We start from the raw sequence: 56,217 nt of genomic DNA on the forward strand, positions 1-56,217 counted from the left end.
GCACCTTGGCGCCCGCGCCGATCGTGGCCCGGTCACCGACCGTGGGGTGCCGCTTGCCCTTGCTCATCGAAACACCACCGAGAGTGGTGCCGTGGAAGATCACCACGTCCTCGCCCACCTCGGCGGTCTCCCCGATGACCACGCCCATGCCGTGATCGATGAACATGCGCCGCCCGATCGTGGCGCCGGGGTGGATCTCGATCCCGGTCAGCGCGCGGGCGGCCTGGGACAGCAGACGCGCCGGCATGCGCAGGCGGTGCCGGGTGGGGTCCGCGTGCCACATGCGGTGCGTGAGCCGGTGTGCCCAGAGCGCGTGCACGCCCGGGTAGGCGAGGGCGACCTCGAGGCGGGAACGCGCGGCAGGGTCGCGCCGCTGCGCCGCCTCGAGGTCCTCGCGCAGCAGCACCCAGAAGGGCACACCGGAGTCGTGCACGTCAGTCGACCAGGCCCTCGAACAGCGCGGTGGACTGGTAGCGCTCACCCAGGTCGGGGAGAACGACGACGATGAGCTTGCCGGCGTTCTCCTCGCGCTTGGCGACCTGGACGGCGGCGGCGATCGCTGCGCCGGAGGAGATGCCGACGAGCAGGCCCTCCTCGGTGGCGGCGCGGCGGGCGTAGGTCAGCGAGGAGTCGATGTTGATGTCGACGACCTCGTCGTAGAGCTCGGTGTCGAGGATCTCGGGGACGAAGTTCGCACCGAGCCCCTGGATCTTGTGCGGGCCGGGCTTGCCGCCGTTGAGGATGGGCGACTCCTCGGGCTCGACCGCGACGAGGTGCACGCCCGGCTTCTGCCCCTTGAGGTAGCTCCCGGCGCCGGTGATGGTGCCGCCCGTGCCGATGCCGGAGACGAGGATGTCGACCGCGCCGTCGGTGTCCGCCCAGATCTCCGGGCCCGTGGTGGCGCGGTGGATCTCGACGTTGGCCTGGTTGGCGAACTGGCGGGCCAGCACGGATCCGGGCCGCTCGGCGGCGGTCTTCTCGGCGGCCTCGACCGCGCCGCGCATGCCGTCGGGGCCGGGGGTGAGGATGAGCTCGGCGCCGAAGGCGCGCAGCAGGGCGCGGCGCTCCTTGGACATGGTCTCGGGCATCGTCAGGACGACGTCGTAGCCGCGGGCGGCGCCGACCATGGCCAGCGCGATGCCGGTGTTGCCCGAGGTGGCCTCGATGATCGTGCCGCCCTCGGCGAGCTCGCCGGACGCCTCGGCCGCGTCGATGATGGCGACGCCGATGCGGTCCTTGACGGAGTTGGCCGGGTTGAAGTGCTCGAGCTTGGCGACGACGGTCGCGCCGGCGCCGTCGGTCACGCGGTTGAGACGGACGAGCGGGGTGCGGCCGATCGCCTGGGTGACGTCGTCGAAGATCTGTGCCATGGGGTGCCTCCGGGTGGTGGTGGGACGTGCCGGGTCGAGTTGGGGGGGTGCGCGACCGCGCGGGCAGGGCGGCGGTGCCGTCCGGGCGCGGTCGGCGCCGTGGAGCTGAGGGGCGGGGGGTCGGGGCGCCGGGGGCGCGTAGGGCCCGACGCCCTAGCGACAGCCGCCCTCCGTGCAGAAGGCGAAGTGGTGCGGGGGTGTCAGCGACACCAGGTCGTCACGCACGGCTCACCTCCCGACGCTGGTCGTCGGCCATGGACATTGAATGCTCAATCAACCCTATCGGGTCCTCGACCTCCATGGTGCACGATCGACGCCGGTGCCCGCCGCCCGGGGTGGGGGCGTCCCGGACCTCGGGACGGGGGAGCGGGTGGGGTGCCGGTCAGGCGGTGGTGCCGTCGTCGGGGGAGGTCCCGGGGCGGGTGATGGTCCCGGGTCCGTCGGTGGTCCCGACGTCGGACCCGGCCTTGTCGTGACGGCCGCCCGCGCCCGTGCCGTGCGGGGTGATGACGGGCCGCTGCGGCGCCGAGGTGTCCCCGAGTGAGGTGTCCTCGAGGCGGGACACCGGCCTCGAGCGCTCGGCCATGGTGTTGAGCAGGGCGGCCGCGGTGGCCGCGTCGTCGACCGTGACGACGGAGACGCGCCCGCCGGAGCGTTCGACCTGTACCGCCGCACCCTTGCGGGTGACGAGACCGACGCGGCCGTGCACGTCGGTGCGCACACCCCAGCCGCCGAACTCGGCGAAGGGGTCGACCTCGGTCGTGCCGGCCCGAACGACCTCCTCGGCGCGCGCCCGCAGCACGGTGAGGCCGAGCACCGAGCGGGCGGTCAGCCCCTCGCGGTCGACCCGCACCCGGAAGCGGAGGAAGGCGAGCTCGAGCACGATGAGCGCGAGGGCGAACACCGTGCCCCACAGCCAGCTGCCGACCACGCCGATGAGGATGCCCGTGGCTGCCAGGAGCACGACGATCCCGACGATGATGGGCATCGGCACGCCGGTCCCGCGGATCCAGACCGCCTGCTGGCTGGGGCAGAGGTCGGCGCGCGGCGCCTCGGCGGGGACGGGCTCGGTGGCGCGGACGATCGGGTCGTCACCTGCGGCGGCGCCCGCGGCCACGCCGACCACCAGCGCCGCCACGCAGGCGAGCACGATGCCGGCCACCGGGTCGCCGGGCGGCACGGTGAGGTTGACCTGGACGGTCGAGACGGCGATGCCGGCGAACATCGTGGCCATGCCCGCCGAGAGGCCGACCACCATCCGGCGCGTGAGCGACTGACGGCCGACGAGGACGGCCAGCGGGCACATGATCGCCAGGGAGACGCCGCACATGACGGCGGGGACGGCCAGCAGCTCGGTGGTCGAGCTCCAGCGGTCGGGGCCATCGACGCCCCAGTGGACGGCGACGCGCTCAGGCAGGTCGCCCACCACGGCCGCGATGTAGATCCAAGCCGCCGCGGTGACGAGCAGGGGCAGGGCGACGCCGAGCAGCCAGGCGCGTCCGCGGTGCGGGAGCGGCCCGCGTCCGCGGGTGGTGTGGTCGGCGTCGGTCATGACTGCGGCTCCTTGAGGAGGTGGACGACGGTGGTGAGCGGGACCCCGGACTCGGCCGCCGTGCGGCGGACGTCGTCGATGGCGCTCAGCAGGCGGGGGGCCGGGGAGGGGTGGTCGTGGCGGACCGTGGCCCCCCGGCCGCGGCGCAGGTCGAGGAAGCCCTCGTCGCGCAGCACCTGGTAGGCGTGCAGGACCGTGTGCTGGTTGACGTCCAGGCTGCCGGCGAGCTCCTTGGCCGAGGGCAGTCGGGCGCCGGCGCGGAGCCGCCCGATGAGGACGGCGTCGCGCACCTGCCCGGCGACCTGCTCGAAGAGCGGCTCCGGCGACGCGGTGTCGATGACGATCTGCACGGTTTGATTCTATAGTTCTATGTGAACTAGAGCAATAGGCCGAAGTGAACGAGTGCAACCTCGGTCGGAGCGGTGGCGGTGGCGGTGGCGGTGAGCGGGGCCGCCTACGCGTCGGCGAGGGGGATCTCGATGGGGTGGGGAGACGGTTCTTCGACCCGGGCGGTGCCGGCGGTCAGCTCGGCCACGCGGGCGGCCAGCGCGTCGGCGTCGTCGGTCGCGACGTCGAGCGCCACCCCCTCGGCCTCCCAGGCCGCCGCCAGCACCCGGGTGCCGCCCACGCCGCGCAGCTCGGCCTCCAGGCGTGCGCCCGTGGCGTGGTCGGCGCGCACCGTGCACCGCGCGAGCACCTCGACGCGTACGAGCGGCAGCCTCTCCAGCGCCAGCCCGACGGCGTCGCCGTAGGCGCGCACGAGCCCCCCGGTGCCGAGCAGCGTCCCGCCGAAGTACCGCACCACCACGGCCGCCACGTTCTCCAGGCTCGCGCCGAGCAGCCGGTCGAGCATGGGCCGCCCCGCGGTGCCCGAGGGCTCGCCGTCGTCAGAGCTGTGGGTCGGGGCCGGGCCGCCGCCGGTGCCCCCGAGCACCCACGCCGAGCAGTGGTGCCGGGCCTGCGGGTGCTCGGCGCGGGCCCGGGCGAGCACCGCCCGGGCGGCGTCCTCGTCGTCGGCGCGGGCGAGCACCGTCAGGAAGCGGGAGCGCTTCTCGACCAGCTCGGCCTCGACCCACGCCCCGCGGGCGGGGCGGCGCACGTCCTGCCCGGTCACTCCGTGGTCGGGGCGCCCAGCAGGTGCTCGACGCGGCCGCGCTCGAGCGCGGGCAGGTAGTCGTCGGGGGCCGTCCTGGTGGCCAGCACGAAGTCGGTGAGCTGCTTGCGGACCGTGGCGCGCAGGACCTCGGGGTCCCAGGGCTTGGCGACGTAGTGGTCGAGCCCGCCCTCGTTGACCGCGCGGATGGTGTCCTCGTGGCCGGCCGCCCCGGTGAGCAGGATCTTGCGCGAGTCCGAGGTCCGCGGGTCCACCCACGCCTCGACGAGCAGGTCGACGCCGGTACGCCCCGGCAGCTGGTGGTCCACCAGCAGCATCGCCAGGGCGTCGCCGTCGGCGATGACCTCTTCGACGATCGCCCAGGCGTCGTCGACCGTGTCCGCCTCCTCCACGCGCAGGGCCTGCGCGATCTCCTCCAGGTCGCGCACGACGGCGGCGCGCACCCCGGGATCGTCCTCCAGCACGAGGAGGGTCAGCCTCATGTCCGCTCCTTCCCGGCGGTCTCCTCCGCCGCCTTGGTGCCGCCGGCGATCGGCAGCTCCACGATCATCTCGGTCAGGCCCGCCTTTGATCGGGCGTGCATCGTGCCGCCGGCCTCGCCGACGATCTCGCGGCACAGGGCCAGCCCCAGGCCGAGTCCGGACCCGGTCGAGTGGTCCTTGGTGCTCACGCGCGGGGCGAAGATCCGTTCGAGATCGGCCGGCGGGATCGGCGGGCCGTCGTTGGCCAGCACCACGCGCACCCCGTCCTCGTCCGCCCGGCTGAGGGTGATCGTGAGCCTCCCCGTGCCGCCGGTGGCCTCGGCGGCGTTGACCAGCACGTTCGTCCACACCTGGTCCAGGCTGCCCGGCCGGGCGAGCACCGGCGGGGCCTCCTCGAGGCTGATCGTGACCTCCATCCCGCGCAGGCGGTGCGCGGTCAGGGTCAGCGCGTCGCGCAGGCCGGCGGCGACGTCGACCTCGGCGGGCTCGGCTCGTGCGGACGAGCCGCGCACGTAGGTGCGGACCGCACCGGTGAGGGTGGTGATCTGGCGGGCGGCGACGTCGAGGCGGCCCAGCGCCGCGCCGACGGAGGTGGCGAGCGCGGACAGCTCGACGGCGTCCGCCCCGGCCGCGGACAGCTCGAGGGCCTCCTCGACGTCGGCGCAGCCGGCCACGACCAGACGACGGGCGAGCGCGTCGTCGCCGAGGCGCTCAGCGATTGCTCGGCGCAGCGCCCGGTCCTGCGCGGTGGTGCGGGGCGCGGCGTCCCGGGCCCGGGCCAGCGCGAGGCGAGCCCGAGCGGCGGGGGAGGAGGCGGGATCGTCGGCGGTGCCGGCCAGCGCGCCGAGCAGCGCGTCGAGGTCGGTCCCCAGGGTGTCCGCGGCGCGGGACAGGGCCGCGGTCGGGGTGGCCAGGTCGTGCGCGATGCCGGCCGTCAGGGCGCCGAGCCGGGCGGTGGCAGCCGCGTCATCCACGTCGTGCGGGGACGGGCTCGGCACGGTCGTCAGGCTCCTCGGGGATCGCTGGGGTACCGAGCCTACCGGCCCGGTGTGACGAGTCCCGCGACGACGTCCCTGGCGAGGGATCTCACAGGGCGCGTACTCTGCGGAGGTTGGCCCCTGCGTCCGGTGCTCTGGCATCCTTGGGGGTCGTTGATCGTCCACCCGAGAAAGGAGCGGCAGGGCCATGGCAGTTCCGAAGCGCAAGATGTCCCGCAGCAACACCCGCTCTCGCCGGTCCCAGTGGAAGGCCGAGCTCACCCAGCTCGTCACCGTCCGCGTCCGGGGTCGCGAGATCAAGGTCCCCCGTCGTCTGGCGAAGGCCTACCAGAAGGGCCTCGTCGAGGCCGACTGAACCACGACGCACCGGCTCCGCACCTGATGGGTGCGGAGCCGTCGTCGTCCCGGGAAGGTGCTCGCCGGCACCGCCGACGCCGACCGGCGACGGCGCCGGCGAGGCGTCCGCGTACACGTGCGCCGCACCGGCGCGACCGAGGAGAGGGGCCGCATGCCTGACGTTCCCGGACTGGTGCGGCTCGAGGGAGCCCCTCGGCCCTACTCCTGGGGCTCGACCCACGTCATCCCCGACCTGCTCGGCGTGCCCGCGGACGGCACCCCGGTCGCCGAGCTGTGGTTCGGCGCCCATCCCGAGGCGCAGGCGCGCACCCGCGGGTGCGCACCGGACGACGCCGCCGGGACCACCCTGGGCGAGCACATCGCCCGCGAGCCCGGCCGCACGCTGGGCCACGACGTCGTCGGCCGCTACGGCGAGCAGCTGCCCTACCTGCTCAAGCTCCTGGCCCCCGCCCGGGCACTGTCCCTCCAGGTCCACCCGGACCTCGACCGCGCCCGCCGCGGCTTCGCCGCCGAGGAGGCCGCGGGCGTCGACCGCGGCGCGCCCGAGCGCCGGTACCGGGACCCCAACCACAAGCCCGAGATGGTCTACGCCCTCACCCGCTTCGAGGCCGTCTGCGGGTTCCGGGCGCCGCGCCGTGCCATCGAGGTCCTGGCCGGCCTCGACACCGACGTGACCGTGGCGATGGAGGACGAGCTCCGGCGCACCCCGTCCGCGCCGGGCGTGCGCCGCGTCGTCGAACAGCTCCTCGGCGCCGGCACCCGGCCCGGGCCGGAGCAGGTCGGGCAGGTCGCCGCGGCGGCCGCACGCCGCCTGGAGGAGGGCGTCTCGCCGTCCCCGCGCGTGGACCGGATCGTCACCCAGCTCCAGGGCGAGCACCCGGGGGACCCGGGCGTCGTCGTGGCCCTCCTGCTCAACCCGGTCACCCTGCGACCGGGGGAGGCGATGTTCGTGCCGGCCGGTGCCGTGCACGCCTACCTGTCCGGGTTCGCGGTCGAGATCATGGCCTCCTCGGACAACGTCCTGCGCGCCGGGCTGACGACCAAGCACGTCGACGTCCCCGAGCTGCTGGAGACCCTCGACTACGTCGCCGCGCCACCGGTGCGCATCGCCCCGGAGACGGTGAGCCCCCACGTGGGCGTCTACTACGCGCCCGTGGACGACTTCGAGCTGGCGGTGGTCACCCTCGAGGACGACGCCGGGGTGAGCGTCCCGGGCCGCGGCCCGCGCGTGCTCCTCGCCGTCGACGGCGCGGTGACCCTGCGGGTCGACGGCGCCACGGCCGACCTGGCTCGCGGCGAGGCCGTGTTCGTCGCCGGCGACCTGGGTGCCGTCAGCGTCTCCGGCACCGGGCTGCTGGTCCAGGCCGACGTCCCCTGACACGTCCGCGCCGTCGCCGCCGGAGGCCACGCGGGTGAACCCTGGGGGAGATCTAGCCCCGGTCCTGACCGGTGCGAGGCGTTACGGTGTCCGTGCCCGGCGTCACAGACGACGCGTTGCCAACAGGCGGTCCCGGGCACGCAGGCAGGAGCGGAGGAATCGGTGGACCACAAGCCCGGTGCGGTCGTCGCGGGCTACACGATCGAACGTGTGCTCGGCCGTGGCGGTATGGGCTCGGTGTTCCTCGCCCGTCACCCCCGTCTGCCGCGCCAGGACGCGCTGAAGATGCTCAGCTCCTCGCTGATGGCCGACGAGAGCTTCCGCACCCGCTTCGAGCGCGAGGCCGACCTCGCCGCCCAGCTCTTCCACCGCAACATCGTCGCCGTGTACGACCGCGGCGAGCACGAGGGGCGGCTGTGGATCGCCATGCAGTACGTCGAGGGCACCGACGCCGCGGCGGCCGTCAAGGCCTCCGACGGCGGGCTGGACCCGGCGCGGGCGGTGCACATCGTCCACGAGGTCGGCGCGGGGCTGGACTTCGCCCACCGCACGGGCCTCCTGCATCGCGACGTCAAGCCGGCCAACATCCTGCTCGCCCCGCCCCTGGACCCCGACGACGAGGACGAGCCCGAGCAGGTCCTGCTCACCGACTTCGGCATCGCCAAGACCGTCGATGACGGCGAGAACCTCACCGGCACCGGCAACATGCTCGCGACGATCGCCTACGCCAGTCCCGAGCAGATCGAGGCCCGCCACCTCACCCACAAGGTCGACATCTATGCGCTGGGCTGCGTGCTCTACGAGCTCCTCACCGGCAGCATCCCCTTTCCGGCCGACACCCCCTTCGGGAAGATGAACGCCCACCTGACCACGCCGCCGCCCAGGCCCTCGGAGAAGGTGCCCGGGCTGGGGCCGGCCTTCGACGAGGTCGTGGCCCGGGCGATGGCGAAGGACCCCGAGAAGCGCTACGCGACCTGCCGTGAGCTCAGCCGGGCCGCGCGGGCCGCGATGCGGGCCATGGAGGAGGTGCACGACACCACGGTGCGGGCCGACCCGGAGCGGACCATGCCCGCCCCGCCCCGCTCCGCCCCCGTCACGCCTCCGGCCCCGACCGGGCAGCCGGTGCCCCCGCCGGAGGATGAGGAGCCCGGCACCGCCGGTCAGGCGGCACCGGGTGCGGACGGCGGCCCGGGGGCTGACGCCGGAGGGCCGGCGCAGGGGCAGGGTTCGGCCGCCAGCCCCGACGGGCAGTCCGGGCAGAGCCGGTCGTTCTCCGGCCCGCGCCCGCCCTTCACGCTCATGGTGCGCCGCTTCCACTCCGACGGCAGTCCCTCGCTCGAGGTCGGACCGGTCGACACCCGCGAGATCCACCCCCGCGACCGCGCCTCGCTGGAGAACCTGCTCAACGACGCCCGCTTCTTCGACCTGCCGCCACGGCTCCCGCTCGAGCGCATCGTGGCGGGCGACCACCTCGAGGAGATCACCGTCGGCAGCGGGGGCCGCACCTGGACCGTGGCCTACGAGCGCCACGGCGCCCGGCACCCCGAGCTCCTCGACCAGATCGCGCACCGGCTCGCCCGACTGGCCCAGTGGCATCCGACGAGCGCCTCCCCGGCGCCCTACCTGCGCTCCGACGGCGAGGGCGACCTCGCGTGGTCGACCGACGGCAACGCGCCCCGCGGCGCGGCCGGTCCGGGTTGGACCGCGGGGCGGGCGAGCGTCCCCGCGGCGGGACCCGCCGGGCAGTTCGCTGCTCACGACCCGGGCCAGTCCCTGCCGCCGGGTCGGACGGCTCAGCACGACCCGAGCCAGTCCTTGCCGCCGGGCCGGGCGGCTCAGCACGATCCGGGCCAGTCCTTGCCGCCGGGTCGGACGGCTCAGCACGACCCGGGCCAGTCCCTGCCGCCCGGCCGGTCCGCGCAGGGCCTGCCCGGTGGCCCCGCCCAGGGCTCGTCCGGGCACGGGGTATCACCGCAGGCGGCGCCGCACGGACCGGGCGCCGCACCTGCCGCCCGGTATGCGGGATCCCCACCGTCGGCGAGTGGCACACCGCCCCGAACCGCGTTCGGCCCCGGCGCAGGCGCAGTGGCAGGGACGGGGACCGGCGGCTCCCGTCCCGCCTCCCGTCGGCGCGTGCACCCCGCGGCGTACGTGGTGATCGCCGTCCTCGCCGTCGCGCTGCTCGGCGGCGTCGGCTGGCTCCTGCTGGGTGGTGGCGACGACGACGGGACCACCGGCACCACGCCCGGACCGTCCCCTGCGCCGCCAAGGCCCGCGTCCGACTGGGACGGGGCGTACGAGGCCTTCCCCGAGCTGCTGCCGGCGAGCCCCGGGGGCACCGGCTACAACGAGGCGACCTGCGCCGACGAGCCCTCTGATTTCCTGCCGAGGCCCGACGGCGTCACCTCATACATCACCTGCACCCAGGAGGACGGGCTCGAGTTCGTGGTCCTGGAGTTCGACTCGACCGAGTCCGTTGCCGCCTTCGTCGAGGACGGCATACAGAACCAGGGGTGGGTGGAGGATCAGTGGCACCGGACCGACACCCCCGACGTGCCCGAGGGCGACCTCCTCATCAGCGACGTGGGGGTCACCGACCCCGGTTTCATCCACACGTCCTTCGTCAATCCTGTGCAGGCGTTCTTCGTCGTATCCACCTTCTGGGAGGGGCACGACAGGGAAGAGATCTCCGACGAGTGGTGGGCCGGCGCCCCGTTCTGACCCGCTCAGCCGCGCAGGGCGGCGATGTCCGCGGCGACCTCGGCGGCCGTGGGGTAGCTGTTCTGTCCACGGACGTTAGGTACGGCGTGGCTGCTAGACGATGACGAAGACCTCCGGGTGAGGTGTGAAGCGACCAAGCATTCGCATCTCACAAACCGGAGGCCTTCGTGTCCCACGCTAACGCTCGATTAACCCCTGCTGGTCGGTTGCGACTGGCCCAGCTCGTCGTTGACAAGGGATGGACGCTGGCCCGTGCTGCCGAGCGGTGGAACTGCTCGGTGACCACGGCCAGGAGGTGGGCCGATCGGTACCTGGCCGAGGGCCGCGCCGGCTTGGTAGATCGATCCTCCCGGCCGGCTCTCTCGCCCCATCGGACCGCGACCCGTGTCGAGCGGCGCGTGATCGGGCTGCGGGTCTCGCGGCGCTGGGGGCCGGCTCGGATCGCCTACCGATTGCGGATGGCGGTTTCCACGGTGCACAAGATCCTGCGCCGCTACGCCTGCCCGCCGCTGGCCTGGACCGACCCGGCCACCGGGGTCCGGATCAAGTGGTCCCGGCGCAAGGTCAACAGCTATGTCCACGACGCGCCCGGCGACCTGGTCCATGTCGACATCAAGAAGCTCGGCAAGATCCCCGACGGCGGCGGCCACAGGGTGCTGGGCAGGGCAGTCGGACGGAAGAACACCAAGCGCGGCAAGATCGGCTACTGGTACATCCACAACGCCGTCGACGACCACAGCCGGCTCGGCTACAGCGAGCTGCTCACCGACGAACGCAAGGAGACCGCCGCCGCATTCTGGCAGCGTGCCAACGCCTACTTCGCCTCGGTCGGGGTCACCGTCCAGCGGGTACTGACCGACAACGGCGCCTGCTACCGCTCCCGGACCTTCGCCAACGCCCTCGGCGAGACCATCGCGCACAAACGAACCCGGCCCTACCGCCCCCAGACCAACGGGAAGGTGGAGAGGTTCAACCGCACCCTCCTCGAGGAATGGGCCTACGTCAGGCCCTACTCCTCCGAGTCAGACCGTGCTGGAAGCTTCACCGACTGGCTCCACACCTACAATCACCACCGCGGTCACACCGCACTCGGCGGCAGATCACCAGCCGACCTCGTACCCAACCTGCGTGGACACAACAGGTAGCGCTCGCCGGGCGCGGCCAGGCACGTGCGCACGACCCGGTACTCGTCCGCGTTCAGCCCGGCGTCGACCGTGGGGCCCGCGGCGCCGAGAACTTTGCGGATCGCCAGCATCGGCTGCTGCGCGGGCAGGTCCCCGTACAGGCCCCGCCCGGTCAGGGCGTGGTGCAGCGTGGCACCCAGCCCCCACACGTCCGTGGCCCGCGAGGGGCTGGCACCGGTGAGGAGCTCCGGGTCGACGAACCCGATGGAGGCCTCCGGTGCCATGCCCGTCAGCGCGTCACCCACGGCGAGCACCCGGGCCAGCCCCAGGTCGGCCAGGCGGCCACCGTCGTCGGTGAGCATGACGTTCGCGGGCTGCACGTCGCCGTGCGCCATGCCTGCCTCGTGCAGGGCGTGCACGGCCAGCGCGGCGTGCTCCAGGGCCCGCAGCGCCTCCCCACGGGAGACGGCGCCTGCGTGGGCGGCCAGCGAGCCGAGCGGGAAGTGCTCGGTCGCGTAGAAGAAGCGCTCGTCCAGGACGGCGTCGTACACCGTGGCGAGGTAGGGGGAGTCCACCGAGGCGAAGGCGCGCAGCTCGCGGGTGCCGCGCCGGTAGGCGTCCTCGGTGACGTGCCCGGCGAAGACCTTGACCCGGACCAGGTCCTCTCCGAGGCCCAGCCGGGCCGGCGGCCGGGCCAGGTAGAAGTGGCCGTGGTTGCCGTCGGCGACCCGCTCGAGCACCTCGTAGTCGGCGAGCCTGGGCAGGCCTGAGGCGCCGTCGTCGGTCGTCATGTCCGCTCCCACCTGGTGCCGGGCCGCGCCCGTCCGGAGGGCGCCGGGCCGGGCGTCGACGGCGGGCGCGCCGCCGACGCGCCCACAGTATCGGCCGCGGGACCTGCGGGAAGAAGGTCTGGTGCCCGGCCCGCAGACACGGGAGGCTCATGCCATGCACCTCGCCGGCCACGTGTTCCTCTGCATCGCGGTCATCATCGTCGCCGCCCGGCTGTGCGGCCGCCTGGCGCTGCGCCTGGGCCAGCCGCCGGTCGTCGGGGAGATCATCGCCGGCATCGTGCTCGGGCCCAGCCTGCTCGGTCTGCTGCCCGGTGACCTCGACGCCCGGCTCTTCCCGGCCGAGGTCCTGCCGCACCTGGACATGTTCGCCCAGCTGGGCCTCGTGCTGTTCATGTTCATCGTCGGGCTCGAGCTGGACATGACGCTCGTGCGCGGGCGCCAGCGCGTGGCCGGGACGATCTCGCTGTCCTCGGTGGCGCTGCCCTTCGCGCTGGGCGCCGCGCTCGCCCTGGTCCTGCACCCGCTGCACACGAGCACGCCGCAGGGGCCGGTGCCGATGCTCGGCCTGGCGCTGTTCCTCGGCGTGGCGATGTCGATCACCGCCTTCCCGGTGCTCGCCCGCATCCTCACCGACCGCGGGATGCACCGCACGAGCACCGGCGTGCTGGCGCTCGCCTGCGCCGCCGTGGACGACATCCTCGCCTGGACGCTGCTCGCCCTCGTCGTCGCGGTCGTCCAGGGTGACGGGCCCGCCGACGTCGTGCGGATCGTGGCCCTGACGGCCGTGTTCGCCACCGTGATGTTCGCGCTCGTGCGCCCCTGGCTGCGCCGGCTCGTCGACGCCCACCGGCGCGCGGGGCGCCTCACGCCGGACATCCTCGCCGTCGTCCTGGTGGGGGTGCTGCTGTCGGCCGTGGCCACCGACGTCATCGGCATCCACGCCATCTTCGGCGCCTTCGTCTTCGGCGCCATCATGCCGCGCGAGGGCGCCGAGGATCTCACCCGGGAGATCCTCGAGCGGCTCGAGCAGGTCAGCGTCCTCCTGCTGCTGCCGCTGTTCTTCGTCGTCACCGGGCTGAGCACCGACATCAGGGGGATCACGGCGGCGGGCCTGTGGCAGCTCGCGCTCATCCTCCTGGTAGCGGTGGGCGGGAAGTTCGGCGGCGCCTACCTCGCCGCCCGGGCGATGAAGGTGCCCCACCGACAGGCCAGCGCCCTGGGCATCCTCATGAACACCCGCGGCCTGACCGAGCTCGTCATCCTCAACATCGGCCGCCAGCTCGGGGTCCTCGACGGCGAGCTGTTCACCCTGCTCGTGCTCATGGCGGTCCTCACCACGATGATGACCGGACCCCTGCTGCGGCGCGCCTATCCCGACCGGATCATCGCCCGGGACATCGCCGCCGCCGAGCGGGCGAGCCTGGGCGTGGAGCAGTCCCACCGCGTGCTCGCGCTGGTCCCGGACCCGGCCGACGGCGACCGGCTCGCCGCCACCGCCGCCGGGCTGCTCGGCGGACGACGCCCGGCCCAGCTCGTGCTCAGTGCGCTGGTGCGCAAGGAGGCGGCGCCGGTCGAGGTCGGTGCCGGACTGGCCGGCGACCTGGGACGGATGACCGCCGCCGTCGAGGCCATGCACGCGCTGGCGGCCCGGGTGCGGGCCACCGGCGTCGAGGTCAACGTGCTCGTGCGGATGACCTCCGACCCCTGGACGGACCTGCTCGGGAAGGCGGAGAGCACCGGCGCTGCGACCGTGGTCCTGCCGCGTGGTTGGGCCCGGGAGGTGGGGGCGGACACCGGCGCCGGGCACACCTTCGACCTGCTGCTCGTCGACGAGGACGGGGCTGCGCTCCAGGGGGAAGGCGTCGTGCACGTGCACGCCGGCGCCGACGATGACGGGCGCGCCGCCGTCCTGCACGGTGCCGCCCTGGCCCGCACGACCGGTTCGGCGCTGGCCCTGCACGCGCGCGGCGGCGCGCGGGTGCTGCGGCGGCACACCGCCGCCCTGGCCCCGCTGGTCGCCGCCGGGCTCGAGATCCGAGACGGCAAGGAGGAGGCCGGGGTGCACGTCGCCGCGGCCTCCCTCGACGACGACGCCGCCCGGGGTGCCCTGCTCACCGTGCGCTGCGGGCAGGAGACGGCCGACGCCGAGCTGGTCGAGGCGGTCGGCGAGATGAGCGGGGCGCCGTCGGCACGCCCGTGACCGGCGCGCCGACCGACCGCGGCGCGAACGAGGTCAGAGGCGGGCGGCGGAGGACTCGAAGGTGAAGGTGCGCTGACCGAGCAGGACGTGCGTGCCCGGGGTCAGCACGAAGCTCTGGTGGGGCTGGAGCCGGCGCCAGGCCTGGTCGTGGGAGGTCGCCACATAGGTGCCGTTGGCCGAGCCGCGGTCCACCAGCTCGACGTCCCAATCGGTGAGGCGGATCTCCGCGTGCACCCGGGACAGGGCGCCGGAGCTGTCGTCAAGCCGGACCGGCTGCAACCGCCCCTCCCGGACACCGGGGTCGGCGTCGGGCCGGCGGCCGAGCACGTAGTTGTGGTCGAGGACGAAGGTGGCCCCGATGTCGAGCACGAGGTGCCCCAGCGGGGGCCGCCGGTCCTCGACGAGGATGCCGGTCACGTGGTCCATGCGGATGCCGCACAGCCGGCAGAAGGAGACGCGCGGGTCGTTGAGGTGGCCACGCGAGCAGCGGAACCCGCGCACGCGCTCCTCGGTCGGGTACCTGGGCCCGTGGACAGGCTCCGGCTCCGGCTCCGGCGAGGGGTCGGGCCGAGGTGTGGAGCCGGGCTGCGGCGCCGGGTGCGGCGAGGCGGCGGGCCCGTCGTCGTCCGTCGGAGCCTGAGGAGCCGGTGCGGCGACGGGGGCGGCCTTCGCGCCACCCGTCTGACGTGGGGGCAGCCCGCGGCCGAGGCCGGTCGCCGTCGGCAGGGGACGGCGTGCCGGCTCGGGCGGGCCCCCGGCGATCCGCTCCGACAGTCGCGGCGCAGCCCCTGCACCTGCCGGTCTACTGCCTGCGGGCGCATCGCCCGCGGGGGAGTGGCCCGGGGTGGGTGGGGAATCGGCCGGCGGCGGCACGGCGGGTCGGTTCTCCGGCAGAAGGGCCTCGAACATCCCCGACGGGGTGGCGTCCTCCGGCAGTGCGGGCGCCTCCGGCGTCGCCGCCGAGGGCGTCGCGGGGCCGGGCGTCATGGCGTCACCGCCGCGCTGCCCCTGCGGGGCCGACCCGGACATGCCCGACTGGGACGTGGCCGCGTCACCTTCGGACGTGGCCCCGGCACCGACCGACATTGCTCCGGCGTCGGGACCCACGGCCTCCGGCCCGGGGACGGGGCCGACGACGACCGCGGTACCCGGCACGACGCCCCGCTCGAACCCGCCGAGCGTGTCAGGGGCCGGCACCTCGAGGTCCGCCCCGGCGTCGGAGAGCACGAGCCGCCCGGTGGGCCAGGCGACGAGCCGGTCGACGGTGAAGGCCGAGTCGCGTCCGTCGAGCCGGACCGGGTCCTCGCCCGTGGCGCCCACCTCGACCACGCGGACCGCGCCGTGCAGGAAGATCGCCAGGCCCTCGCCGCTGGCCGAGACGACCCCGACCGCGGGCGCTCCCGCGCCGTTCCCGGCCACCTGGCCGAGCCAGATCGTCAGCCGGCGGGCGATGTCGCGACCGGGGGCATCGGGCGCCGTCCGGGAGGACTCGCGCAGATGATCGAGCACGGCCCCCACGTGCTCGCGGTCCGCGCCGTCGGCGGCGATGAGCGCCAGCACGCCGGGCAGCCGCACGACGTGGTGGCGGCCCGGGACGACGAGGGCGGGGGCGGCGTCGAGCTGCGTGGTCATACGAATCGACCTCCGTTGAAGCGCCAGCGGATGAACGGCACGCGCATGGGCCCGTTCTGCACCAGCCACACGAGGAACCAGGTGGTGATGAAGTGGATGAGGAAGGCGGACAGCGGGACGTCCCCGACACCGGGGAGCCAGCCCAGGTGCAGCAGCAACCAGATGAGCGCGCCCTCGTTGATCCCGGTGAGCAGGCCGAAGATCGTCGGCCAGTCCTTCTCCCATCGGAACTGCTGGAGCCCGTGGTAGATGAGCTCCCAGACCAGGCCGAGGACGATGACGGTGCCGAGCACGGTGTACGTCACCTGGTAGGCGTGGCCCAGGGAGCCGTCGACCGGCAGCAGCGGGGTGATGACGGCCGTCCACAGGCCACCGACCACCAGCGTGACGAGGATGCGGGACTGGATCCGCCCGTTGAGCGTGGGAAGCATGGCGGCTCCTACTCGACCGGCCGGTTGCGGGCCCAACGCCACCACTGGGCCATCGAGCGCCCGGGGCCGAGCCTGCGGCAGAACCCGAGGCGCGAGAGGTCGTCGGCGATCTCCTGCGCGGCGATCTGCAGCCCGAGGAAGGTGTCGACACCGGGGAAGGGGCCGCCGAGGGTGGCGCTGCCCGAGGCGTACAGGCGCCCGGGCCGGCTCCGGGTACCGATGACCTCGAACTCCTTTGTCACGTCCAGGCGGCCCTTGGGGTTACGGCCCGCGCCGCTGTGGTCGAGCAGGTCGGCCAGGACACGGCTCTCGCGGATGTCGGCCTCGAGCCCCGTGCAGTCGATGACGAAGTCGGCGTACTCCTGGCCGGTGCCCTGGTCACCGGAGAGGCTGACGAGGACGCCGGAGCCGCCGGGCGCCGGCTCGAGGGAGTCGATCGTCGCCTGCACGCCCCGGTACCAGCCCTCGCGGCGTCCCCGGCGCAGCTGGGAGAGCCACAACCTGCGGAAGGGGGTGTTGGTGCCACCCATCTCCTCGTACGCCTGGGCCCGGGCGTCGCCCTCGAGCCGGCGCATCTTGTCCTTGAGCTGGCCGCCCCACACCGACTTGGGGTAGTTGAAGCCCTGGTAGGCCCAGCCGTCCTTGCCCGGTCGCCGGTTGAAGATGTTCTTCCCGTGCGGGCCCGAGTAGTAGGTGCGGAAGACCTGGAGGATCTCGGTGCGCAGCCCGTGGTCGTCGCGGTCGTCGATGAGGCGCTGGAGCACGCGGGAGGCGACGATGCCGCCGCCGCGCACGATCACCCGGCCGGGTCGGATGCGCAGCTGCTCGTAGACGTGCTCGTGCGGCTCGTAGGCGTTGACCACCCGGGTGGGGTCGCGGTACCGCTTGCGGTAGTCCTGCAGGTCCTTGAGCAGGCGTAGCCCGGGGTAGCCGATGGCGATGTGCACGTACTGCGAACGGAAGGCGATGCGCCTGGTGGGGGTCGCGCCGTCGGGCGGGGTGAGGATGGTGACGTAGCCACCCTCCTGGCGGCGGCGGACCATGCGGACCTGGCCGCGGCGCACCGAGCCGAGGTAGCCGATCCGCAGCATCTCCTTCTCCATGGAGGAGAAGGCCTGGCCCGCGCGTGGCGTGTAGTAGTTGGTGAGGATCGGCTCGGTGAGGACGTTCCACAGCGGGCCGAAGAACTCCTTGGGGTTCTTCGCCGACAGCGCCTCGGAGATCGCGTAGGAGGGGAACCCCCAGATGTTGTCCGGGCGGGACTGGGAGTCCGACCGCAGGCGCTCGCCGCGGGGGATCTGGGAGACCCGGGTGAGGTACTCGTAGCTCTGCCAGGGAACCTCCAGCCCGGTGAGCACGACCATGTGCTCGGCCGGCACGCCGTAGATGCGCAGGTAGTCGTAGGTGACGAAGGAGCCGATCCCGCCGCCGACGGTGACGAACGGGACGTCGACGACGGGGATGCCTGCACGCTCGAGCATGTCGTCGGTCCAGACGTCCGTCGAGACGAGCTCATCGGTGAGGTCGCCGGGACGGGGTGAGGCGGTGGGTGGGTGATGCGCGACGGCATCGTTCGCGGACGGGCCGCTCATTCGTGGTCCTTCTCTGTCCTGTGGAGGTCGATGCTTGGGTGCCGCGGGGGGTTCGGCGGTCCTGGGCAGCGGTCGGAGGCCAGGTGACGTGGTGGGAACTGCTGCGCACACCGTACTGATCCGGTGAGTGCTGGACCACACTTTAGGAGGAGAGGAGGACCCGTCGGCGGGATCGGTCGCGCCGGTGGATGGAAAAATCCTGAGCCGCGGCACCGTGTGGGCGATGTCGCGACTCAGGACAGGAGAGCGGGTGACGGGAATCGAACCCGCGCCGTCTGCTTGGAAGGCAGAAGCTCTACCATTGAGCTACACCCGCGCGGTCCCGCCCGTGGGCCGGACCGGCGCCCAGGCTAGCAAGGCGAGCAGGCCCCGTCCGCGCCCGACGAGGGTGAGTGATCGGTGTCTCCCGGCCGGGTCGGGGGCCGGATCCCCGCGACGGCGCGCGTAACCTGGGCAGCGCGAGCGCGCCGCCGACCCTGGTTCCGCACGGGCGGCGCGGTCGACGGCGCCGGTCCTCCGGCGCGATCGGGGTGTGGCGCAGGTGGTAGCGCGTCCGCTTTGGGAGCGGAAGGTCGTGGGTTCGAGTCCCGCCACCCCGACGGCGAGGTCCCGACCCCGGGAACGACGACGCCCCCGTCACGGACGGGGGCGTCGGTCGTGCGGCGGAAGGCTCAGGCGCGCGCCTCGTAGGAGAGGCACTCGGCCTCGGGGCCGCCCACGCGGATGAACTCCGCGCTGCACTCGAGGTTGACGTTGTGCGCGCAGGAGGTGCGCTGGCAGGCGCCGACCTGGGCGACGATGCGGTCGAGCCCGCCCTTGATGTTGAGCGGCAGGAAGGTCGCGCACTGCGCATCCTGGCCGACGGTGACGGCGAAGGCGGTGCAGCCGTCGTGGTTGTAGGAGCAACCGTCGACGGAACACTCGCTGACGTGGGGCATCTCCATGACGGACATGGTGGTTCTCCTCCGGTCGTGTCGGCACCGGCGGTGCCTTTCACGGATGAATGTAGAACCATCCAAAGAATGCGTCCAGAAAGGTTTGGCGAGCCTTACCGTGAGTTTCGGAGCCCGATTGAATTGTGTGCGGGAAATGATTTCTTAATCGCGAGTGTCACCTATGTCCCGAGCCGGGCGTCCCGTCGCACGTGTCGACCGTGCGGCGGGACGCACGTCCGCCGGCGGGCCGGCTCACCTCTTCGCGTCCCACCACCGGCGGGCGGACCGCTCGGACAACACCCAGGCGACCGCGATCGCGCCCGGCACGTACAGCCAGATCGCCGGGCCGACGGGGTCGTCCACCTCGGCCGTTCTCAGCGCGAGCAGCACCAGGGCCCCGACACCGAGCGTGGACAGGAAGAGCAGTGCGCCGACCGCGGTGTCGAACGCCTTCCGTCGATCGGCGTCCCGGTGCACGCCGTGGTTCCCGAGGGAGGCGAGGGCGAGGATCGAGACGAGCGCAGGAAGGGCGAGCACGATGACGACGACGATGCCGTCCGTCCCCACTGCCCCCTCGGCGATCGCCTGGATCGCCGCCCACCCGAGTGCGAACGACCGCTCTTCGCCGTCGTGCGTGTAGTGGATGAACGGCAGGACGAGCCCCGCGGCGAGCAGGGCGCTCGCCGCGAGCATGACGAACCGGACGAGGGAGGTCTCGAGCTCGACCACCCTCCCCTCGAGGCTGCGTACCGCGCGCTGGAGGTCGGTCGCGCTCGGATCGGTGGTCATGGCGGCTCCGTCGTCGGGGTGTGCGTGTCGGGGCCGAGCGTAGGTGCCGCCCCGGTTGCAGGGGCGTGGTTCGGGGCGACCTCCCCGCCGGGCACCCGCCGGCGTCCTCGTGCGCCGGACCGCCGGCGCGGCCGCCGTGCACCGGGCGCTGGTCGTTCCCCCTGCGCGGTGTGGCCCGGATGACGTCTCCGGTGCGCCGCCGGGCCTCCGCCGCGGGGGCGCGGTGCCGTAGGATCGTGAGGATCGTGCGCGTCCTCGCGTCCCGTCATCGGGATGCGGCGCCACCCCACGGGTCACAGGTACGCGCACGCGCGTGCCCGTGGCCACCAGGACATCACCCCGACGAGTTGGAGTACCCCGCAGTGAAGACGGACGTGGAGAACCTCGAGGCCACCCGGGCCAAGCTGACCGTGACGGTCCCGTACGAGGAGCTCCGGTCGGCGATCGACTCCGCCTACGCCACGGTCTCCCAGCAGGTGAGCATCCCCGGGTTCCGCAAGGGCAAGGTCCCGGCACGCATCATCGACCAGCGCGTCGGCCGTGCCGCGGTCCTCGACCAGGCGATCAACAGCCAGATCGACTCGCTCTACCGCGGCGCCGTCCAGGAGGCCGGCGTCAACCCGCTCGGCCGGCCCGAGATCGAGGTCTCCGAGCTCCCCGCCGTGACCGGACCGCTCGGCGGACAGCTCGTCTTCACGGCGACCATGGACGTGCGCCCCGAGATCGAGCTGCCCGACTTCTCCTCGATCACCCTCACCGTCGCCGACTCCGAGGTCTCCGACGACGACGTCGAGGAGCGCCTCACCTCGCTGCGCGAGCGCTTCGGCACCCTGACCGGAGTGGACCGCGTGGTCGAGACCGGTGACTTCGTCACCCTCGACCTGTCGGCGAAGGTCGACGGCGAGGAGGTCGACACGGCGTCGGGCATCTCCTACGAGGTCGGCTCGGGCTCCATGCTCGAGGGCCAGGACGACGCCCTCGTCGGCCTCGCCGCGAACGAGACCGGCACCTTCACCACGACGCTCGCCGGCGGTGAGCACGAGGGCAAGGAGGCCGAGGTCTCCGTGACCCCGACCGCCGTCAAGGTCCGCGAGCTGCCCGAGGCCGACGACGACTTCGCCCAGCTGGCCTCCGAGTTCGACACCCTCGCCGAGCTCCGCGACGACCTGCGCACGCAGGTCGCCTCGGACCGCGCCGGCAACCAGGCCGTCGAGGCCCGTGACCTGCTCCTGGCCCACCTGCGCGAGAACATCGAGGTCCCGGTCCCGGCCGGTGTGGTCGACGCCGAGATCGTCCGCCACCTCGAGGCCGAGGGCAAGCCCGAGGGTGACCCCCACGGCGAGGAGATCCGCGGCGAGACCGAGGAGCTGCTGCGCGACCAGATCATCCTCGACACGCTCTCGGACCGCTTCGAGGTGCAGGTCTCCCAGAACGAGCTGCTCGAGTTCCTCGTCCAGCAGGCCCAGCAGTACGGCATGGACCCGAACAACTTCATCCAGGCCGCCGGCCAGACCGGTCAGCTGCCCGCCTTCATGGGTGAGGTCGCCCGCAACAAGGCCCTGGCGGTCGCGCTGCGCGACGTCTCGGTCGTCGACGGCGCGGGCACCACGATCGACCTGTCCGAGTACATCGGCTCCGAGGAGACCGACGCGGCCGACGCGGAGGGCGCGGAGGCAGGCGACGGCGCGGAGAGCCCCGACAGCCCGGACTCGCCGGACAGCGCGGACTCCGCCGACAGCTCGGACAGCCCCGACTCGGCCGACAGTGCCGACTCGGCCGACGAGGCCGAGGAGAAGCCGGCCGCGAAGAAGCCCGCGGCCAAGAAGCCCGCGGCCAAGAAGCCGGCCGCGAAGAAGGCGACCGACGCCGACGAGGCCGGCGCCGACGCCTGACCTTCGCGCACCGACGCCGGCCCTGTCCGGCGTCGCCGCACCTCAACCTCCGAGGGGCGGCCGACCACATGGTCGGCCGCCCCTCGGCGTCCGAGGCTCCGTGCCCAGGTGCCCAGGTGCCCAGGTGCCCGCGGCGCCGTCGGAGGCGACTGTGGCGCCACGCTGCGACGTCCGTGCCGCCGCCGAGCGCAAGCCGCGTCGTCGTGCGTGGACCGACCGCGGCCGCCGATCGTGCGCCGACAGCGAAACGGGCCCGGACGGGGGCAGGATCCGCGGCCCCGCGCGGTTAGGGTCCTGTGAACACCCGCGGTGACTCATCCGTTCCGCGATCCCCTTCGACCAAGGAGCTGCACGTGAGCGACCCGATCGCGCGCGCCGAGGTGAGCAACCTCGGTCTGAACGACAGCATCTACAACCGGCTGCTCAAGGAGCGCATCATCTGGCTCGGCTCGGAGGTGCGCGACGAGAACGCGAACGCCATCTGCGCGCAGATGCTCCTCCTCGCCGCCGAGGACCCCGACAAGGACATCTACCTCTACATCAACAGCCCCGGCGGCTCGATCACGGCGGGCATGGCCATCTACGACACCATGCAGTACGTCAAGCCGGACGTCGCCACCGTGGGCATGGGGCTCGCGGCCTCGATGGGGCAGTTCCTGCTCACCTCGGGCACCAAGGGCAAGCGCTACGCCACCCCGCACGCCCGCGTGATGATGCACCAGCCCTCGGGCGGCATCGGCGGCACCGCCACCGAGATCAAGATCAACGCCGAGCTCATCCTGCACATGAAGAAGGTGCTCGCCGAGCTCACGGCCGAGCAGACCGGCCAGCCGCTGGAGCGCATCAACTCCGACGCCGACCGGGACCGGTGGTTCACCTCCCAGGAGGCCCTCGAGTACGGCTTCATCGACCACGTCGTCTCCAGCGCCGCCGCCGTCACCGGCGACGGTGGCACCGGCTCCGAGTCCTGAACCCCGCGATCCTCCAAGGAGAACTGATGAACGTCCCCATCCTCGGCCGCGCGGGCTTCACCCCGAACGGCACCGCACCCATGGCGGCGCCCGGCGGCGTCGCCCCGCAGGGTCCGTCCTCGCGCTACGTCCTCCCGACGTTCGAGGAGCGCACGGCCTACGGCTACAAGCGTCAGGACCCGTACGCCAAGCTCTTCGAGGACCGCATCATCTTCCTCGGCGTGCAGGTGGACGACGCCTCGGCCGACGACGTCATGGCCCAGCTGCTCGTCCTCGAGTCGCAGGACCCCGACGGCGTGATCACCATGTACATCAACAGCCCCGGCGGCTCGTTCACGGCACTGACGGCGATCTACGACACGATGCAGTACATCAAGCCGGAGATCCAGACCGTCTGCCTCGGCCAGGCCGCCTCGGCCGCCGCCGTGCTGCTGGCCGCGGGCTCCCCTGGCCGTCGCCTGGCGCTGCCCAACGCGCGGGTGATGATCCACCAGCCCGCCCTCGAGGGCGGCGGCTACGCCCAGGCGTCGGACATCGAGATCCACGCCAACGAGGTGCAGCGCATGCGTGGGTGGCTCGAGCAGACGCTCGCCCACCACACGAGCCAGGACGTCGAGACGGTGTCGAAGGACATCGAGCGCGACAAGATCCTCACCGCCCAGCAGGCGCTCGAGTACGGCCTGGTCGACCAGGTCCTCGAGTCCCGCAAGGACGCCAACCCGGTGGCCATCGAGAGCTGACAGCACCACCGACCGACGCCGCCCCCGGACCGCCCGGGGGCGGCGTCGTGCGTGGTGGGAGTCGGCCACACCGGCGGTTGCCCGCGCGTCCGACCGGGCCGACCGCGACTCCCCGGCCGGGGGCGCGAGGCACGCCGGGACAAACGCGCGTGCTCGGTCGGCCGGGCGTGTGCGAAAGTGGGACCCGAGAGCCGTACCCAGCGGCGAGCGGTTCCCCCGGGCCGCGACGAGACGAGGAGGACACCATGGTGCGAACGGGACCCGCCACGGCGGACCTCCTCACGTGCTCCTTCTGCGGCAAGAGCCAGAAGCAGGTCAAGAAGCTCATCGGCGGCCCCGGCGTCTACATCTGCGACGAGTGCGTCGAGCTGTGCAACGAGATCATCGACGAGGAGCTGGCCGAGCTCGGCGAGACCTCGCTCGAGGACCTGCCCAAGCCGCGCGACATCTTCGACTTCCTCAACGAGTACGTGGTGGGGCAGGACGACGCCAAGCGGGCGCTCGCCGTCGCCGTCTACAACCACTACAAGCGGGTGCGCTCGACCGAGGAGAAGCCGGGCCCGGAGTCGGTCGAGATCCAGAAGTCGAACATCCTCATGGTCGGCCCCACGGGGACCGGCAAGACCTACCTCGCCCAGTCGCTCGCCAAGCTGCTCGACGTCCCCTTCGCCATCGCGGACGCCACGGCGCTGACCGAGGCCGGCTACGTGGGCGAGGACGTGGAGAACATCCTCCTCAAGCTCATCCAGGCCGCCGACTTCGACGTGAAGAAGGCCGAGACCGGGATCATCTACATCGACGAGATCGACAAGGTCGCCCGCAAGGCGGAGAACCCGTCGATCACCCGTGACGTCTCGGGCGAGGGCGTCCAGCAGGCGCTGCTGAAGATCATCGAGGGGACCTCTGCCGCGGTGCCGCCCCAGGGGGGCCGCAAGCACCCGCACCAGGAGTTCCTGCAGATCGACACCACCAACGTGCTGTTCATCGTGGCCGGGGCCTTCGCCGGCCTGGAGGACATCGTCAGCTCACGCGTGGGGCGGCACGGCATCGGCTTCGGCGCGGCCCTCAAGGGCACTGAGAGCGAGGCGGACCTGCTGACCAAGGTCTCCCCTGAGGACCTGCACAAGTTCGGGCTCATCCCCGAGCTCGTCGGCCGGCTGCCCATCACCGCGACTGTCAACGCCCTCACGCAGTCCGACCTGGTGACGATCCTGTCCGAGCCGAAGAACGCGCTCGTCAAGCAGTACCAGAAGATCTTCGAACTCGACGGCGTGCAGCTCGAGCTGACCGACGAGGCGATCGAGGCCGTCGCCGAGCTCGCGCTCGAGCGGGGCACCGGCGCCCGCGGCCTGCGCGCCATCATGGAGGACACGCTGCGCGAGACGATGTTCGACATCCCCTCGCGCGACGACGTCGAGAAGGTCGTCGTCACGGGCGAGTCCGTGCGCAGCGGCCAGGCCCCGACGGTGGTCGTGCGCTCGAAGTCGCGCCGCCGCCAGCAGCGCTCGGCCTGACGCCCTCGTCCGTCGGGGAACCGACGCCTCGGCCTGTTGCTGCTGGACGCCCTGCCCGCGGGCTGATCCGCTCGGTCTACGGTGTGGGTCATGAACGACGCCGCGACCGCCTTGCCGGAGGACATCCCCGAGGGCCTGCGGAGCGCCCGCGCGACGATCGACAACATCGACGCCGCGCTCATCCACCTGCTCGCCGAGCGCTTCCGGTGCACCCAGGCGGTGGGGCGGCTCAAGGCCGAGCAGGGGCTCCCGCCGTCGGACCCCGCACGTGAGGAGCGCCAGGTCGAGCGCCTGCGCGCCAAGGCGCAGGAGGCCGGGCTGGACCCCGTCTTCGCGCAGAAGTTCCTCGACTTCATCATCGCCGAGGTCATCCAGCACCACGAGACCATCGCCGAGGAGCACCAGCGCGACTGATTCGCGTCGTGTCCGGTCGCGTCCCGGCCGGGGGATCGCGCCTTCGTATCATCGTGGGCATGCAACCGCTCAAGCTGCGCCTGTCGCGCTCGCTGGCCATCGCCCTCATCGTCGTGGGGGTGCTGCTCATCGTCACCGGGGTCCTCACCGAGCGGTGGATCTCGCTCTTCCCCGGCATCGTCATGCCGTTGGTCGGCGTGCTCTACCTCGTCAACCCGGCGCTCGTCATCGACGGCGGCGAGGCGCGGCAGCAGAACGGCTTCGGCATGGCGCTCAAGCGGCTGCCCGTCCGCGGGCCGGCCGACCTGCGGATCGAGGGCAAGAAGCTCGTGCACGTGCCGACCGGGAAGAAGCTCGCGTCGCTCGGCTTCGGGATGGAGAAGGGTGACGTCGCCACGCTGCGTGCCTGGGTCGAGGGCGCGCCGCACGGCATGCCCCCGCACGGTGCGCCGTACGGCCAGCCCGGCCCGCAGCAGGGCGCGCCGTACGGCCAGCCGGGCCCGCAGCAGGGCGCCGCGTACGGCCAGCCGGGCCCACAGCAGGGCGCGCCGTACGGCCAGCCCGGTCCGCAGCAGGAAGCGCCCTACTGGCAGCCGGGCCCGCAGCAGGGCGGCCCCTACGGTCAGCCCGGCCAGCCCGGCCAGCAGCACGGTGGTCCGGCCTACGGAGCGCCTCCGTCCCCGCAGGGTTACGGCCCGACACCTCCCGGTCAGGGCGCGCCTCCGCAGTGACCCGATGACGGGCGCCCGTCCGATCAGCTGATGCGGACCACTCAGCTGATGCGGACCACGTTGAGCGCCTCGCCGGTCACGGCGTCCACGGTGACACGGGTGCGTCCGCTGCCGTCGTCGAGGACGACGGTCGTCAGCGGACGGTCGACGCCGTCCGGCACGCCGACCTGCTCGACCTCACCGGCCAGCACCCCGGTGGCCACCTCCGCCGCCTCGGCGGCGGACACCTCCCATGACGCCAGGACCTCGTCCGGCACGTCGGGCAGCACAGGCGAGGTCAGGGGGTGCCTCCCGGACTCGCCGACCCCCGTGAAGGCGGTCGTGCCCAGGTCCGTGCCGTCCGTCGTGTGCACGACCCACTCCGACTCCTCGGCCTCGAAGAACTCGCCCGGCTGCGAGGAGTCGTCGGAGTAGTGGACACGGATGAACCCGGGGTGCACCGCGATCGCGATCTCGTCGGCCCCCGCCGCGTCCTGCTCCAGCGCGGCCACGTCCTGGGCTGTGAGCGACCCCAGCCTGGTGACGGCGTCGCTCGGCGACCGATCGAGGGACTCGAACGCATCGGCCGGCAGGCCCAGCACGTCGTCGGACGTGGGGAGCGACCCTGAGCCGGTCCCACCGCCCGGCGGGCCGACGTCGCGGCCGCAGGCGCCGAGCGTCAGCGCCAGGCCGAGCCCGGAGCCGGCGAGGGGTCGCCATCTGCGGGAGACGTGGCGACGGGGGGCGGGGGAGCGGTCGAGGGTGCGCATGACGAGAGGCTAGGAGCCACCCCGCGCCGTGGACAGGCGCCCGGGTACCCCTGCCCGGTCAGGAGCGCGCGGACCCGCGTGCCACCCGCGCGTCAGTGCGTGTTCGTGGCCTCCGGCTTCGGCCCGGCGTAGAGCTCGTCGATCTCGGCGGCGAAGGTCTCGAGCACCGGCTTGCGCTTGACCTTCGACGACGGCGTGAGCAGGTCGTTCTCGAGCGTGAAGTCGGTGTCGAGGATCGTGAACTTGCGGATCGACTCCGCGCGGCTCACCGCCCGGTTCGTGCGCACGACGGCGCGCTCGAGGGCCGCACGGACCTCGGGGTGCTCCGCGGCCTCCGCCACGGTCATCTCCGGCAGGTCGTGGTTGGTCAGCCACTGCGGCAGCATCTCGGGGTCGAGCGTGACCAGGGCGCCGATGAAGGGGCGGCCCTCGCCCACCACGACGACCTGGGAGACGATCGGGTGGCCGCGCAGCCGGTCCTCGAGCACGTTGGGGGCGACGTTCTTGCCGCCGGCGGTCACGATGATCTCCTTGGCCCGGCCGGTGATCGACAGGTAGCCGTCGTCGTCGATCGCGCCCAGGTCCCCGGTGCGGAACCAGCCGTCCTCGGTGAAGGACTCCGCGGTGGCATCGGCGTTGCCGTGGTAGGCGCGGAAGACGTGCGGCCCGCTGATCTCGATCTCCGAGGTCTCGGAGATGCGCACCGAGGTACCCGGGTAGGCCGGGCCGACCGTGCCGATCTTGATCCGGCCGGGCACGTTGACCGACGTCGGGGCACCGGTCTCGGTCAGGCCGTAGCCCTCGAGGATGACCAGCCCCATGCCGCGGAAGAAGTGGCCCAGGCGCTGCCCGAGCGGGCCGCCGCCGGAGACGGCGTACTCGAGGTTGCCGCCCATGATCTCGCGCAGGGTGGAGAACACGAGCCGGTCGGCGACCTTGCGCTGCGCCTTGAGCACCCCGGAGACCGACCCGGTGGCCTCCTCGGCTCGCGAGGCCCGCTCCGCCACCTTGGCGGCCCAGCGGAAGATCCGGCGCTTGACGGTGGAGGCGGAGGCCTTGGCGTCGGCCGAGTTGTAGACCTTCTCGAACACCCGGGGCACGGCCAGGAGGAACGTGGGGCGGAAGCTCTGCAGGTTCGGCACGAGCTGCTTGAGGTCGGGGCTGTGGCCGAGCACCGCGCCGGAGTGGACGGTGAGCACCGAGACGAAGCGTCCGAACACGTGCGCGAGCGGGATGAACAGCAGCGTGCGCGACCCGGGCTTGCCCACCACCTCGTGGAGGTTCGGGTCGGCCACACCGTTGACGACGAGCGCCACGAAGTTGCCGTGCGTGAGCTCGACCCCCTTGGGGCGCCCGGTCGTGCCCGAGGTGTAGATGATCGTGGCCAGGTCCGCGCCGGTCAGCGCCTCGAGGCGGGCGGTCACCTGAGAGTCGTCGAGGTCCTCGCCGCGGCGGACGAGCTCGTCGATCGCGCCCTCGTCGATCGCCAGGGTCTCCCGCAGCCCCTCGAGGCCTTCGGCGGCCTCGGCCAGCACGTCGCCCCGCTCGGGGCCGTCGACGAACGCGAGGGTGATGCCGGCGTCGGACAGGATCCAGGCGCACTGCTCGGCCGAGGAGGTCTCGTAGATCGGGACGGGCACGGCCCCGGCGCTCCAGGCGGCGAAGTCGAGCAGCGACCACTCGTACCGGGTGGGGGACATGATCGCCACCCGGTCCCCGGGCTCGACGCCGGAGGCGATGAGCCCCTTGGCCACCGCCGTGACCTGGGTGGAGAACTCCTGGGCGGTGACGGGCTCCCAGCCCGCGCCGCTGGGCGAGGCCACCTCGAACAGCGTCGCGCCGGGGTCGATCTCGAGCCGCTGGTGCAGCAGCGTGGGGATCGACGTGGACGGGTGGATGTCGCCGCGCGCCGGGGTGGTGGTCGTGGGCTGGGTCATCGCGGCCTCCGGGAGGGGACGGGGTGGGGGCGGTCGGCGGTCAGCCCCGGGCGCTGTGGCCCGGGGCACAGACGAGACTACGTGGTCAGGCGGTCGCCTCGAGCTCGTGCGCGGTCACGGCTGTGGTCTCGCCGCCGTCGAGGATGGTCAGGTCGCCGCGCACCTTGGCGGCGTTGCGCAGGTCGGCGGCGACGGCGCGCACGAGCGGGCCGTCCGCTGTCGGGACCTCGAGGGTGACCGCGGCGTAGGGGACCTTCTGGGAGACCTTGGCCTCGGACTTGACCTTCCGCAGGGCGGCGAGCGCGCGGCCGGCGGCCCCGACGAGTCCCGCCTCGGCCGTGCCCGCCGCGGCGCGCAGCTCCTCGCCGGTGGGCCACGGAGCGGCGTGCACCGAACCCTCCCGGTACCAGGTCCACACCTCGTCGGTCGCGAAGGGCAGGAAGGGGGCCAGCAGGCGCACGTAGGTGTCGACGGCGAGCGCGAGCGCCGCGCGGGCCGAGGTCGTGGCGCCCGGCTCCGCGGTGCCCTCGCGGTCGTAGGCGCGCTCCTTGACGAGCTCGAGGTAGTCGTCGCAGAACGTCCAGAACGAGGACTCGGTGAGCTCGAGGGCGCGGGCGTAGTCGTAGCCGTCCAGAGCCTTCGTCGCGGCCTCGACGACGCCGGCCAGCCCGGCGAGCATGGCCCGGTCGACGTCGTGGGTGACGAGTGCGGGGTCGAGCTCGAGGTCCGCCTCGCCGCCCATCGTCAGGGCGAACTTCGAGGCGTTGAGGATCTTGATCGCCAGGCGGCGTCCGATCTTCATCTGGGAGATCTCGAAGGCGGTGTCCACGCCGAGCTTGGCGGAGGTGGCCCAGTAGCGCACGGCGTCCGAGCCGTGCTCCTCGAGCAGGCCCATGGGCGTGACGACGTTGCCCTTGGACTTGCTCATCTTCTTGCGGTCGGGGTCGAGGATCCAGCCCGAGATGGCGGCGTCCGACCAGGGCAGGGCGCCGAACTCGTGGTGCGCCCGCACGATCGAGGAGAACAGCCACGTGCGGATGATGTCGTGGCCCTGGGGGCGCAGGTCCATCGGGTAGACCCGCTCGAAGAGGTCCTCGTCGCGCAGCCAGCCGGCGGCGATCTGCGGCGTGAGCGCGGACGTGGCCCAGGTGTCGAGGATGTCGCTCTCGCCGACGAACCCGCCCGGCACGCCGCGCTGGGACTCCTCGAAGCCGGGGGCCGGCTCGGAGGTGGGGTCCACCGGCAGGGCGGCCTCGCCGGGGACGATCGGGCTGTCGTGGCGGACCTCGCCGTGCTCGTCGACGGCGTACCACAGCGGGATCGGCACGCCGAAGAAGCGCTGGCGGCTGACCAGCCAGTCGGAGTTGAGCCCGTCGACCCAGTTCTCGTAGCGCGAGTGCATGAAGCCGGGGTGGAAGGACAGCTCGCGACCCCGCGCCAGGAGGTTGGCGCGTAGATCGCCGCCGTCGTCGTCCGTGTGGGGGCGCCCGCCGTTGCGGATGTACCACTGGCGTGAGGTGACGATCTCCAGCGGCTTGTCGCCGCGCTCGTAGAAGTTGGCCTTGCGCTGGGTGGGGGTGGGCTCCTCGAGCAGCTCCCCGCTCTCGCGCACCGCCGCCACCATCGCCTCGCGGGCGGAGAAGGCGGTCCGGCCGGCGAGCTCGGCGGCGTACAGCTCGGCGCCGACGCCGCTCAGCCACTCCGGGGTGGTGCGGACCATGCGCCCGTCGCGACCGACGATCGGGCGGGTGGCCAGGTCCAGCTCGCGCCACCAGATGACGTCGGTGAGGTCGCCGAAGGTGCAGCACATGGCGATGCCCGTGCCCTTGTCCGCCTCGGCGCCGGTGTGGGGGAGGACGGGGATCTCGACGTCGAACAGCGGGCTGCGCACGGTGCGGCCGAACAGGAAGCGGTAGCGCTCGTCGTCGGGGTGGGCGACGAGGGCCACGCAGGCCGGCAGGAGCTCCGGGCGGGTCGTCTCGATGACGACGTCGGTGCCCTCCTCGGTGTGGAAGGCGAGCTTGTGGTAGTGCCCGGGGTAGTCGCGGGCCTCGAGCTCGGCCTGGGCGACGGCGGTCTGGAAGGTGACGTCCCACAGGCCCGGCGCCTCGGACTGGTAGGCCTCGCCGCGGGCGAGGTTGCGCAGGAAGGCCGTCTGGGAGGCGCGCTGGGCGTCGGCGCCGATGGTCTGGTAGCTGTGCCGCCAGTCCACCGACAGGCCCAGGCGGCGGAACACCTGCTCGAAGGCCTGCTCGTCGCTGGCCGCCAGGCGCAGGCACAGCTCGACGAAGTTCTTCCGGCTCACCGGCACCTGGTCGGCGGCCTTGATCGACTTCCCGTCGCCGCCCTCGTGGGGCGGGGTGAAGTCGGGGTCGTAGGGCAGTGAGGGGTCGCACCGCACGCCGTAGTAGTTCTGCACGCGGCGCTCGGTGGGCAGGCCGTTGTCGTCCCAGCCCATGGGGTAGAAGACGGAGCGGCCGCGCATGCGCTGGTAGCGGGCGATGACGTCGGTCTGGGTGTAGCTGAAGACGTGGCCGACGTGCAGCGAGCCCGAGGCGGTGGGCGGCGGGGTGTCGATCGAGTAGACGTCGGCGCGCTCGGCGCCGCGGTCGAACGCGTAGGTGCCGAGCTCCTCCCAGCGCGCGTCGTGCCGCTCCTCCAGACCATCGGTGCTCACACGGTCCGGCGCCGAGGGGGCGGGCAGGCGGGTGGGCGACGGTGTGGAGGGCGATGTGCTCATGGGTGCCGATTCTTCCACGCTCGCGACCGCCGGGAGGTCCCGTGGGCGCGGGCCCTCGCCACACCGGCGACCCCTGCCGCCTCGCGTTGGCGACTCTCCGCCGCCCCCTACTTTCGGCGAGCGCATGGGTCGTGTGTCGAGACGATGGGCTCAGGGCATGCTCTCGAGACACGACCCATGTGCTCGAGGCCGGGGCGTCAGCCGGAGGGTCGGGTGCGGGCCAACTCGTCGACGAGCGCGGCGATGGGGTCGTAGCCGGTGACCGGCCCGCCGGCCAGCAGGCCGTCGGCGCCGAGGACCACCGCGGTGGGGGAACCGGTGAGACCGAGCCGCCGCAGGGTGAAGCCGGATCCGCCCGTCACCGTCCGGACGTCGACGTGGGGGAGTCGACGGCGCCAGCGGGGGATCGCCGCGTCGAAATACTCACGCTCCCTGCCCAGCCGGGGGATCCGCAGCAGCAGCTGGGCGCGGTCCCGGGCGAGGCTGGCGAGCTCGTGCTCCCCGCCGTCGACCCACACCCGCCCGGCTGGTATCGGGCGCCGCAGGTAGGGGCGTTCGCGCCCGTCGCCGCGCGGGCGGAAGGCCGAGGTGCTCTCGACGACACCGAGGGCTCCCAGGGCGCCGCCCACGGCGATGACGCCCGGGTGCAGGCTCTCGACGGCCCACCAGCCGCGCAGTCCGGCCGCGAGGACGACGCCCGACGCCACCACCATCGCGGCGTCCAGCACCACGTGCGCCGGTCCGGCGGGTCGGTCGTCGTCCAGCCCGAAGCAGTGGCAGGCCACCGGGGTCGGTGAGCGCCAGGCCCGCCACGCGACCACGAGGTAGGTCGCGGAGAGCGCCGCCGTGACGGCGGCGAGGACGGCGAGGAGGATGCCCGGCGCGCCGATGAGCGCGAGGCCGAGGACGATCTCGCCGGCCGCGTGGAGCCGGACCGCCCACGGGGCGCGCAGCCGCGGCGGGATCCCGAGCGCGGCCAGGTGCACGGCCTCGGGCGGGCGGGCGAGCTTGCCCGCCCCGGCGGCGATGAGGACGACCGCGAGCGCCACGACGGCGATGCTGGCGGCGAGGTCCATGGCCCGAGGTTAGCCGTGGGCTCCGGGCTCCTCGGCCGTTCCAGCGCCCGCGCCCGTTCCCGCGCCCGACCCCGTCTCCGTCCCCGTGCCCGGCACGGGGCAGGTGTCGAGCCGCGTGAGCAGGTCCCGGAGCTGGGCCACCTCGGAGTCGTCGAGGGGGGCGAGCAGCTCGGCGCCGAGCGCGCCCCGCTCGGCGAGGACCTGGGCCGCCAGGTCGTGGCCCTTCGCCGTCGGCTCCACGAGCACGGCGCGGCGGTCCGACGGGCTGGGCACGCGGCGCACGAGCCCTTTCTCCTCGAGGGAGTCGATCACCTCGGTGACCGATCGGGGCGCGATCCGCAGGCGCTCGGCGATGTCGGCGAGCCGGGCACCGCCGTCGGCGGCGATCGCGGCCCGCAGGGCACGGAACTCGTGGGGGGAGGGGCCCCAGGGTTCGAGGGCGTCCATCCAGCGTCGGCGGATGCGACGCGCGGTGCGCACGATGAGCTCGTAGACGTCGGGCTCGTGGTCGTGGTCCGCGCAGCGGTCAGGCCGGCCGTGAGGGTACGCCCGCGGGCCGCGTGGTGCGCGGACGTCGTCCGGTGCGTTCTCGGTGGGCACGCCCGCATCGTATCCGGCCTTGCGGCACCCCTCATAGTGAGGTAACCTCAGCAAGTCGCTCCGGCCCCGCACCCTGCGCCGCCGTCGAGCCTGCCGACCCTCGATCACAGGAGGCGGTGCCCCATGACAGCACCCCACATCAGCCCACGCCCCGCCGACCGCACCGGCCGCCCCCACACCCGCGGCGGCGGTCCCAGCGGCCCCGGCGGCCCCGAGCCCGCCCGCGTCGATCCCGCCGACCGCGCCCAGCTCGCCGAGCACCCCGTCAGCCTGCGCCGCATCGGCGCCCTGTTCCGCCCGCACCGCACGGCGGTGGGCGTCGTCGTCGTGCTCATCGTCGCCACCTCCCTGGTGGGGCTGGCGACCCCGTTCCTCACCAAGCACCTCATCGACTCCGCGATCCCCGACCAGGACGTCACGCTCCTGCTCCTGCTCGTCGGCGGCCTGCTCGCGGTCACGGTCGTCACCTCCCTGCTCGGCGTCGTCCAGACCTGGCTGGCCACCACCGTGGGTCAGCGGGTCATGCACGGGCTGCGCACCAGCGTCTTCGCGCACCTGCAGCGCCAGTCGGTCGCCTTCTTCACGCGGACCCGCGGCGGGGAGGTGCAGGCCCGCCTCACCCAGGACATCCAGGGCATGCAGTCCGTCGTCACCTCGACCGCCACCTCGATGGCCTCGAACATCACCACGGCCGTCGGCACCGCGGTGGCCATGGTCGTCCTGTCCTGGCAGCTCTCCCTGCTCTCGCTCGTCGTGCTGCCCCCGGCGGTCTGGCTCACCCGCCGGGTCGCGCTCCTGCGCCGCGAGATCACCGCCCGCCGTCAGCGCGCCATGGCCGACCTGCAGAGCCAGGTCGACGAGTCGCTCTCCGTCAGCGGCGCCACCCTGGGCAAGATCCTGGGCACCGGCCCGCGCGCCTCGGCGGCCTTCGCCGCCACGTCCACCGAGCTCGCCGACCTCGAGGTGCGCTCCCAGCTGGCCGGACGCTGGCGGATGGCCTCGCTGAGCATCGTCTTCGCTGCCATCCCCGCCCTCATCTACCTGTTCGCGGGCCTGCCCGCGACCTCGGGCGGGATGACCATCGGGACGATCGTGGCCTTCACGGCCCTGCAGACCCAGCTCTTCCGCCCGCTCATGGGCGTGCTCAACGTCGGCGTCCAGGTGGTGTCCTCGATGGCGCTGTTCAGCCGGGTCTTCGAGTACCTCGACCTCGACGTCGAGATCGACGACCCCGCCGAGCCGGTCCGCATCGACCCCGCCCGGGTCCGCGGCGAGCTGCGCCTGGACGGCGTCGGGCTCACCTACCCCGGCGCCGACACCGCCGCGCTGACGGGCATCGACCTGCACGTCCCCGCCGGCACCTCCCTGGCCCTGGTCGGCCCCACCGGCTCGGGCAAGTCCACGCTCGGCTCGCTGGTCGCCCGGCTCGTCGACCCCACGGTGGGGCGCGTGACCATCGACGGCGTCGATCTGCGCGACATGGCGCTGGCCGACCTCGCCCGGATCGTCGGCGTCGTCTCCCAGGAGACCTACCTCCTGCACGGCACCGTGCGGGAGAACCTGCGTCACGCCCGGCCAGACGCCACCGACAAGGAGATCGAGGCCGCCGCGCGCGCCGCGCAGGTGCACGACCTCATCGCCTCCCTGCCCCAGGGCTACGACACCATGGTCGGCTCCCGCGGGTACCGGTTCTCCGGCGGCGAGAAGCAGCGGATCGCCATCGCCCGCACGCTCCTGCGCGACCCGCGCGTGCTCGTGCTCGACGAGGCCACCTCCGCGCTGGACACCACCACCGAGAAGGCGGTCCAGGACGCCCTCGACGCGCTGGCGGTGGGACGCACGACCCTGACCATCGCCCACCGGCTGTCGACGATCGCCGGCGCGGACCAGATCGTCGTGCTCGACCACGGGCGCGCGGTCGAGCGAGGCAGCCACGAGGAGCTCGTCGCGGCCGACGGCGCCTACGCCGCGCTCGTCGGCGACCAGGAGCGCGGGCGCGCACTCGAGCCCGCGGGTGTCTGAGCGGGGCGGCCCGCCGGCCGGCTCAGCCGGCGGAGAGCTCGGTGTTGCGGGTCATCACCGCGTCCGCCGCGGCGATGACGGCGGCCGGGAACCCCGCCCGGTCGAGCGCGACCATGCCGGCGACCGTGGTGCCGCCCGGCGAGCACACCCGGTCGACGAGATCCTGGGGGCTCGTGCCCTCCGCGGCCAGCTCACGGGCCAGGGTCCCCGCACCGGCGGCGGCCTGCGCGGCCATCCGCACCGCCTGGTCCTTGGGCATGCCCGCGGCCACGGCCGCACGCGCGAGGGAGTCGATGAGCTGGAACACGAAGGCCGGCGCAGAGCCCGCGATCGCCGTGAACGCCCCGAAGTGACGCTCCTCGATGACCTCGGCCGTGCCGACGGCCTCGAACAGCTCGACGACGGCGGCCAGCTGCTCGGCGCTCGCGGCCGCGTTGCCGCACACGGCCGCGGCGCCCACCCCGACCTGGGCGGCCACGTTGGGCATCACCCGCACGACCGGATGCCCCTCGGGCGCCGCCACGGTGAGCGTGCCCAGCTCCAGCCCGGCGGCGATGGAGACCACCGGCGCCCCGGACGCGGCTAGGGCGTCGCCGACCTCGGCCAGCACGCCGAGCACGACGTGCGGCTTGACCGCGAGGACCACCAGCCCGTCCGCGCCGACCTCGGCGACGAGCCCGGCGGCGTCGTCGTGCGCGGTGCCGCCGACGGCCTCGGCCAGGCCGGCCGCCGCCTCGGCGCGCAGGTCGTGGACGTGGATCTCGTGCCTGCCGCCGGTCGCCGCCACGCCGTGGGCGATCGCCGAGGCCATGGCCCCCGAGCCGATGAATCCGATGCGCACGTGAGGTCCTCTCGCCGGTCGTGCCCGATGTCCGTCACCCCCATGATGGACCCATGACCGCCACCAGCACCCCCGCACCCCGCGCACTGGTCACCGGAGCCTCGAGCGGGATCGGCCGGGCCACCGCCCGCCGACTCGTCGACGCCGGCCTCCAGGTCCTCGCCACGGCCCGCCGGGCCGATCGGCTCGCCGCCCTGGCCGAGGAGATCGGGTGCGACACCTTCGCTGCCGACCTCACCGACCCCGACGACGTCGCCGCGCTTGTCGACCAGGCCGTCGCCGGCGGTCCGCTCACCTCCCTGGTCAACAACGCCGGCGGCGCCCTGGGTGCCGACAGCGTGGAGACTTCCGACCCCGCGGACTGGGCGCGCATGTACGAGATCAACGTGCTCAGCACCCTGCGGCTCACCCAGGCCCTGCTGCCGCACCTGCGGGCCGACGGCGGCGGGGACGTCCTCGTGGTGACCTCCACCGCGGCGCTCGCCCCCTACCCGGGCGGGGCCGGCTACACCGGCGCCAAGCACGCCGAGCGGATGCTCGTCGAGACGCTGCGCCTCGAGCTCGTCGGCGAGCCCCTGCGGGTCATCGAGATCCAGCCCGGGCTCGTGGCCACCGAGGAGTTCTCCCTCAACCGTTACCGCGGGGACGCCGCCGCGGCCGCGCGCGTCTACGCGGGCGTGGCCGAGCCGCTCAGCGCCGAGGACGTCGCGGACGTCATCACCTTCGCGCTCACGCGGCCCGCCCACGTCAACCTCGACTCGGTGGTGGTCCGCCCCCGCGCCCAGGCCTCGAACACGGTGCTCCACCGCGACGGCGACTGAACCCGCCACGGGCGGGCGCCCGGGGGCGGGCCAGCGGTCAGACGGCGCGCGAGGTCGCGGTGGCGCCGGAGGCCGCGTCGACGGTGCCGGCCAAGGTGGGGTTGCCGAACACGTACAGGTCCCAGGTGAGCCGGCCCTCCCAGCGCACGAGCTCGATGCTGCGCAGCGTCTGCCCGTCGAGGATCCCCGCGGAGGTGGCCCGGCCCAGGGCGTCCTCCAGGGAGATGACGTCCTCGCCGGCCAGCGCGAGCGCGGCCTCGTCGGCCGGGGCGCTGTTCTGCCCCACGACGGCGTAGGCGGCGTCGAGGGTGACCTCGATCCGCTCCTCGCCCTCCACGCCGACGACGAGGTAGCGGGCCTCGGCGCCGCCGTCGTCGATCTGCACCGCGGAGAGGATCGAGGCCGAGGGGTGGGCGGCGCGGGTGGCCCCGGTGGCGGCGCGGATGGCGTCGGCGCCCGGCGCGGGGAGCTCGGGCTCTTCGGTGGGCGTCTCCGTGGGTGACTCGCTGGGCGTCTCGGGCGGCGGCGTCGTCGTGGGCTCCTCGCCGGGCGGGTCGTCCGGCGTGCCGCTGGTCGGGGGCTCGGTCGGCTCCGTGGGGGTGTCCGGCTCGTCGCTGTCCGGCGCGCCGGGGTCCGCGGGCGCGTCCGGGTCCTCGGTGGGATCCTCGCCGTCCGGGTCCTCGGAGGTCGGGTCCTCGGAGGTCGGCTCCTCGGTGGTCTCCTCGTCGGTGGGTTGCTCGCTGGTGGCGTCCTCGGTCGGCGACTCCTGCGCGCCCGGGTCCTCGGAGGGGGACTGCGCGTCGGCGCCGTCCGCGAGCGAGGCGTCCCCGGGCGCGGAGCTGCCCCCGTCGCCGGGCTCGTGGGTCTGCGAGCTCACGGAGGGTCCGTCCGAGCAGGCGGCGACCGTCAGGGCGGCCGCGAGCACGAGGGAGGGCAGCGCGAGAGCCCGCGACATGGAGCGCATGTCGCCAGTGTGCCGCCCCTGCGGCCAGAGCGCCTCCCCCTGCATGGGGAGATGACACCATGTGGCGAGGGTCGCACGGGGGAGGCTGGACCGGTGCCGAAGCACACGTCCCGGCCTGCGATGCCGGCCCGCCGCCGGCGTGCGGTCAGGTGGTCGGCGGCTCCTCGGTGCGCAGCGGCTTGTCGTCGATGATCGTCGGCTCCTCCTCGCCTGCGGGGACGTCGACGCTGTTGAGCACCTCGCCGGTGATCGTGTCGATGCCGACGCGGCCCAGGGTGCCGTCGGCCGACCGGATGCCGACCAGCAGGATGTTCGCGGGGGAGTCGGGCGGCATGGCGACGAGCACCTCGCCGGGACGGACCTCGAGCGCACCGGCGACCGCGTCGGCCACCTGCACGTGCCAGTCCGCCAGGACGTCGGCGCCGTCACCCTCGTCCGTGCCGATCGGGTAGGTCGTGTGGTCGACGACCTCGAGGGTGCCGGGGTCCACCGCGGCCTCGCTCATCTCCTGCCCGTCCGTGGTCCACACGAGCCAGACCTGGTCGAGCTCGGGAGGCACGTCCAGGTGGTCGGAGCTGCTGCGCCCCGAGGAGATGACGATCCCGACGGCGACATCCTGTCCGGTGGCCCCGAGGGCGTTGTCCTGGATCGTCGTGGCGTCGTCGGCGGTGAGCACCGGCTGACCGGGCTCGGCCGACGCGAGCTCACGGTCGACCGAGGAGGTCGCCCCGGCCTCGAGGCCGAGCGCGTCGTCCGTGGTCGGTACGTCGGGCCGGGTGCCGGTGGTGCCGCCGCCCGGACCGGTGCCGCCGCCCGGAGCGACCGGGCCGCTGTCGGCGCACCCACCGACGAGCGCGGCGAGCAGGAGGACGACGGGGGCGGCTCGGCGAGCCCTGCGGGTGGGGGAGGTCATGCCGTCAGACTAGGGTCCGCGCCCGCCGGGCCGGACCCGCCCCGGTGGGTACAGGTACCGGGGGGCGACCTCCCCACCCCGCCCGGGTCACTCGGTGGTCACCTCGCCGGTGACGGCGTCGACGTACACGTCGCCCTCGTCGTCGTCGAGGTCGAACTCCCATCGGACGGTGCCGTCCTCGGTCTCCAGCTCGATCTCCTCGACCACGGGGTCGTCGCTGATGGCGCCCTCGACGGCGGCCGCGGTGATCGCGTCGATCATCGTCAGCTCGGCGGCCTCGAGCTCGGCGAGGGTGTCGTCGTCCACGTCGTCGGACTCCTGCTCGGCGACCGAGAGGTCGGGACGCAGGGTGATCTCGACCAGGGTGGTGCCGTCGACGACGTCGACCTCGAAGCCGGAGTCGTCGCGCTCGAGCATGACGACGTCGCCCTCGGGCACGAGCTCCTGGGCCGCGGCGATCGCCGAGGCGAGCTCGGCCACGCCGGGCAGCTCCGCGCCGTCGGAACCCGAGGCTCCGTCGGAGGCGTCGTCCGCTCCGTCGGAGGCGGAGTCGGAGCCCGAGGCTCCGTCGGACGCGGTGTCGTCGTCCGCGTCGCCGGAGGCGGACGCGTCGTCGCTCGCCGAGTCGTCGTCGGCGTCGTCGGAGGCGGTTCCCGACCCGGCGTCGGAGGTCGCGGTGGCGTCCTCGACGGTGGGGTCCTCCTCGGCGGAGGAGCAGCCCGCCAGCACGAGGGCGAGGGAGACGGCGGCGAGGGAGACGGTGGTGGTGGCTCGGTTCGTTCGCATGGATCCAGTGTGGTCCGCGCCGGTGAGAGCCGCAGGAAGGCGCCGGTGAGAGCCCTCTCAGCGGAGGCGGGCCACGCCCCGGCGGAGGTCCGACGTAGTCTCGGATGCGGCGGCCACCAGTTTTGCTCCCGATGAAAAAAAGGCCCATAGTGAGTGGTGGCGAGCGGGCGACGGATGCCCACAGCCCCGTCCCCACGGACGGCACACCGGCAACGACGCTCAGGTACAACGGCGAGAAGGACCTCCCATGACGGACACGGCGCACATCCCCTCCACCTCGACGAAGGTCGGGGCGTGGTTCATCGGCGGGCGGGGATCGCTCGCCACCACCGCGGCGGTCGGACTGGCCGCGCTGGCCCGCGAGCTCGTCGAGCCGCACGGCGTGACCACCGCCGCCCACGAGCTCGCCGGCGTGCCCTTCGTCGGCTTCGGCGACATCGTCGTCGGCGGCCACGACATCGCCGAGGGCGACCTCGCCCGCCGGGCCATGGCGCTCGCCGTCGGGGGGATGTACCCGCGCGAGCTCGTGGCCGAGGTGACCGAGGAGCTCGCCGGTGCCGACGCGAACATCCGCATGGCCGCCTCCGGGGGCGCCACCCAGCAGGCCGACATCGACCAGATGGCCGCCGACATCACCGACTTCCGCGACCGGCACGGTCTGCGCGCGGTCGTCGTCGTCGACGTCTCCTCGACCGAGCGGCTGCCGACCGACCACCCGGCCTTCCACTCCGAGGAGGCGCTGCGCACCGCCCTGGACACCCCGGGCGCGGCCGTGCTGCCGCCGAGCTCCGTCGCGGCCGCGGCGGCCATCCAGGCCGGCGCCCCCTACGCCGGCTTCACCCCCTCGGCGGGCATGGGCCTGCCGGTGCTGCGCGCCCGGGCCCGGGCGGCGGGCCTGCCGATCGCCGGGCAGGACGGCAAGACCGGCGAGACGCTGCTGCGCACCGTGCTCGCCCCGATGTTCGCCGCCCGCGGGCTGAAGGTCATGTCCTGGGCGGGGACCAACATCCTCGGCGGCGGCGACGGCGAGACCCTCGCCGACCCCGAGACCGTGCGCTCGAAGCTGGCCTCGAAGAACCGCGGTATCCACTCCCTGGTCGGCAAGGACGTCGTCACGCCCCTGCACATCGACAACGTGCCCGACCTCGGCGACATCAAGACCGCCTGGGACCACGTGCACGCCGCCGGCTTCCTCGGCAGCCGCGTCACCCTCCAGACCACGTGGACCGCCTACGACTCGACCCTGGCCGCGCCGCTCGTCATCGACCTCGTCCGCGCCCTGGTCCTCGCCCTCGACGCCGGGCGGGTCGGCGAGGTCGCCGAGCTCGGGTGCTTCTTCAAGGACCCGTGGGGCAGCGACGAGCACGCCTTCGCCGAGCAGACCCGGATCTTCCACGACTGGGTCCACGAGGTGGCCGCCGAGGTGGCCGACTCCGCCGACGCCTCCGCGAACGGATCCTCGAACGGATCCGCGAACGGTGCCGCCGACGCGCCCGCGCCGACCGACCCGCTGACGGTCGGGCGATGACCACGCCGTCCGACCTTGCCGAGCTCGTCCGGGCGCCGGGCGCGCTCAGCGCCCTGGGCGACACGCTCGTGGGCGCCACCGCCGCCCGCGGGCGGGTCGGCGCGCGGGCGCTCGCCCTGCCCGCCGCCTCGGCCTGCCTGTACGCCGCGGGCATGGCGCTCAACGACTACGCCGACGCCGACCTCGACGCCGTCGAGCGGCCCGAGCGCCCCATCCCGTCGGGGCGGGTCTCCCGGGACACCGCGCTCGCGGTCGGCGCGGGGCTGACCGCCGCCGGACTCGTCCTCGCGCGCATCGCGGGACGCGCTCCCGGCCGGGTCGCCCCGCTCGTCGCCGCCGCGGTGTGGACCTACGACCTGGCGGCGAAGAACAGCCCGGCCGGCCCCGCGGTCATGGCCGCCTGCCGGGGCCTGGACGTGCTCATGGGGGCCGCCGGACCCGGCTGGCGCCGCGCCCTGCCTGCCGCGGCCGTGATGACCGCCCACACCGGCGCCGTCACCGTGCTGTCCCGCGGGGAGGTGCACGGCACGACCTCGGCCACCGCCGTCGGCGCGGCCACCGTCACCGGCGCCGCGGCCCTGGCCACCGTCGCCATCGCGCGCGCCGGCGCCGGGGGCGGGGCCGTCCTGGGGGCCGCCGCGTATGGCGCCGCCGTCCTGCCGGCGCAGGTGGCCGCGGCCGCCGAGCCCACCGCGGAGCACGCCCGCACGGCCACCCGGAACGGCATCCGCGCCATGGTGCCGCTCCAGGCGGCGCTCGTCGCACGCACCGGCGCCCGGGCGGCCACCGCCGCCCTGGTGGTCGTCGAGCTGGCCGGGCGGCTCCTCGCCCGCGCCCGGACCAGGGGGGACCTCACATGACTGCCGACCGCTGGAGCTTCGGCTACGGCACCAACGGCTTCGCCGACCACCGCCTCGACGACGCCCTCGACGTCATCGGCGAGCTCGGCTACGAGGCCGTGGCCCTCACGCTCGGGCACCCGCACCTCGACCCCTTCGCCCCCGACTGGCACGAGCAGGCCACGGCCCTCGGGCAGGACCTGCGGCGTCGGGACATGCGCGTCGTCGTCGAGACCGGGGCCCGCTACCTGCTCGACCCGCGCACCAAGCACCGCCCCACCCTCGTCGACCGCGAGGCCGGTCCCCGGATGGACTTCCTCCACCGAGCCGTCGAGATCGCCGAGGTCCTCGGCGCCGACTGCATCTCGCTGTGGAGCGGCGTGCTGCCCGCCGACGTCGACGCCGCCGAGGGCTGGGAGCTCATGCGCACCCGCCTGGCCGAGGTCGTCGCCGGCGCCGCCGAGCGCGGCGTGACGATCGCCCTCGAGCCCGAGCCCGGCATGCTCGTCGAGACGGTCGCCGACGCCCTGCGCCTGCGCACCGACCTCGGGGAGCCGGAGAACCTCGGCCTGACCGTCGACCTGGGCCACTGCGTCGCCGTCGAGCCCGACGGCGTCGTCGGGGCGCTGCGCGCCGCCGGCGACCTGCTGCGCAACGTGCAGGTCGACGACATGCTGCCCGGCGTCCACGAGCACCTCGAGCTCGGCACCGGCGAGCTCGACCTCGTCGCCGCCGTCGAGACGCTGCGCGAGATCGGCTACGCCGGCGTCGCCGCCGTCGAGCTGCCCCGCCACTCCCACGACGCCCCCCGGCTGGCCGCGGCGAGCATCGCCGCCTGGCAGGAGGCCGCGGCCGCGGCCCGCCACCCGTGGACCGCGCAGGCGGGACGGACCCTCGCGGAGGACCCCGCCCGCGCGCCCCGGCTCTTCGCCGAGGCGGGCCGCAAGGTCGGCCGCGAGCCGCTGCGGGCGGATGACCCGCAGGGCTTCCACGGCACCCGCGACGACGAGGCCCGCGCCACCCTCGTCGAGGCGCTGCACGGCGCCGGCGCCCCGGCCGAGGACCTCGCCGAGCTCTACCACCGGGGCGACGACGCCGAACGGCGCGGCGTGCTGCGCGGCCTGGGCCGCCTGGCCGACGCCGGGCAGACCCGGCCGGAGTGGGTGGCCACCGGTATCGAGCTGACCACCGACGCCCTGCGCACGAACGACACCCGGCTCGTCGCCGCGGCCATGGGGGCCTTCGCGAACCATCTCGACGACCACGCCTGGCGCCACGGCGTGCTCAAGCTCGTGTTCATGGGGGTCCCGCTCGCCGTCGTCCACGACCTGGCCGGGCGCCGGGACGCCGAGCTGGCCGCCATGGCCACCCGCTTCGCCGCCGAACGGCGCGCCGCCGGCCGCACCGTCCCCGACGACCTGCACCTCATCGCCGACGACCTGAGGGAGACCTGACATGCGCATCTTCGACCCGCACATCCACATGACGTCCCGCACCACCGACGACTACGAGGCGATGTACGACGCGGGCGTGCGCGCCCTGGTCGAGCCGGCCTTCTGGCTGGGCCAGCCCCGCACCAACGTCGGCTCCTTCGTCGACTACTTCGACTCCCTCATCGGCTGGGAGCGCTTCCGCGCCGCCCAGTTCGGCATCCGCCACCACTGCACCATCGCGCTCAACCCCAAGGAGGCCGGCGACCCCCGGCTGCGCGAGGTGATGGACCTCCTGCCGCGCTACCTCGTCAAGGACGGCGTCGTCGCGGTCGGGGAGACCGGGTACGACTCGATGACCCCCGAGGAGGACGAGATCCTCGAGGCCCACCTCTCCCTCGCCCTCGAGCACGAGCTGCCCGCCCTCGTCCACACCCCGCACCGCGACAAGGCGCCGGGCACGCAGCGCACCCTCGACGTCGTCGCCGCCTCCGGTCTGGACATGGGCCAGGTGCTCGTCGACCACCTCAACGAGACCTGCGTGGACATGGTCGCCGAGTCCGGCGCGTGGATGGGCTTCTCCATCTACCCCGACACCAAGATGGACGAGGCCCGGGTGGTGGCGATCATGCAGCGCCTGGGCATCGAGCGCGTCATCGTCAACTCCGCCGCCGACTGGGGGCGCTCGGACCCGCTGAAGACCGCCAAGACCGGCCGGGCGATGCTCGAGGCCGGCTTCACCGAGGACGACGTCGACAGGGTCCTGTGGCGCAACCCCGTGGAGTTCTACGGCCAGTCCGGGCGCCTCGAGCTCGAGCCCATCCCGGGGTTCGAGCCCGAGCGTCAGGGCCCCGACCTGTTCGAGGGCAACTCGGTCCTGCGGGGCATGAAGTCGCGCCGGGAGGACTGATGGACCTGTCCTACTGCACCAACGTCCACCCCGCCGAGGACGTGGCCGGCATCGTCGCCCAGCTCGACGAGCACGCCGGTCCCGTGCGGGTCGCCGCCGGGCTCGACACCCTCGGCGTCGGCCTGTGGCTGCCCGCCGGCGCCGCCGCCGAGCTCGCCACCGACGCGGGCGCCCGCGAGCTCCTGCGCGCGGCGCTGGAGCGCAACGGCCTCACCCTGCGCACCGTCAACGCCTTCCCCTACCAGGGCTTCCACGACGACGTCGTCAAGCTCGCCGTCTACCGCCCCGACTGGACGACCGCCGAGCGGCTCCGGCTGACCACCGACTGCGCCACCGTGCTCGCCGAGCTCATGCCCGCCGGCGCCACGGGCAGCATCTCCACCCTGCCGCTGGGCTGGCGCACCGGCTGGGACGAGAACGCCGACGCGGCCGCCGAGCAGCACCTGCGCGCGCTCGTGGACCACCTGCGCGACCTCGAGGCACGCACCGGCCGCACCGTGCGCATCGGGATCGAGCCGGAGCCGGGCTGCATCCTCGACGACGTCGCCGACGTCGTCGCCTGGCTCGGCGCCCGCCCGGCCCTGACCGCCGAGGGCCGCATCGGGCTGTGCCTGGACACCTGCCACCTCGCCGTCTCCTTCGCCGACCCCGCAGGGGCGGTCGCGGCCGCCACCGCCGCGGGCGTGCGCGTGGTCAAGGTGCAGGCCTCCGTGGCCCTCGAGGTCCCCGACCCCGCCGCGCCCGGCGCGACCGAGGCGCTCGCCCCGTTCGCCGAGGCGCGCTACGTCCACCAGGTCCGCACCCTGCCCCGCGCGGGGGAGGAGACGCACGCCGCCGACGACCTGCCCGAGGTCCTCGGCGCGGAGACCCCCTGGCCGACCGACCGGCCCTGGCGGGTGCACGTGCACGTCCCGCTGCACGCGCGCCCCGCCGCCCCGCTGCGCGCCACCGCCGAGGTGCTCACCGACGCCGTCGACGCGGTCCTGGCCGCCCCGCACGGCCACGAGGCCCACCTCGACGTGGAGACCTACACCTGGAACGTCCTGCCGGAGTCCCTGCGACCCGGCTCCCTGGTCGCGGGCATCGCCGCCGAGCTGCGCTGGGCGCGCGAGCACCTCGCCCACGCCCTCGCCGGCGCGCCCGACGCCGAGAACCCCTACCTGGAGGCCGCCAGATGAACCGTGTCCTGCTGCTCGACGTCGTCGGGCTCACGCCCCGGGCGCTCGCCCACATGCCCTCCCTGCGCTCCCTCGGCGAGCAGGGCGGCACCACCCGCCTCGACACGATCCTGCCCGCGGTGACCTGCTCGGTGCAGTCCACGATCCTCACCGGCGCCCTGCCGCGCGAGCACGGCATCGTCGGCAACGGCTGGTACTTCCGCGGGATCGGCGACCCGCTGCTGTGGCGCCAGCACAACCGGCTCGTCACCGCCGAAAAGGTCTGGGAGACCGCCCGCCGCGCGGACCCGGCGATGCGCACGGCCAACATGGGCTGGTGGTACGCCATGGGCGCCACCACCGACGTCACCGTCACGCCCCGGCCGATCTACCACGCCGACGGGCGCAAGAGCCCCGACGCCTACGTGCGCCCCCCGGCCCTGCACGACCGGCTCACCGGCGCCCTGGGGGAGTTCCCCCTGTTCCAGTACTGGGGGCCGACCGCGTCGATCGTCTCCTCGCAGTGGCTCATCGACGCCACCCGCGGCATGCTCGCGGGCCGGTTCGGCGAGCAGGCCCCGGACCTGGTGATGACCTACCTGCCGCACCTGGACTACGACCTGCAGCGCTTCGGCCCCGACTCGCCCGAGGCCGACCGCGCCGCCGCGGAGATCGACACCGCCCTGGCCCCGCTGCTGTCCGACGCGCTCGAGCGCGGGTACCAGGTGGTGGCCCTGAGCGAGTACGGCATCGAGAACGCCGACCGGCCCGTCGACATCAACCGGGTCCTGCGGCGCGAGGGCCTGCTCGAGGTCTACGTCCAGCAGGGCAAGGAGCAGCTCGACCCGTGGACCTCGCGGGCCTTCGCCGTCGCCGACCACCAGGTCGCCCACGTCTACGTCCCCGACCCGGCCGACCGGCCGCGCGTGGCCTCGATCCTGTCCGACATCGCCGGTATCGACGAGGTCCTCGACCGCGAGGCGCAGGCCCGCTACGGGCTCGACCACGAGCGCGCCGGCGACCTCGTCGCGGTCGCCGAGCCCGGCTCCTGGTTCACCTACTACTTCTGGCTCGACGACGACCGCGCGCCGGAGTACGCCCGCGGAGTCGACATCCACCGCAAGCCCGGCTACGACCCCGCCGAGCTGTTCTTCGACCCCGAGGACCGCCTCGCCAAGGCCAAGGCCGGGCTCAACCTCGTGAAGAAGAAGGCCGGCCTGCGCTACGCGATGAGCACCGTGCCGCTGGACCCCTCGGTGGTGCGCGGCACCCACGGGCGCCTGCCCTCCTCCGACGACGACGCCCCCGTGCTGCTCACCTCCGAGCCCTCGCTCCTGCCGGACGGCGCCGCGTCGGTGGCCGCCACCGACGTGCGCGACCTCGTGCTGCGCGCCCTGGGGCGGGACGGCGGCCGGGCGTGAGCGCGCCCGAGCTCGTCGTCCTGCTCGACAAGGACGGCACCCCGACCGGCAGCGCCGACAAGGCCGAGGTGCACACCACGGACACCCCGCTGCACCTGGCCTTCTCCAGCTGGCTGCTCGACGACCGGGGGCGCACCCTGCTCACCCGCCGGGCTATCGACAAGCAGACCTGGCCCGGGGTGTGGACGAACTCCTGCTGCGGGCACCCCGGTCCCGGGGAGGACCTCGAGGACGCCGTCCGACGCCGGGCACGCCAGGAGCTCGGGCTCACCGTGGGCGGGCTGCGCCCGCTGCTGCCCGACTTCCGCTACCGGGCCGTCGCCGCCGACGGGATCGTCGAGAACGAGATCTGCCCGGTGCTCGTCGGCCGGGTCGACGCCGACCCCGAGCCCGACCCCGACGAGGTGATGGAGTGGGCGTGGGTCGACGTCGAGGCCCTCCTCGGGGCGGTCGAGGCCACGCCGATGGTGTTCAGCCCGTGGGTCGTGCTCCAGGTGCAGGCGATGCGCGAGCGTGGACTGGTCCCCGGTCGTGGCTAGGACCGGGGCCGGTGAGCCCGCGCACGCGAGGGCGTCGGGCGGGTCCGATGCCGACGCCGACGCGGCCGGCACCCTCGAGGAGCGCGTCGCCGCGCTGATGACGGGCGCCGACCGGCTCACCCACGACCTGTGGGACGGGGTGCTCGCCCGCACCGGGTCACCCGCGGAGCTGGTCGAGCTCGTCGCGGCCGCCCGGGCCGCCGATGGCGGGAAGTTCCTGCGCCCCCGCCTCGCGGCCGCGGCCTTCCTCGCGTACGGCGGCACCGACGCCGCCCTGCTGCGCGCGGTGGCCGGCGCGGTCCAGCTCATGCACGTGGGGCTGTGCGTGCACGACGACCTCATCGACGGCGACCGCGTGCGCCACGGGCGCCCCGGAGTCGTCGCCACGATCGAGGACGGTGCCCGCGCGCACGGGCTGCCCGACGACGTCGCCCACCGCCGCGGCGTCGCCGGCGGCGTGCTCGCCGGCGACCTCGCGATCACCACCGCCGTGACCACGCTCCTGCGCGCCCCGGCCCCCGCCGGGCTGCGCGCCCATCTCGCCGCCGTCGCCCTCGACGTCCTCGAGCAGGCCGTCACCGGCGAGACCCTCGACGTCTGGTCCGAGACGGTCGAGCCCACCCAGGCCCGGCCGCACGCGGTGGCCGCCCTCAAGACCGCCTCGTACAGCATCGTCCTGCCGCTGACCCTCGGCGCGCTCGCGGCCGGGGCGGGCGAGGAGGTGCGCCCCGCGCTGCTGGCCGTGGGGGAGCCGCTCGGCATCGCCTACCAGCTGCGCGACGACGACCTCGGTCTGTTCGGCCGCACTGCCGCCACGGGCAAGTCCGCGGTCTCGGACCTGCGCGACGGCAAGCGCACCGAGCACGTGCGCCTCGCCGCGGAGCGGGCCGACGCCGAGCAGCGCGCCCGCCTGGACGCGCTCCTGGGCGACCCGGACCTGGACGAGGCCGGCGCGCAGGTCCTGCGCGCGATCATCGTCGACACCGGGGCCCGGGACGCCGTCCTCGGGCAGGTCGAGACCCTGGCCGCGCGGGCGGTGCGGGCGGCCCACGACGGGCTGCCGCCCGCGCTGGCCGCTCACCTCGAGGCGCTCACCCGCTCGCTGTCCACGAGACAGAGCTGAGCCCGCCCCCCTCCCGGACGTGCGGGAGGGGGCGGGCTCGGGGCGGGTCCAGGGTGCCGGGTCAGTCGTTGCGGCGGCGCTGGGTGTCGAGCACCGTCGACTGCAGGGGCCGGCAGGCCTCGGCGGCGGCCAGCGTGAGCAGCACGCCCACCACCACCGTCAGGGCCACCACGAGGATGCCCGTGGTGCTCGGCCGGGCGACGGCGAGGAACGGCACCGACAGGAGCGTCCCGACGCCGAGCGAGATCGCCAGGGTGACCACCAGCGGCACGAGGACCTGGTGGCGGCGCACCGCACCGAACACGGGGCGCGGCGTCCCGGCCCGGTCCATCGCCACCGACTCGTCGGCCCGGTCGACGACCGTGGAGGCCTGGTTGACCAGGGTCGAGGTCGCGGCGACGACGAGCCCGACGGCGAGGGTGATGATGACGCCGGTGCGGATGTCGGCCGTCATGACCATGTCGGCCCGCTGAGCACCGAGGGCGTCGGCGTCGGAGGGCAGGAGCGCGGCGAAGGCGGCGATCATGCCCAGCAGCGCCACGCCGGAGACGTTGCGCCACGCGGCCCGCGGGTCGTCGACGATGCGCCGGGCGGCCAGCAGCCGCGGCACCGAGGAGGTGACGGCCAGGGGCCGGGCGACCAGCTGCAGCACCCAGGGCCCCACGAGGTTGAGGGCGCCGACCACGAGCATCATCATCCCGATGAGGAAGGCGTAGCCGAACACCTCGGAGGCGGAGATGAAGTCGCTGAAGGACTGCGAGAGCAGGGCGAAGGCGAGCACGGCGGCGACCATGACGACCAGGCGCCACATCTTCAGCCGCGGCGGCACCTGCTGGGCGGCGACGCCGAGCGGGCTGATCCGCACGCGCTGCAGGCCCACCACCGTGGACAGGGCCGCCAGGGCGAGGAGGACGACGACGGTCGCGACGCCCAGCCACCAGGGCATGAGCATCTCGCCCGTGCCGATCGGCACGCCGTGGAAGGAGACCGCTCCCCAAAGGGGCAGCGAGGCGAACCAGAGGGCGGCGCCGACCACGGTGCCGAGCGCGGCCTGGACGAGGGTCTCGACGACGGAGAGCGAGACGACCTCGCCGCCGGTCATGCCGACCAGCCGCAGGGACGCCAGTCGGCGGGACCGTCCGCGGGCACCGAGGCGCGAGGCGGCGGCGCCGAGCCCCAGCACGGGCAGGACGAGCAGCGCGCAGGCGATGGCGGCGAGCACCACGTAGAACTGCAGCTGGTCGGCCGCCCACGTCGGGTCGAGCTGCATGCCCTCGAGGACGGAGGCGGGGACCTCGCGGAACCGGGTGACGAACATCCACGTGCCGCCGACGACGGTCAGGGCGAGGAAGGAGCTGACCGCGAAGGCGATGACGGCCAGGACGTCGAGGGTGGCGCCCGTGCGCGCGCCGCGCATGCGGGCGATCGCCAGGCGGGGTGCCAGGGAGAGGGTGGTGCTCATCGGGCGACCTCCGCCTTCGTGTCGGAGTGGATCATGGCGTCGCGCAGCTCGACGAGCCGCTCGCACCAGCCGGCCACCCGGGTGTCGTGGGTGACGACCACGAGGGTGGCCCCGCTCATCCGGGTCGTGGTGGTGAGGATCTGCATGACCTCGTGGCCGGTGGCCTGGTCCAGCGCCCCGGTGGGCTCGTCGGCGAAGACGACCGAGGGGGAGTGGACCATCGCGCGGGCGACGGCGACGCGCTGGGCCTGCCCACCGGACATCTCCCCGGGGCGGCGGCCGGCCGCGTGCCCGATGCCGAGCCGCTCGAGCCAACCGACGGCGGTGCGCAGCGCCTCGGCGCGCGGGGCGCCGCCGAGCATGAGCGGCAGCGCGACGTTCTCCTCGGCGGAGAGCTCGGGCACGAGCTGACCGTCCTGGAAGACGAAGCCGAGGCGCTCGCGGCGCAGGCGGGAGCGGGAGGCGTCGTCGAGGGAGGACACGACCGTGTCGCCGAGGCGGACCTCGCCGCCGTCGGGCGTGCGGATGCCGGCCAGGCAGTGCAGCAGGGTGGTCTTGCCGGACCCGGAGGGGCCCATGACGGCCAGCGACTGGCCGGCCGGGACCGCGATGCTCACCCCGGCCAGGGCGCGGACCTGGCCGTAGGTGGCGGTGAGGTCGGAGGCGAGCAGGGGTGCTGGTGCGTTGTGCTGTGTCATGCCTCTACCTCACCGCCGTCGACGTCGAAGTCCCATGGTGCCCGGTGCCGACCTGGGGTGGTGCCAGCACCACCCGGGCGGTGGACCTGCCCGTGGCGGTACCGGCGCCGCGGTCCGGCTACCGTGGCCCGGTGCCCCGCCTGAGCCGACCCGAGCGCGCCGCGCGCCGACTGTTCTGGCTGCAGGTCGGCGTCGGGCTCCTCGCGGGCGTGGGCATCGTGCTCGGGCTCCTCGCGACGACGAGCCAGGGCCCCTGGGGGGTGTTCGCCGGGGTGCTCACGTGCGCGTGGATCGGGCTGACGATCGCCGCTCTGCTGCGCCTCGAGCGGCGCAAGCCCTTCGCCGAGGACCTGCCCGACGTGCCCGAGTGGGCCCGGAAGGTGGCCGAGCTGCGGACCTCGCGCCGCGAGATCGTCGCGGCCTTCGAGCTCGAGCGCCGCCGCATCGAGCGGGACCTGCACGACGGCGCCCAGCAGCACCTCGTCACCGCCGGCATGAAGCTCGGCGAGGCGGCCATGCTCGTCGAGGCGGCGACGTCGGAGGCTGCGGAAGACGACCGGCTCGGCGAGGCCGCGCGCCTGCTCGAGGCCGCCCAGGACGACGCCGACCGGGCGCTGGCCGCCCTGCGCGAGACCGTCTCCGGCATCCACCCCACGGTGCTGTCCGACCGGGGCCTGGAGGCCGCCGTCCGCGACCTGGCCGAACGATCCGCGCTGACGGTGTCCGTCACCGTGCCGCACCCGCTGCCGAGCGTGCCCGAGGGGGTGGCGGCCGTGGCCTACTTCGTCGTCAGCGAGGCGCTGACGAACGTGGCCAAGCACGCCCCGGACGCCTCGGTCACCGTCCTGCTCGCAGTCGACGACGCCATGCACGTCTCGATCGTCGACGACGGCCCGGGCGGGGCCGCGATCGTGCCCGGCCGCGGACTTGCCGGGATGGCCGAGCGGCTCGCCGCCGTCGGGAGCCGGCTGGAGGTCTCCAGCCCCGACGGCGGACCGACCATCGTCTCCGCCCACGTCCCCCTGCTGCTCGACCAGGGGGACGCGGCCGTCGTCGTCGAGCTGGGGGAACGCTCATGAGACTGGTCGTCGCGGACGATGCCGCCCTGCTGCGCGAGGGGCTGGTGGGCATCCTCGAGCGCCAGGGCCACGAGGTCCTCGCTCAGGCGGCGAGCGCGACCGAGCTCGAGGCCGTCGTCACCCGGCTGGTCGGCGAGGGCGAGGAGATCGACGTCGTCGTCACCGACGTGCGGATGCCGCCCGGCGACGGCGAGGACGGGCTGCGCGCGGCCGCCCGCATCCGCGCCGCGCACCCGCACGTCGGGATCCTCGTGCTGTCCCAGTACGCGGCCCCGGCCTACGCCGCCGAGCTGTTCGCCCCGTTGTCGGACCCCTCGGCCGCCGTGCGCGCGGAGGTCGGCGGCCTGGGGTACCTGCTCAAGGAGCGGGTCGCCCGGGTCGCGGACTTCATGCGCTCGCTGGGGATCGTCGCCGCCGGCGGCGTCGTGGCCGACCCCGACGTCGTCTCCCGCCTCGTGGCCGGGCGCCGGACCGCGCTGGACGACCTCACGCCGCGCGAGCGGGAGGTGCTCGAACTCATGGCCGGCGGGCTGAGCAACCAGCAGATCGCGGAGCGCCTCTTCCTCTCCTCCGGCGCGGTGGCCAAGCATGTCTCCAACGTGTTCAGCGGGCTGGGGCTCGCGGCGAACGAGGAGAACCGCCGCGTGCGCGCGGTGCTCGCCTACCTCACGGCCGTGGGCGGCTGAGCGGCCCCTCGACGTGCGGAGTCACTGGGTGGGGGAGAGGTCGCCCCCGACCTCCCGTCAGGTGGTCGTGGGCCCAGCGTCGGGCTCGGCACTCCCGTCGCGGTTGCCCTGGGACCCGCCGTCCGATCCGCCGTCCGACTCGCCGTCGCCGACCGGCACCGCGTTGAGCACCTCACCGGTGGCGGCGTCGACGGTCACCCGGAGCGCGGTCCCGTCGTCCTGGAGGATCCCGACCGCGAGGAACGGGCGGGCCGACACGTCGTCGGTCGTGGCGACGATGACGATGCTCCCCGGGCGTGCGGCCACCGCTGACGCCGCGGCATCCGTGAGGCTGACCTCGTGGGCGCCCAGCTGCTCCTCGGCGCCGGCGTCCAGCTCTTCGCTGCCGAACGTCTCGGTCTCGAGCGGCTCCCAGGCGTGCGGGTCCGGGTCGAGCGGGGCGGGCCAGCTGATGATGCTCACCTCGTCGGCATCAGCCGTGTAGACCTGCCACACGTCCTGGTCGTATCGGCCCTCGCTCCCCGCGATCGTCGAGTGCTCGATCACCCAGGCGATCCGGTGCCCGGTCTCGCCGAGGGAGAGCTCCTCGAGGGTCGCGATGTCGGCGATGCCCAGGGTCGGGCTCTCATCGTCCGCGTCGCGCACCGCACGGTCGACGGCGTCGAACGCGTCGTCGGGCAGCCCGAGCCCGTCGTCGGTCGACGGGAGCTCGGCGGGTGGTGCGGGCGTGGCGTCGCAGTCCGGCCAGGCCGGGCACGGGTCCGACGGCGCCTCGGTGGGGCCGGCCGGTTCGGTGGGGGCGTCGGAGGGTGCGATCGGGTCGCCGGTGCACGCGCTCAGCGTCAGTGCGATTCCGGCCACGGCGGCGAGGGACCAGGGGGTGCGGTGGGGGGACATGTCGCGACCGTAGCCGCGCCACGGTGCGATTTCCCGGGGCGAGGAGGGGAGTGCTGCCACGGGGCAGGACTCCCCTCGTCGGGTGCGGGCGTGTGCGGGCGCTGGGTCGGTCCGACCGGCGCGGACAGCACAGGTCCGCCGGCGCGGGCCGCGCCGGCGGACGTCGGTGCCCGTCAGCCGACCGGGCTGACGTTCTCCCCGGTGACGGCGTCGAGGACGACGGAGTAGTCGTGGGCGCCGTAGAACAGGAAGTTCCATGCGGCGTCGCCCTCCCACACCTCCGTGAGGGACACGCTGTGCAGGATGAAGTCCCCGCCGCCGAGACCGGTCTCGGCGAGGGCCAGCTCGATGGCGTCGTCGATGGTCAGCGTCGCGACGTCGAGGTGGCCGAGGATCTCTGCGTCGGCGGGCGCCGAGGTCTCGTCGACGACCGCGCCGGACGGGTCGAGGGTGATGGTCAGCAGCTCCTCGCCGCTGACCGCCTCGACCACGGTGCCGTTGCCCTCGGGCTCCTCGGGGTACTCGCTCGTGTCGTTGTAGTTCACGGCGACGACCTGGGCCTCGGGGTGGGCGTCCTGCACGGTCGCGATCGCCCCGAACAGCTCGGCGGAGCCGGGGACGTCGGTCGGGTGCGAGCTGCCGACGTCCCCGCCCTCGTCGTCACCCGGGTCCTCGGAGGGGGCCTCCTCGGTGGGCGTGTCCTCGGGCGGAGCCTCCTCGGTGGGCGTCTCCTCGGTGGGAGGCGCCTCCGGCGTCGTGGGCTCATCGGTGGGTGCCTCGTCGGAGGGTGACGGTTGCGGCTCGGGTTCGGGCGCGGGGTCGCTCGTGGTCGGCGGTGCCGACTCGCCGTCGCCCTCGCAGGCGCCCAGGGTGAGCGCGAGCGCGAGGACCGCCGTCGTACCGGTCAGGGAACGGAGCCTGGTAGCCATGCCACCACCGTATGGGCCGGGTCACATCCCGCCACCTGAAAAGGTGGGGAGGTCGCCCCCGAGGGGCGGCCTCCCCACCGGTCGGATCGCGCGACGACGGACCTGCCTGTCAGATCGCGACGGCGTTGAGCGGCTCGCCGGTCACGCCGTCGATGCCGACGCGGACCATGTGGTCGCCCGGGGTCTCGATGACGACCACCACGACCGGGCTGGCGGCCTCGAGGACGTGGATCTGGTGGACGAACACGCCCCCGACGGCGTCCATGGCGGCCTGGGCGGCATCTCCGGCGTGCACCTGCCAGCCGGCGAAGGACGGGTCGGCCGGGTCCAGCCCGGAGTCCCCGGCGTCGGTGGCCTGGCTGCCGTCCCCGGGGACCTCCCAGAGCTCGACGAGGCCGGGGGTGTAGACCGTGACCTGGTAGATCCCGATCTCGTCGGTGGGGTAGAGGCCGACCATCCACGAGGTGCCGTTGTTCTCCGCCGCACCCGCCTCGCGGGCTGCGGCCTCGATGCCCTCGACCTGGGCGACCGACAGCGGGTTGGAGTTCTCGGCGGCGGTGATCCGCGCCTCGAGGGCGTCGACCGCCTCGGCGGGGGAGCCGAGCACGTCGTCGGTGTCGGGCAGGGCCCCGGCCGGGTCGTCGGCCCCGCCGTCGTCCGAGTCGGTGTCCTCGGTCTGGTCCTCGGTCGCCTCCTCGGAGGGCTCCGCCGGGTCGGACTCCTCGGGCACGTCGGACGGGTCGGGGCCCTCCGCCGCGTCGTCGCTCGGTTCCTCGGCGGCCGCGTCCTCGGAAGGGACCCGGTCCGGCGCGGAGCCGGCGGGAGGCTGCCGGGGCGCGGCCTCGGGGTCGGTGTCGTCGGAGCCGCCGCACGCCGCGGTGCCCAGCATGGCGACGAGCGTGAGGGCGATGGGTGCCTGGTGTCGTGTCCTGGTGCGCATGCCGTCGACGCTAACGACGGGGACGCGGGGTCGCCCGCGGGCGCAGGGGAGAGGACTCTCCTCGCCGGGGGCGGGTAGACTCCGGCGCACAGGCACCGACCCGGCCCGCGCGAGCGGGGTATCACCGGCGAGCCTCCGGAAGAACAGGTCCCGCGCGAACCGGCCGTGCGCCGCCCGCAGGACCTCAGTAGAACCGGACGGGGCAGGCCCGTGACAGCCGATGCGGAGCGGCCGCGCCCGCGCGAGAGCGGGGGAGCGGCAAGCGGGGTGGTACCGCGGCAGCGTCCGCACCCTCGGGTGCGGCGGCGTCGTCCTCGCACGGCAGGCAACCCGTGACGAGAAGGACCGCGATGAGCACCCAGGGCAAGTACCCCCTCCACCGCGACGGCGACGTCGACCCCTCGCCGCGCCTGCCCCGCATCGAGGAGTCCGTCCTCGCCCACTGGCAGGCCGATGGCACCTTCCAGGCCTCGATCGACAACCGCGACGCCGGGACCGACGGCGAGAACGAGTTCGTCTTCTACGACGGCCCGCCGTTCGCCAACGGCCTGCCGCACTACGGCCACCTGCTCACCAGCTACGTCAAGGACCTCGTCGCCCGCTTCCAGACCCAGCGCGGGCGGAAGGTGGAGCGCCGCTTCGGCTGGGACACCCACGGACTGCCCGCCGAGCTCGAGGCCGAGCGGATCCTCGGCATCACCGACAAGTCCCAGATCGACGAGATGGGCATCGAGGCCTTCAACAAGGCCTGCCACGACTCCGTCCTGCGCTACACGGGGGAGTGGCAGGACTACGTCACCCGCATGGCCCGGTGGGTCAACTTCGACAACGACTACAAGACCCTCGACGTCACCTACATGGAGTCGGTGATCTGGGCCTTCAAGCGGCTCTACGACAAGGGGCTGGCCTACGAGGGCTACCGGGTGCTGCCGTACTGCTGGAACGACCAGACCCCGCTGTCCAACCACGAGCTGCGGATGGACGACGACGTCTACGCCGAGCGGCAGGACGACACCGTCACCGTCGGCGTCCGCCTGGAGACCGGCGAGCTCGCCCTCATCTGGACCACCACCCCGTGGACGCTGCCCTCCAACCTGGCGATCGCCGTCGGGCCCCAGATCGACTACGTCGTGGTCCGCCCCACGGAGGGGCCGGCCGCCGGCGAGCGGGTCGTCCTCGCCGCCGCCCTGCTCGGCTCCTACGCCAAGGAGCTCGGCGAGGAGCCCGAGGTCCTCGAGCGGCTCACCGGCGCCGACCTGGCCGGGCGTCGCTACGCCCCGATCTTCGACTACTTCACCGGGCGCGACGCCGAGGAGGCCCCCGGCGAGAACGCCTGGCAGATCATCCCCGGCGACTTCGTCACCACCGAGGACGGCACCGGGCTGGTCCACCTCGCCCCCGC

51 protein-coding genes and 2 tRNA genes (2 of these 53 cut by a window edge) are annotated in these 56,217 nt (G+C 73.9%); 25 read left to right on the forward strand and 28 right to left on the reverse strand.

Translation table 11 applies throughout. The annotated features are described in order from the left end of the window. The 7 genes from epsC to AC3D3D_RS13990 all read right to left on the reverse strand — a co-directional run. Window positions 1-433, reverse strand: partial view of a serine O-acetyltransferase EpsC gene (gene epsC / locus AC3D3D_RS13960; RefSeq protein WP_463663458.1) — the 5' portion only. It extends 167 nt beyond the left edge of the window; only the first 433 of its 600 coding nucleotides appear in the window; its start codon is at window positions 431-433; its stop codon lies beyond the left edge, outside the window. Between the two features lies 1 nt (window position 434). Further along, complete coding sequence (gene cysK / locus AC3D3D_RS13965) at window positions 435-1,370, reverse strand: cysteine synthase A (RefSeq protein ID WP_463663457.1); 936 nt, start codon at window positions 1,368-1,370, stop codon at window positions 435-437. A 382-nt stretch (window positions 1,371-1,752) separates the two neighbouring features. Then, entirely contained in the window at window positions 1,753-2,922 is a 1,170-nt protein-coding gene (locus AC3D3D_RS13970; RefSeq protein WP_463663456.1) for a DUF1648 domain-containing protein, read from the reverse strand. Then, window positions 2,919-3,272, reverse strand: coding sequence for a GntR family transcriptional regulator (locus tag AC3D3D_RS13975; protein WP_463663455.1), 354 nt, complete (start codon window positions 3,270-3,272; stop codon window positions 2,919-2,921). The genes AC3D3D_RS13970 and AC3D3D_RS13975 overlap by 4 nt, the downstream gene beginning before the upstream one ends. A gap of 104 nt (window positions 3,273-3,376) precedes the next feature. Then, on the reverse strand, window positions 3,377-4,036 hold the full coding sequence (locus tag AC3D3D_RS13980; RefSeq protein WP_463663454.1) for an IMPACT family protein: 660 nt from the start codon (window positions 4,034-4,036) through the stop codon (window positions 3,377-3,379). Then, window positions 4,033-4,518, reverse strand: a complete 486-nt coding sequence (locus tag AC3D3D_RS13985) for a response regulator (protein WP_463663453.1) — start codon at window positions 4,516-4,518, stop codon at window positions 4,033-4,035. The genes AC3D3D_RS13980 and AC3D3D_RS13985 overlap by 4 nt, the downstream gene beginning before the upstream one ends. After that, window positions 4,515-5,516: a sensor histidine kinase gene (locus AC3D3D_RS13990; protein WP_463663452.1), complete on the reverse strand. Its 1,002-nt coding sequence runs from the start codon at window positions 5,514-5,516 to the stop codon at window positions 4,515-4,517. The genes AC3D3D_RS13985 and AC3D3D_RS13990 overlap by 4 nt, the downstream gene beginning before the upstream one ends. A gap of 187 nt (window positions 5,517-5,703) precedes the next feature. Between AC3D3D_RS13990 and rpmF the strand changes: the two genes are divergently transcribed. From rpmF to AC3D3D_RS14010, 4 genes are all read left to right on the forward strand, one after another. Then, window positions 5,704-5,871 (forward strand): 50S ribosomal protein L32, encoded by a 168-nt coding sequence (rpmF, locus tag AC3D3D_RS13995; protein ID WP_463663451.1) that lies wholly within the window; start codon window positions 5,704-5,706, stop codon window positions 5,869-5,871. Window positions 5,872-6,042: 171 nt separating this feature from the next. Next, window positions 6,043-7,251 carry a mannose-6-phosphate isomerase, class I gene (manA, locus tag AC3D3D_RS14000; RefSeq protein WP_463663503.1) on the forward strand — a complete coding sequence of 403 codons (1,209 nt, stop codon included), beginning with the start codon at window positions 6,043-6,045 and terminating at the stop codon, window positions 7,249-7,251. Window positions 7,252-7,413: 162 nt separating this feature from the next. Beyond that, entirely contained in the window at window positions 7,414-9,972 is a 2,559-nt protein-coding gene (locus tag AC3D3D_RS14005; RefSeq protein WP_463663450.1) for a serine/threonine-protein kinase, read from the forward strand. A gap of 167 nt (window positions 9,973-10,139) precedes the next feature. Next, window positions 10,140-11,117, forward strand: coding sequence for an IS481 family transposase (locus tag AC3D3D_RS14010; protein WP_488512172.1), 978 nt, complete (start codon window positions 10,140-10,142; stop codon window positions 11,115-11,117). On the opposite strand, the gene AC3D3D_RS14015 is transcribed toward AC3D3D_RS14010, so the two are convergent. Next, the gene (locus AC3D3D_RS14015; RefSeq protein WP_463663208.1) at window positions 11,051-11,887 is read right to left on the reverse strand and encodes a protein kinase domain-containing protein; all 837 of its coding nucleotides are present in this window, start codon (window positions 11,885-11,887) and stop codon (window positions 11,051-11,053) included. The two genes, AC3D3D_RS14010 and AC3D3D_RS14015, sit on opposite strands and share 67 nt — an antisense overlap. 154 nt (window positions 11,888-12,041) lie before the next feature. On the opposite strand from AC3D3D_RS14015, the gene AC3D3D_RS14020 reads away from it, so the two are divergent. Further along, a complete protein-coding gene (locus tag AC3D3D_RS14020; protein WP_463663209.1) occupies window positions 12,042-14,087 on the forward strand; it encodes a cation:proton antiporter in 2,046 nt (681 codons plus the stop codon). Between the two features lie 33 nt (window positions 14,088-14,120). On the opposite strand, the gene AC3D3D_RS14025 is transcribed toward AC3D3D_RS14020, so the two are convergent. The 4 genes from AC3D3D_RS14025 to AC3D3D_RS14040 form a co-directional block, all read right to left on the reverse strand. Continuing rightward, complete coding sequence (locus AC3D3D_RS14025) at window positions 14,121-15,719, reverse strand: FHA domain-containing protein (RefSeq protein WP_463663210.1); 1,599 nt, start codon at window positions 15,717-15,719, stop codon at window positions 14,121-14,123. After that, window positions 15,716-16,150 carry a hypothetical protein gene (locus AC3D3D_RS14030; protein ID WP_463663211.1) on the reverse strand — a complete coding sequence of 145 codons (435 nt, stop codon included), beginning with the start codon at window positions 16,148-16,150 and terminating at the stop codon, window positions 15,716-15,718. Before AC3D3D_RS14030 ends, AC3D3D_RS14025 begins: the two co-directional genes overlap by 4 nt. Before the next feature lie 8 nt (window positions 16,151-16,158). Further along, entirely contained in the window at window positions 16,159-17,742 is a 1,584-nt protein-coding gene (locus AC3D3D_RS14035; RefSeq protein ID WP_463663212.1) for an FAD/NAD(P)-binding protein, read from the reverse strand. 245 nt (window positions 17,743-17,987) lie between these two features. Next, a tRNA-Gly gene (locus tag AC3D3D_RS14040) sits at window positions 17,988-18,058 on the reverse strand. Between the two features lie 210 nt (window positions 18,059-18,268). Here AC3D3D_RS14040 and AC3D3D_RS14045 point away from each other — a divergent pair. Further along, window positions 18,269-18,341 (forward strand) — tRNA-Pro (locus tag AC3D3D_RS14045). 72 nt (window positions 18,342-18,413) lie between these two features. Here the strand turns inward: AC3D3D_RS14045 and AC3D3D_RS14050 are convergent. Continuing rightward, window positions 18,414-18,695 (reverse strand): DUF1540 domain-containing protein, encoded by a 282-nt coding sequence (locus AC3D3D_RS14050; RefSeq protein WP_463663213.1) that lies wholly within the window; start codon window positions 18,693-18,695, stop codon window positions 18,414-18,416. A 234-nt stretch (window positions 18,696-18,929) separates the two neighbouring features. Continuing rightward, window positions 18,930-19,466: a hypothetical protein gene (locus AC3D3D_RS14055; RefSeq protein ID WP_463663214.1), complete on the reverse strand. Its 537-nt coding sequence runs from the start codon at window positions 19,464-19,466 to the stop codon at window positions 18,930-18,932. 362 nt (window positions 19,467-19,828) lie between these two features. Between AC3D3D_RS14055 and tig the strand changes: the two genes are divergently transcribed. The 6 genes from tig to AC3D3D_RS14085 all read left to right on the forward strand — a co-directional run bounded on the left by tig (window position 19,829) and on the right by AC3D3D_RS14085 (window position 25,728). Next, entirely contained in the window at window positions 19,829-21,358 is a 1,530-nt protein-coding gene (gene tig / locus AC3D3D_RS14060) for a trigger factor (protein WP_463663215.1), read from the forward strand. A gap of 353 nt (window positions 21,359-21,711) precedes the next feature. After that, window positions 21,712-22,329, forward strand: a complete 618-nt coding sequence (locus tag AC3D3D_RS14065) for an ATP-dependent Clp protease proteolytic subunit (protein ID WP_463663216.1) — start codon at window positions 21,712-21,714, stop codon at window positions 22,327-22,329. Window positions 22,330-22,409: 80 nt separating this feature from the next. After that, window positions 22,410-23,069 carry an ATP-dependent Clp protease proteolytic subunit gene (locus AC3D3D_RS14070; protein ID WP_463663283.1) on the forward strand — a complete coding sequence of 220 codons (660 nt, stop codon included), beginning with the start codon at window positions 22,410-22,412 and terminating at the stop codon, window positions 23,067-23,069. Window positions 23,070-23,314: 245 nt separating this feature from the next. Further along, the gene (gene clpX, locus AC3D3D_RS14075; protein ID WP_463663217.1) at window positions 23,315-24,583 is read left to right on the forward strand and encodes an ATP-dependent Clp protease ATP-binding subunit ClpX; all 1,269 of its coding nucleotides are present in this window, start codon (window positions 23,315-23,317) and stop codon (window positions 24,581-24,583) included. Between the two features lie 90 nt (window positions 24,584-24,673). Continuing rightward, complete coding sequence (locus AC3D3D_RS14080) at window positions 24,674-24,997, forward strand: chorismate mutase (protein ID WP_463663218.1); 324 nt, start codon at window positions 24,674-24,676, stop codon at window positions 24,995-24,997. A 59-nt stretch (window positions 24,998-25,056) separates the two neighbouring features. Beyond that, window positions 25,057-25,728, forward strand: a complete 672-nt coding sequence (locus tag AC3D3D_RS14085) for a hypothetical protein (protein WP_463663219.1) — start codon at window positions 25,057-25,059, stop codon at window positions 25,726-25,728. A gap of 41 nt (window positions 25,729-25,769) precedes the next feature. On the opposite strand, the gene AC3D3D_RS14090 is transcribed toward AC3D3D_RS14085, so the two are convergent. The 5 genes from AC3D3D_RS14090 to AC3D3D_RS14110 all read right to left on the reverse strand — a co-directional run bounded on the left by AC3D3D_RS14090 (window position 25,770) and on the right by AC3D3D_RS14110 (window position 32,830). Next, on the reverse strand, window positions 25,770-26,477 hold the full coding sequence (locus AC3D3D_RS14090) for a hypothetical protein (protein ID WP_463663220.1): 708 nt from the start codon (window positions 26,475-26,477) through the stop codon (window positions 25,770-25,772). A gap of 92 nt (window positions 26,478-26,569) precedes the next feature. Further along, a complete protein-coding gene (locus AC3D3D_RS14095; protein ID WP_463663221.1) occupies window positions 26,570-28,414 on the reverse strand; it encodes an AMP-dependent synthetase/ligase in 1,845 nt (614 codons plus the stop codon). Between the two features lie 85 nt (window positions 28,415-28,499). Further along, a complete protein-coding gene (gene valS, locus AC3D3D_RS14100) occupies window positions 28,500-31,154 on the reverse strand; it encodes a valine--tRNA ligase (RefSeq protein WP_463663222.1) in 2,655 nt (884 codons plus the stop codon). A gap of 197 nt (window positions 31,155-31,351) precedes the next feature. Beyond that, window positions 31,352-32,230 (reverse strand): MauE/DoxX family redox-associated membrane protein, encoded by an 879-nt coding sequence (locus tag AC3D3D_RS14105; protein ID WP_463663223.1) that lies wholly within the window; start codon window positions 32,228-32,230, stop codon window positions 31,352-31,354. 9 nt (window positions 32,231-32,239) lie between these two features. Continuing rightward, window positions 32,240-32,830 (reverse strand): MarR family winged helix-turn-helix transcriptional regulator, encoded by a 591-nt coding sequence (locus tag AC3D3D_RS14110; RefSeq protein ID WP_463663224.1) that lies wholly within the window; start codon window positions 32,828-32,830, stop codon window positions 32,240-32,242. Between the two features lie 123 nt (window positions 32,831-32,953). On the opposite strand from AC3D3D_RS14110, the gene AC3D3D_RS14115 reads away from it, so the two are divergent. Further along, entirely contained in the window at window positions 32,954-34,852 is a 1,899-nt protein-coding gene (locus tag AC3D3D_RS14115) for an ABC transporter ATP-binding protein (protein ID WP_463663225.1), read from the forward strand. Window positions 34,853-34,874: 22 nt separating this feature from the next. Here the strand turns inward: AC3D3D_RS14115 and proC are convergent, their stop codons facing one another. Continuing rightward, the gene (gene proC / locus AC3D3D_RS14120; protein ID WP_463663226.1) at window positions 34,875-35,693 is read right to left on the reverse strand and encodes a pyrroline-5-carboxylate reductase; all 819 of its coding nucleotides are present in this window, start codon (window positions 35,691-35,693) and stop codon (window positions 34,875-34,877) included. Window positions 35,694-35,746: 53 nt separating this feature from the next. Between proC and AC3D3D_RS14125 the strand changes: the two genes are divergently transcribed. Further along, window positions 35,747-36,514, forward strand: coding sequence for an SDR family oxidoreductase (locus AC3D3D_RS14125; protein ID WP_463663227.1), 768 nt, complete (start codon window positions 35,747-35,749; stop codon window positions 36,512-36,514). A 37-nt stretch (window positions 36,515-36,551) separates the two neighbouring features. On the opposite strand, the gene AC3D3D_RS14130 is transcribed toward AC3D3D_RS14125, so the two are convergent. The 3 genes from AC3D3D_RS14130 to AC3D3D_RS14140 form a co-directional block, all read right to left on the reverse strand. Continuing rightward, entirely contained in the window at window positions 36,552-37,478 is a 927-nt protein-coding gene (locus AC3D3D_RS14130; protein WP_463663228.1) for a hypothetical protein, read from the reverse strand. 145 nt (window positions 37,479-37,623) lie between these two features. After that, entirely contained in the window at window positions 37,624-38,391 is a 768-nt protein-coding gene (locus AC3D3D_RS14135) for a hypothetical protein (protein ID WP_463663229.1), read from the reverse strand. An 87-nt stretch (window positions 38,392-38,478) separates the two neighbouring features. After that, window positions 38,479-39,177 (reverse strand): PepSY domain-containing protein, encoded by a 699-nt coding sequence (locus AC3D3D_RS14140; protein ID WP_463663230.1) that lies wholly within the window; start codon window positions 39,175-39,177, stop codon window positions 38,479-38,481. 247 nt (window positions 39,178-39,424) lie between these two features. Here AC3D3D_RS14140 and AC3D3D_RS14145 point away from each other — a divergent pair, with 247 nt between their 5' ends. Genes AC3D3D_RS14145 through AC3D3D_RS14180 form a run of 8 tightly spaced genes read left to right on the forward strand, consistent with a single transcriptional unit; the run spans window position 39,425 to window position 48,124 of the window. Beyond that, window positions 39,425-40,705, forward strand: coding sequence for an inositol-3-phosphate synthase (locus tag AC3D3D_RS14145; RefSeq protein ID WP_463663231.1), 1,281 nt, complete (start codon window positions 39,425-39,427; stop codon window positions 40,703-40,705). Then, window positions 40,702-41,565 (forward strand): SCO3242 family prenyltransferase, encoded by an 864-nt coding sequence (locus tag AC3D3D_RS14150; protein WP_463663232.1) that lies wholly within the window; start codon window positions 40,702-40,704, stop codon window positions 41,563-41,565. The genes AC3D3D_RS14145 and AC3D3D_RS14150 overlap by 4 nt, the downstream gene beginning before the upstream one ends. Then, window positions 41,562-42,998, forward strand: a complete 1,437-nt coding sequence (locus AC3D3D_RS14155) for an EboA domain-containing protein (RefSeq protein WP_463663233.1) — start codon at window positions 41,562-41,564, stop codon at window positions 42,996-42,998. Before AC3D3D_RS14150 ends, AC3D3D_RS14155 begins: the two co-directional genes overlap by 4 nt. A 1-nt stretch (window position 42,999) precedes the next feature. Then, entirely contained in the window at window positions 43,000-43,884 is an 885-nt protein-coding gene (locus tag AC3D3D_RS14160; RefSeq protein ID WP_463663234.1) for a TatD family hydrolase, read from the forward strand. Then, complete coding sequence (gene eboE, locus AC3D3D_RS14165; protein WP_463663235.1) at window positions 43,884-45,062, forward strand: metabolite traffic protein EboE; 1,179 nt, start codon at window positions 43,884-43,886, stop codon at window positions 45,060-45,062. The genes AC3D3D_RS14160 and eboE overlap by 1 nt, the downstream gene beginning before the upstream one ends. Beyond that, complete coding sequence (locus AC3D3D_RS14170; protein ID WP_463663236.1) at window positions 45,059-46,462, forward strand: alkaline phosphatase family protein; 1,404 nt, start codon at window positions 45,059-45,061, stop codon at window positions 46,460-46,462. The genes eboE and AC3D3D_RS14170 overlap by 4 nt, the downstream gene beginning before the upstream one ends. Continuing rightward, the gene (gene idi / locus AC3D3D_RS14175) at window positions 46,459-47,001 is read left to right on the forward strand and encodes an isopentenyl-diphosphate Delta-isomerase (protein WP_463663237.1); all 543 of its coding nucleotides are present in this window, start codon (window positions 46,459-46,461) and stop codon (window positions 46,999-47,001) included. The genes AC3D3D_RS14170 and idi overlap by 4 nt, the downstream gene beginning before the upstream one ends. Next, complete coding sequence (locus tag AC3D3D_RS14180; RefSeq protein WP_463663238.1) at window positions 46,994-48,124, forward strand: polyprenyl synthetase family protein; 1,131 nt, start codon at window positions 46,994-46,996, stop codon at window positions 48,122-48,124. Before idi ends, AC3D3D_RS14180 begins: the two co-directional genes overlap by 8 nt. 61 nt (window positions 48,125-48,185) lie before the next feature. On the opposite strand, the gene AC3D3D_RS14185 is transcribed toward AC3D3D_RS14180, so the two are convergent. Further along, the gene (locus AC3D3D_RS14185) at window positions 48,186-49,586 is read right to left on the reverse strand and encodes an ABC transporter permease family protein (RefSeq protein WP_463663239.1); all 1,401 of its coding nucleotides are present in this window, start codon (window positions 49,584-49,586) and stop codon (window positions 48,186-48,188) included. After that, window positions 49,583-50,284 carry an ABC transporter ATP-binding protein gene (locus AC3D3D_RS14190; RefSeq protein WP_463663240.1) on the reverse strand — a complete coding sequence of 234 codons (702 nt, stop codon included), beginning with the start codon at window positions 50,282-50,284 and terminating at the stop codon, window positions 49,583-49,585. Before AC3D3D_RS14190 ends, AC3D3D_RS14185 begins: the two co-directional genes overlap by 4 nt. Window positions 50,285-50,415: 131 nt before the next feature. Between AC3D3D_RS14190 and AC3D3D_RS14195 the strand changes: the two genes are divergently transcribed. After that, a complete protein-coding gene (locus AC3D3D_RS14195) occupies window positions 50,416-51,363 on the forward strand; it encodes a sensor histidine kinase (RefSeq protein ID WP_463663241.1) in 948 nt (315 codons plus the stop codon). Beyond that, entirely contained in the window at window positions 51,360-52,049 is a 690-nt protein-coding gene (locus AC3D3D_RS14200) for a LuxR C-terminal-related transcriptional regulator (RefSeq protein WP_463663242.1), read from the forward strand. The genes AC3D3D_RS14195 and AC3D3D_RS14200 overlap by 4 nt, the downstream gene beginning before the upstream one ends. A gap of 57 nt (window positions 52,050-52,106) precedes the next feature. Here AC3D3D_RS14200 and AC3D3D_RS14205 read toward each other — a convergent pair whose 3' ends face one another. From AC3D3D_RS14205 to AC3D3D_RS14215, 3 genes are all read right to left on the reverse strand, one after another. After that, on the reverse strand, window positions 52,107-52,946 hold the full coding sequence (locus AC3D3D_RS14205) for a PepSY domain-containing protein (RefSeq protein WP_463663243.1): 840 nt from the start codon (window positions 52,944-52,946) through the stop codon (window positions 52,107-52,109). Window positions 52,947-53,119: 173 nt separating this feature from the next. Beyond that, window positions 53,120-53,875: a hypothetical protein gene (locus AC3D3D_RS14210; RefSeq protein WP_463663244.1), complete on the reverse strand. Its 756-nt coding sequence runs from the start codon at window positions 53,873-53,875 to the stop codon at window positions 53,120-53,122. A gap of 109 nt (window positions 53,876-53,984) precedes the next feature. After that, a complete protein-coding gene (locus AC3D3D_RS14215; RefSeq protein ID WP_463663245.1) occupies window positions 53,985-54,815 on the reverse strand; it encodes a hypothetical protein in 831 nt (276 codons plus the stop codon). A 350-nt stretch (window positions 54,816-55,165) separates the two neighbouring features. On the opposite strand from AC3D3D_RS14215, the gene ileS reads away from it, so the two are divergent. Further along, window positions 55,166-56,217: the 5' portion of an isoleucine--tRNA ligase gene (ileS, locus tag AC3D3D_RS14220; protein ID WP_463663246.1), read on the forward strand. 2,233 nt of this gene lie beyond the right edge of the window; the window shows 1,052 of its 3,285 coding nt (coding positions 1-1,052); it begins with the start codon at window positions 55,166-55,168; its stop codon lies beyond the right edge, outside the window.

The sequence above is a fragment of the Georgenia sp. X1117 genome (assembly GCF_057784635.1).

Bases quoted from the DNA above. Each gene is read 5' to 3' on its own strand.
- cysK (WP_463663457.1), bottom strand. From the start codon at position 1,370: ATGGCACAGATCTTCGACGACGTCACCCAGGCGATCGGCCGCACCCCG.
- AC3D3D_RS13970 (WP_463663456.1), bottom strand. From the start codon at position 2,922: ATGACCGACGCCGACCACACCACCCGCGGACGCGGGCCGCTCCCGCAC.
- AC3D3D_RS13985 (WP_463663453.1), bottom strand. From the start codon at position 4,518: ATGAGGCTGACCCTCCTCGTGCTGGAGGACGATCCCGGGGTGCGCGCC.
- rpmF (WP_463663451.1), top strand. From the start codon at position 5,704: ATGGCAGTTCCGAAGCGCAAGATGTCCCGCAGCAACACCCGCTCTCGC.
- AC3D3D_RS14015 (WP_463663208.1), bottom strand. From the start codon at position 11,887: ATGACGACCGACGACGGCGCCTCAGGCCTGCCCAGGCTCGCCGACTAC.
- AC3D3D_RS14020 (WP_463663209.1), top strand. From the start codon at position 12,042: ATGCACCTCGCCGGCCACGTGTTCCTCTGCATCGCGGTCATCATCGTC.
- AC3D3D_RS14025 (WP_463663210.1), bottom strand. From the start codon at position 15,719: ATGACCACGCAGCTCGACGCCGCCCCCGCCCTCGTCGTCCCGGGCCGC.
- AC3D3D_RS14030 (WP_463663211.1), bottom strand. From the start codon at position 16,150: ATGCTTCCCACGCTCAACGGGCGGATCCAGTCCCGCATCCTCGTCACG.
- AC3D3D_RS14035 (WP_463663212.1), bottom strand. From the start codon at position 17,742: ATGAGCGGCCCGTCCGCGAACGATGCCGTCGCGCATCACCCACCCACC.
- AC3D3D_RS14050 (WP_463663213.1), bottom strand. From the start codon at position 18,695: ATGTCCGTCATGGAGATGCCCCACGTCAGCGAGTGTTCCGTCGACGGT.
- AC3D3D_RS14055 (WP_463663214.1), bottom strand. From the start codon at position 19,466: ATGACCACCGATCCGAGCGCGACCGACCTCCAGCGCGCGGTACGCAGC.
- AC3D3D_RS14070 (WP_463663283.1), top strand. From the start codon at position 22,410: ATGGCGGCGCCCGGCGGCGTCGCCCCGCAGGGTCCGTCCTCGCGCTAC.
- clpX (WP_463663217.1), top strand. From the start codon at position 23,315: ATGGTGCGAACGGGACCCGCCACGGCGGACCTCCTCACGTGCTCCTTC.
- AC3D3D_RS14080 (WP_463663218.1), top strand. From the start codon at position 24,674: ATGAACGACGCCGCGACCGCCTTGCCGGAGGACATCCCCGAGGGCCTG.
- AC3D3D_RS14085 (WP_463663219.1), top strand. From the start codon at position 25,057: ATGCAACCGCTCAAGCTGCGCCTGTCGCGCTCGCTGGCCATCGCCCTC.
- AC3D3D_RS14090 (WP_463663220.1), bottom strand. From the start codon at position 26,477: ATGCGCACCCTCGACCGCTCCCCCGCCCCCCGTCGCCACGTCTCCCGC.
- AC3D3D_RS14095 (WP_463663221.1), bottom strand. From the start codon at position 28,414: ATGACCCAGCCCACGACCACCACCCCGGCGCGCGGCGACATCCACCCG.
- valS (WP_463663222.1), bottom strand. From the start codon at position 31,154: ATGAGCACATCGCCCTCCACACCGTCGCCCACCCGCCTGCCCGCCCCC.
- AC3D3D_RS14105 (WP_463663223.1), bottom strand. From the start codon at position 32,230: ATGGACCTCGCCGCCAGCATCGCCGTCGTGGCGCTCGCGGTCGTCCTC.
- AC3D3D_RS14115 (WP_463663225.1), top strand. From the start codon at position 32,954: ATGACAGCACCCCACATCAGCCCACGCCCCGCCGACCGCACCGGCCGC.
- AC3D3D_RS14125 (WP_463663227.1), top strand. From the start codon at position 35,747: ATGACCGCCACCAGCACCCCCGCACCCCGCGCACTGGTCACCGGAGCC.
- AC3D3D_RS14130 (WP_463663228.1), bottom strand. From the start codon at position 37,478: ATGCGCTCCATGTCGCGGGCTCTCGCGCTGCCCTCCCTCGTGCTCGCG.
- AC3D3D_RS14135 (WP_463663229.1), bottom strand. From the start codon at position 38,391: ATGACCTCCCCCACCCGCAGGGCTCGCCGAGCCGCCCCCGTCGTCCTC.
- AC3D3D_RS14140 (WP_463663230.1), bottom strand. From the start codon at position 39,177: ATGCGAACGAACCGAGCCACCACCACCGTCTCCCTCGCCGCCGTCTCC.
- AC3D3D_RS14145 (WP_463663231.1), top strand. From the start codon at position 39,425: ATGACGGACACGGCGCACATCCCCTCCACCTCGACGAAGGTCGGGGCG.
- AC3D3D_RS14150 (WP_463663232.1), top strand. From the start codon at position 40,702: ATGACCACGCCGTCCGACCTTGCCGAGCTCGTCCGGGCGCCGGGCGCG.
- AC3D3D_RS14155 (WP_463663233.1), top strand. From the start codon at position 41,562: ATGACTGCCGACCGCTGGAGCTTCGGCTACGGCACCAACGGCTTCGCC.
- AC3D3D_RS14160 (WP_463663234.1), top strand. From the start codon at position 43,000: ATGCGCATCTTCGACCCGCACATCCACATGACGTCCCGCACCACCGAC.
- eboE (WP_463663235.1), top strand. From the start codon at position 43,884: ATGGACCTGTCCTACTGCACCAACGTCCACCCCGCCGAGGACGTGGCC.
- AC3D3D_RS14170 (WP_463663236.1), top strand. From the start codon at position 45,059: ATGAACCGTGTCCTGCTGCTCGACGTCGTCGGGCTCACGCCCCGGGCG.
- AC3D3D_RS14185 (WP_463663239.1), bottom strand. From the start codon at position 49,586: ATGAGCACCACCCTCTCCCTGGCACCCCGCCTGGCGATCGCCCGCATG.
- AC3D3D_RS14190 (WP_463663240.1), bottom strand. From the start codon at position 50,284: ATGACACAGCACAACGCACCAGCACCCCTGCTCGCCTCCGACCTCACC.
- AC3D3D_RS14200 (WP_463663242.1), top strand. From the start codon at position 51,360: ATGAGACTGGTCGTCGCGGACGATGCCGCCCTGCTGCGCGAGGGGCTG.
- AC3D3D_RS14205 (WP_463663243.1), bottom strand. From the start codon at position 52,946: ATGTCCCCCCACCGCACCCCCTGGTCCCTCGCCGCCGTGGCCGGAATC.
- AC3D3D_RS14210 (WP_463663244.1), bottom strand. From the start codon at position 53,875: ATGGCTACCAGGCTCCGTTCCCTGACCGGTACGACGGCGGTCCTCGCG.
- AC3D3D_RS14215 (WP_463663245.1), bottom strand. From the start codon at position 54,815: ATGCGCACCAGGACACGACACCAGGCACCCATCGCCCTCACGCTCGTC.